This is a genomic window from Dongia sp. (assembly GCF_041918875.1).
Lineage (GTDB): Bacteria > Pseudomonadota > Alphaproteobacteria > Dongiales > Dongiaceae > Dongia.
In genome coordinates, this window is the sequence record NZ_JAYRUV010000005.1 from 55,584 (window position 1) to 110,466 (window position 54,883).

Genomic DNA, 54,883 nt, shown 5'->3' on the forward strand with positions numbered 1-54,883 from the left:
ACGAAATCCATCACCGGAGCGCCGTCGGCGGCGAACTCGTCCCAGTTCTTGGAACGCAACTGCTCGACCGGATGGTTCATCTTCTTGAGAAGGTCGATGGCGAAGGGATGGACCGCGCCCCTGGGCTGGCTGCCGGCGCTGAAAGCCCTGAACCGGCCCCTGCCTTCGCGGTTGAGGATGCTTTCGGCAAGGATGCTGCGGGCCGAATTGCCCGTGCACAGGAAAAGAACATTAAAGACGTGCTCGGTCATGAGATGTCCCCGGTTTCTGGATGGATCAGCCGCAGCAGGGCGACAGTGCCGCCTTCAGCAGCTTGTTGCAGGCCGCGGATCTGCCGTTGCAGCAATCCTTGACCAGGAATTCGAGCAAGCCCCTGATACCGCCCAGCTCGGCCGCGTAATAGATCGTCCGGCCGTCCCGCTCCGACCGCGTCAGGCCGGCGCGCGTCAGGATGGCAAGATGGGTGGACATGGTGCTGGCGGGCACGCCGAACGCGTCCGCCAGATCGCCGGCGGGAACCCCGCCCGGCAATTGCTGCATCAGGTGCCGGAACACGTCGAGCCGCGTCTCCTGCGCCAGGGCGGAAAGGGCCGCTATCGCCTGTGTTGTTTCCATGTTTCGATAATCACCGAAATATCAGGAGCCTGTCAAGGCGGGCTCCGTGAAACTTCCGTGACAGCCGGCATGCCGCCTTTTCTATTTCGATATTTATGGAAATAGAACTTGACGCAGCCGGCGGCCCCGGGCGATCCTGCTTTTCATGAAAGTCGAAACGGCAGCGCGGCAATTGGCGTCCCTCGGCAATCCGATCCGGCTCCAGCTCTACCGGGCGCTGGTGCGGGCGGGCGACGACGGACTTGCCTGCGGGCACCTGCAGGACAAGCTGGGCCTCGCTGCTTCGACCTTGTCGCATCACATCCGGCAGCTGATGTCGGCCGGGCTGATCTATCAGGAGCGCCAGGGGACCAGCTTGATGTGCCACGCCCACTATCCGGCCATGCGAGGGCTGGTCGGTTATCTGGCCGATGAATGCTGCCTCGATGCCGGATGCAGGCCCGCGAGCCTTGCCAAGGGCGGCCGGGCCGCCTGAACGGCTGCCGTTTTTTGCCGTTATATTTCGACTATCTTGGAAATAGAGGAATCGAAGATGGATGCTCCTGCAAACCTGCCAGTCGCCGTGATCGGCGCGGGTCCGATCGGTCTCGCGGCCGCGGCGCATCTCGCCGAACGCGGAATCAAGGTGAAGGTCTATGAAGCCGGCAAGAGTGTCGGCGCCAACATCCTCGATTGGGGTCATGTGCGCATCTTCACGACCTGGGAGCAGAGCGTGGACGCCGCCTCGCGCCGGCTGCTGGAACGCCATGGCTGGATGCTGCCGCGGCCCGCCGCACCGCCCACGGGTGCCGAGATCGTGCGGGATTATCTGCGGCCGCTGGCCGCCGTGCCGGAACTCGGCGGTATAATCGAAACGGATGCCACGGTCATCGCCATCTCCCGCGCCGGGCTCGACAAGGTCACCAGCAAGGCGCGCGCGAGCAAGCCGTTCGAACTGCGGATCGTTGGCGCCGACGGAAAGCAGCGCATCGATCTTGCCCGGGCGGTCATCGATGCGTCCGGCACCTGGCAGAACCCCAATCCGCTCGGCGCTTCTGGACTGAAGATTCCGGGCGAAGAAGAGGCCGCGAACCGCATCGCCTACGGCATGCCGGACGTGCTGGGCACAAGACGCGCCGATTATGCCGGCAAGCGCGTGGCCGTGGTGGGCGGCGGCTATTCGGCCATCAATGTGCTGCTCGACCTCATTCGCCTGGCGCGGGAAGCGCCCGGCACCCAGGCGATCTGGGTCGTGCGCGGCACCGACATGAACCGGATCTATGGCGGCGGGCCGGCCGACCAGCTGGAGGCGCGCGGCGCGCTCGGCACGCGCCTGCGGCAATCGGTCGAACAGGGCCGGATCCAGCTCGTCACCGGCTTCCGGGCGAATGCGCTGCGCCAGCAAGGCGACGGCCTGGAACTGGTCGGCGCCACCGAAGCCGGCGACGGGGTTCTGCCACCGGTCGAGCGCATCGTGGTTGCGACCGGGCAGCGGCCCGATCTCGACATGACGCGCGAACTGCGCCTCGAACTCGACCCCTGGCTGGAAAGCGTCAAGGCGCTGGGGCCGCTCATCGATCCCAATCTCCATTCCTGCGGCTCGGTGCCGCCCCATGGGCATAGGGAGACCGCGCATCCCGAGCCCGGTTTCTACACGATCGGCGTCAAGAGCTATGGCCGTGCGCCGACCTTCCTGCTGCTGACCGGCTACGAGCAGGCGCGCTCGGTCGCCGCGGCCCTGGCCGGCGATCTGGAGGCGGCCGATGATGTCCATCTCGTCCTGCCGGAAACCGGAATCTGTTCGACGGACGGTGCCGCGGATGCCGCCGGATGCTGCGGCGGGCCGGCACCGGCCGGGACCGGGGCTTGCTGCGTCACCGATGTTGTAGCCAAATCGGCCGGTAAATCCGGATGCGGTTGCGGTGAGGCTGCTTGAATAAAACCATTTCCGGCGCGGCGAGCGTTAAAACCTCGCCGCGCCTCGTCGTTCCAGTTCTCGGTGTGACCCAGATTCTCGCCTGGGGCTCGTCCTATTACCTGCCGGCGGTCCTCGCTCAGCCGATCGCCGCCGATACCGGCTGGTCCCTGCCCTGGATCGTTGGCGGCCTGTCGCTGGGCCTGCTCACCGCCGGATTGGCGGCACCCTTCATCGGCCGCAAGATCCGCCAGCATGGCGGGCGCCCGGTGCTGGCCGCCAGCGCGCTGCTGCTGGCGGGCGGCCTCCTCGGCCTGTCGCTGGCGCCCAATCTCGGCATCTTCCTGCTGGCCTGGCTCGCCATCGGTCTCGGCATGGGGGCGGGCCTCTACGATCCCGCCTTCTCGACCCTGGGGCACATTTATGGCCAGGGTGCCAGGCCGCTGATCGCCGGCCTGACGCTCTTTGGCGGCTTTGCCAGCACGGCCTGCTGGCCGCTTTCGGCCTTCCTGGCCGGCGAACTGGGCTGGCGCGGTGCCTGCCTCACCTATGCGCTCATTCATCTTGGCATCTCGCTGCCGCTCTATCTCTTCGCCCTGCCGCCCGGATCGGCGCGGCGCATCCTGGCGGCACCGCCTGCCCAAGATGCCGTGCCGGCGCCGGCACCGCCCAGGCCCCCGCGCGCGACCTTCATCCTGCTGGCCGCAAGCATCATGATCGGCGCCACCGTTTCGACGGTGATCTCGGTCCATCTTCTCGTCATCCTGCAGGCGCAGGGCCTCGCGCTGGCGGCCGCCGTGGCGCTGGGCGCGCTGGTGGGACCTTCCCAGGTGGGCGCCCGCTTCATCGAGATGCTGATCGGCAGGTATCATCACCCGATCTGGACCAAGCTCGCCTCGGTCTCCTGCGTGGCGATCGGGCTCGGTTTTCTCTGGGGCGGCCTGCCGGCGACATTTCTCGCGCTGATTTTCTACGGGGCCGGCATCGGTCTTGAATCGATTGCGCGCGCGACCTTGCCGCTGGTCCTGTTCGGCCCCGACGATTACGCGCCGATCATGGGCCAGCTCGCCCGGCCCAGCCTCATCGCCCAGGCCGCCGCGCCGTCGGTGGGCGCGCTGATGCTGGAACTTTGGGGCGCCCACACGGCGCTCGGCGTCGTGGCCGGCGTGGCGCTCTGCAATGTTCTTCTGGCCGTCAGCCTCTACCGGCGCACCATGCGCTGAGAACCCGCCGCTATCGCTGGCGGCGGCGGCTGAGCGAATCCGCCAGCAGGCAGAGGATTTCGAACATCAGGGTGGCGCCGACCAGGGCGGTATTGCCGCTGGGGTCGAAGGGCGGAGAAACTTCCACCACATCGCCGCCGATGAGGTCGAGGCCCTGCAGGCCGCGCAGCACCGTCTGCGCCTCCAGCGTGTTGTAACCGCCGATTTCCGGCGTGCCCGTGCCCGGCGTGAAGGCCGGGTCGATGCCATCGACATCGAAGCTGATATAGGTGGGGCCGTCGCCGACCACGCGGCGCGCCTCGGCGATGACCTTCTCGACGCCGATCCTGGCGAACTCCTCCATGTAGATCACGCGCATGCCGCTGCTTTCGGCAAAGGCCATGTCGTCGGCACTGTAGATCGAACCGCGGATGCCGATCTGCACGACGCGCTTGGGGTCGAGCAGTCCTTCCTCCACCGCGCGGCGGAAGGGCGTGCCGTGGGTATAGAGATTGTCGCCGAAATAGCGGTCGTTGGTGTCCGAATGGGCATCGAAATGGATCATGCCGACCGGGCGCTCGCGGGCGATGCCGCGGAAGATCGGCAGGGTGATGAGATGATCGCCGCCCGCCGACAGCGGCACGGCGCCCGCGGCATGGACCTTGGCGTAGAAACTCTCGATGCGCTGCAGGGCATCCATGAGGTCGATCGGGTTGACCGGCGCATCGCCGAGGTCAGCCACCCGCGCCAGCTCGTAAGGCGCGATGCGGCTGACATGATGCACCTTGCGCATGAAGCTCGACATGTTGCGGATTTCGCGCGGGCCGTGCCTGGCGCCGGCGCGGTTGGTCGTCCCGCCGTCCCAGGGCACACCGATGAGCGCGATATCGACCGCCGCCGGATCGGTCAGATGCGGCAGCCGCATGAAGGTGGGAATGGCGCCGAAGCGCGGCACGAGGACGGCATCGACGGGCTGGGGATTGCTGTTGGGGCGAGTCACGGCCTGGCTGTCTCCACATGATGGTCGGGGTGGAGCATACAGGCCGGCCGCCTTCCAAGTCACGCAGCCACGGCAGCCGAAACCTGGGTGGCAGCGCCGTCGGCGCGGGCGGCCTCCCCGTCAGGCGACCCGAGTCAGGCGATGCGGCAGGCTTCGGTGAAATCCAGGCGCGGATTGCGTGGATGCAGCGCCGTCCTGTCGCCATAGCCGATATTGCAGATGAAATTCGACCGCCAGCTCGTACCGGCAAAGAAGGTCGCGTCGACTTTCCTTTTGTCGAAACCCGACATCGGTCCGCAATCGAGCCCCAGCGACCGGCAGGCCAGGATGAAATAGGCGGCCTGCAGGGTGCTGTTGCGCAAAGCCGTCTCCTCGATCGCCGCGGGCTTGCCGGCGAACCAGGACCGCGCCGTGGGATCGTGGAACAGGCGCGGCATCAGTTCGTAGAATTCCATATCCATGGCGAAGATCGCCGTGACCGGTGCCGCCATGGTCTTGGCGCGGTTGCCTTCCGACAAGGCCGGCTCGAACTTCTTCTTCGCCTCCGCCCCGCGCACGAACAGGATGCGCAAGGGCTGGCAGTTGCCGCTGGTCGGTCCCATGCGCGCCAGCTCATAGGCTTGGGCCAGCAGCGTATCGGGCACGTCGCGATCCTGCCATTTCGAATGCGTCCGCGCGTTGCGGAAAACAAGGTCGAGGGCGGCATCGTCAAGCTGGCGTTGATCTGTCGTCATCGTCTGTCCGGTTCAGGCGTTCGGTGAAATGAAAAGGGGCGCCATTCCGGCGCCCCTGTCCCGATCGGGATGAAAGGTTTCAGACCGGACGGACTTCGAGCACTTCCGGCACGTAGTGGCGCAGCATGTTTTCGATGCCCATCTTCAAGGTCGCGGTCGAGCTGGGACAGCCCGAGCACGACCCCTGCATGTGCAGATAGACGACGCCATCCTCGAACGCGTGGAAGACGATGTCGCCACCATCCTGCGCCACGGCCGGGCGCACGCGGGTTTCCAGCAGTTCCTTGATCTGGATGACGATCTCGTCCTCTTCCTCGCCGCTTTCGGCCGGAACCGCCGCACCCTCGTCCAGCATGACCGGATGATTGGCGGTGAAATGCTCCATGATGATTCCGAGGAGGGCGGGCTTGAGCAGCGCCCAATCCTTTTCGTCGGCCTTGGTCACGGTGACGAAATCGCCGCCGAGGAATACGCGGCGAACGCCGTCGACATCGAACAGGCGCAAGGCCAGCGGCGATCGCTCGGCGCCTTCGGCGCGGGCGAAATCCGCCGTGCCCTCACCCATGACGGTGCGGCCGGGAAGAAATTTGAGGGTCGCCGGATTCGGCGTTTCTTCGGTCTGGATGAACATGGCGGAACTCCGCTAAAATGATGAAGAAGCGTCTCGATAGCCAAATTAGCGCGGGACGGCGCACCTTCAACCCTTATTTTGGCAATAGCTTTCATCCCTAGCGTCGATGGGGTTTAGCCGAAGAGGGGTGCCAAGGTATGATTCGGCAGGGTATCGTTGTCCTATCGAATCTTGGGGCCGGATCTTGGGAAAGGCCATGGAAAAGGCTTTATGGCCGGCTCCAGGCACCCCATATACCGCCCACGCAAACTCGAACAAGGCTTGGTAATGGCTACTTCGCCGCAGCCCCACCTTCCGGCCAATGACGACGACCTCAGCGACGGAATGCCGCGCGGCGACATGCAGGCGCGCGAGGCCAGCCCTGCGTCACGGGCAGAGGTGCTGGCGCGCCGCGACGGGCTGGAAGGCGGGCTGCATGCCGATCCCAGCATTGCCTCGCCGCAGATCGTGCCGCTCATGGCGCGGGCCATGGCAGGCGAGGCATGCCTGGGCTGTCCGGCGGTCGAGGCCGCCTTCCGCTGGCTGCTGGATGAGGGGCGCCTTATCGGCGACCTTGGCGAACTGGTGACGTCGCTGGCAACACAGCTCACTGAGAACGGCTTTCCGCTGCTGCGTTTCTTCGTCTCGGTGCGCACGCTGCATCCGCAGATCGCCGCCATCGGCTATGCCTGGAGTCGCGGCGACGAGGTGGCGCGGCGCGTGGCGCGCGACCATGCCGTGCTCTCCAGTCCCGAGTTCCTCTCATCGCCCCTGCGCCGGCTTTACCAGGGCGACGAGCCGGAGATCCGCCGCCACCTTACCGGACCGGAAGCGCGCTTCGATTTCCCGATCCTGGAGGACATGAAGAAGGCGGGCGCCACCGATTACGCCATCTTCGCCATCCGCCTGCCGGGTGGCGTGCGTTCCTCCGTTTCCATCACCACCGACACGCCGGGCGGCTTTCTCGAAACGCAGATGGAAGCCTTCCGCACGCTCATCCCGCTCCTCAGCCTCGTCATCGAGGCGCGCGAATGGGCCTATATCGCCCGTTCGCTCATGCATGTCTATCTGGGCCAGGGCGCCGGTCAGGCCGTGCTTTCCGGCCAGATCCAGCGCGGCGATGCACGCACCATCGCGGCCGCCATCTGGTATTGCGATCTTCGCAATTTCACGCAGATGTCGAACGAGCTGCCGCGCGACCTCGTCATCGCGACACTCAACGATTATTTCGACACGATCGCCAGGCCGGTCGTGGAACGCGGCGGCGAGATTCTGAAATTCATCGGCGATGCCATGCTGGCGATCTTCCCGATGCAGGACGATCTCGACCGCGACAACAAGATCTGCGTCGCCCTCGATGCCGCCATGGGCGCGCTCGACGGGTTGCGCGACCTCAACGAACTCAGGATGGCGACCGGCCAGCCGCCGCTTCATGTCGGCATCGGCCTGCATGCCGGTTCGGTCTCCTATGGCAATATCGGCGCCGTGCAGGGCGAGAATGCGCGGCTCGACTTCACCGTCATCGGCCCGGCGGTCAATCTGGCGACGCGGCTCGAAGGTCTCTGCCCGGTGCTTGACCAGCCGCTCCTTGCGTCGCGCCAGTTCGCCTCCGTCTGCGGCTCCCGCCTCAAATTCCTTGGCACCCATCCAGTGCGCGGCTTCGCTGAACCGCAGGACGTTTTTGGCTTGCCATAAAATTAACTCGAATATAGTTAATTCTTGAATTTTATTGGGCGCTGCTGCGACGCAGCATGTCGTCGGCTTTTGGATATAATATTTATCAATGCGTTAGGTGGATACATGCGAGAGTTATTAAGACAGCATGCAGGTATCATATTGCGTTGCAGTATTTGTCAGACTATATTCAGATCCAGGTTCTGGGAGGCTGCTGAATGAAAACCCAGTTCAAGGACCCGTCACATGCAGCTTCTGTCTACACTTGATCTCGCTTTCCGCCGCTGGCAGCGCTACGGCGAGGTGCGCCGCGAACTGGCGACCTATACCGAGCGTGAACTGGCCGATATGGGCCTCAGCCGCAGCGAAATCCCGCAGATCGCCCGCGAAGCCGCGGCACTCGTGCGCCCGGCGGATGCCGCCCCCGCACCAGCGCCGCGTTTCGCCAAGATCGCTCATACCTGAGGCACCGGCAGCGCATCGGCGGCCGGTTCCCGTCTAGCGGTCGAGCAGGCCGAGATGCATCTCGCCATATCGTAAGCCGGCAATGCTGCCCGGCGGCAACGCGCCGTCCAGGGCAGCAAGCTCGGCCGGGCTCAAGACGATTTCAGCCGCGGCGATATTTTCAAGCAGGTAGCTCTGCCGCTTGGTGCCGGGAATCGGCACGATGAAATCGCCCTTGGCAAGCAGCCAGGCCAGCGCCAACTGCCCGGGCTTGACGCCTTTCCCGGCGGCGATCTCCTGCACCAGTTTGGCGGCAGCCATGTTGGCATCGAAATTGGCGCCCTGGAAACGCGGATCGAGCCGGCGGTAATCGCCTTGCGGATAGCTTTCGGCAGGCTGTGCCATGCCGGTGAGGAAGCCGCGCCCCAACGGGCTGAAGGGGACGAGGCCGATACCGAGCTCTCGCAAGACCGGGATGATATCGGCCTCCAGATTGCGCTCCCACAGCGAATATTCGCTCTGCAGGGCCGAAACGGGGTGCACCTTATGCGCCCGGCGGATGGTCCTGGCGCCGGCTTCCGAAAGCCCGAAATAACGCACCTTCCCCGCCTGGACGAGGCCCGCCACGGTATCCGCCACATCCTCAATGGGGATCGCCTTGTCGACGCGGTGCTGATAGAGGAGGTCGATATGGTCGGTGCCAAGGCGCATGAGCGATGCATCGACCGCCTCGCGGATATGGCTGGGGCGGCTGTCGGTGCCGTTGATCTTGCCACTCTCGATGCGAAAGCCGAATTTGGTGGCGATGGTCACCTCGCAGCGCCGGCCCTTGAGTGCGCGGCCCAGCAGTTCCTCATTCGCATAGGGTCCATAGACCTCGGCCGTATCGAAGAACGTGCATCCTTCCGCAATGGCGCGGTGAATGACGGCAATCGATTCCCGCTCATCGGCCGGTCCATAGGATTGGCTCATCCCCATGCAACCGAGGCCCAGGCACGAGACTTCGAGACCTTGGCGACCTAGTTTGCGCTTGCTCAGCATGTGTGGAAACCTATTCGAGGCGTGTCAGTCGTAGGGATCATATTCTTTCTTTATCGCGTAAGCATGTGTCAGGCCATGCCACGCGTCGAAGGAAAGTTCGAGACGCCAGAGGGCGCCGTAGCTCGATCGAATACACTATCCGGTTTCCAGCATATCACCGCTCGCTGACGATTCCATCTGAAGAGCAGATGGGCCGCCCGTGACGGCAGCCAATTTCTTCAGGACGCCGGAAAGCGACTCGCCAAAGCGGATGCCGGCGGGAAGATGCGCGCGCGGCGCCTCGTTGGCCGATGCCTGCGCTAGCTCCACGACGGCCATTTCGAGCGCATATTCCACTTCGCCGGTCTCTGCTTTTGACGGCACGAACGATTCGATGGCCGCGCCGGCGGAATCTTTAAAATGCATGTTGCATCGACCATATTGTCGCGATGGCAGGCATCGATCTCGTCCTTCGACATGATGGAAAGCAAAGGTTTACCGATGGGGTGATCTCCAATGCGGAACGCATCTTGAGTGTCGTCAAAGATGCTGGCACAGGTTTCGGAATTCGCCGCCAAGGCCTGCGGCAGCGCAGAAAGGAGACAGAGCAGCACAACGACTGATCGACACGCCGTCCTCAAGATACCGCTGATTTGTTGCTTTGGCATTGCTTACTCCACTGGCAAATAGTAGAGCGGATCGATCGTCGTCCGCTGCGCCTTGGCAATTCCGGGATTACCGTAGCGCACCTCGAAGTGTAGATGCGTGTCGGCACGATCCATCTTAGGCTGCCCCGGCTCGGCCGGTTTGTCGATGTTGCCGGTCCTGCCGACCGATTCGATCTTCGGCCCGGTCTTGATTTCGGTGCCGTTGCGGCGAAGGCATGGTTGCATCGGGATCCTATCGACGCTTCACATCGGCCCCTCATAGCCCTTCAGCGCACCTTCGACAGAAATCAGAACGCCGTTTTGGTCGAATGCCAGCAAATAACCCCAGAGAGCTCCGCTGCTGCTGCGTATACAATCGTCTGTAAAAATCAGCAGATGATTTCCATTTTGGCGGAACATCCATTGCGGAAAATCCTCCGGAAGCGCGCGCAGCTTCTTTCCCACTTCGAAGATCGTATCTCCGAACGCAACGCCGGCGATGAGGTCGGCTCTTTTTTTATTTCCGACGGCGGAGTCCTCTGTGTATCCAACGACGTGGTTTTCAATGCCACCGCGGCCAAATTCGACGTTGTAAGCGCCCTTTATGTCGTCGAAGACGCATACGGGCGCTCCCTGGTTTTCGTCAATGCAGACAAGCAGGGCTTCTCTGGACATGAAGCTTAACATCGGCGTGCCAAGCGGGTATTGGCCAATGGCCAGTTTGTCGCCGACATCGTCGTAGATGCGACAATCATCGGCTGCCGTGGCTTGTGACGCCAACAAAATGCTGCCGAGAACGACCATAGTCAGGACGCTTGTCAGGACGCGATGCATTCTCTCACCTTTCTCTTCTGATCGTGATGGGACGATACCGATTCATGGATTCGGCAAGAAGTAGAAAGGATGAATTGTCGTCCGCTCTTTTGCAGAAACGCCGCTGCCGAAGACCCTTACCTCAAAATGAAGATGTGGATCGGCTTTATCGGGAACATTACCCGTTTTCCCTACCGCACCAATCTGTTCCCCGGCCTTAACCTCATCATTCTCCTGAAGCACAATTCCATTGTTTCCCTTCTCATCTTTGATCGCGTTCCCGCGTTCGTCTTGAGCAGGGCCCAAATGCGCATACTGGCTGTAGGTGCCGTCACTGTGCCGGATGATGACCTCATTACCGAAGCCGAAGTTGTTCTCATTCTTCGCCGCGCCCTCTGGCACGTTATTCACGACGCGCACAACGACGCCATCCTTGACCGCGCACGGGAGTTCCGACCGAGGCTGCGATGTCGATGCCGTTATGAATTGTGTGCTCACTGAAACGCGTGTCGCCATATCGGCCGTCACCTTGCCTATCTTTCTCTCGCCGCACATTCAGTCGATGCTCGCCCTCCACGGGCCAGAATTCAGCCGGTTTCAGGTTTTGGATCAGCGCTTCGGCTTCGGCCGCGCGCTTGCCATGCGCCTTCTTTTCGCCGGAATAGGTTGGCTCTGCGGTGCCGGATGGAAATTTAACCTGAGGTGCGGCGAGCTGTGGCGGACTTGTAGGTGACATCGTTCCCGCTTCGCTTTCCGTGCCGGTATCGGCCTGGGCGAGGAGAAGGTCGGGGTTTCGCGAGTAGTCTTCCTCCTTTTTCTCACCCCGCAGGACATCGGAAATGTCTAGGCGCATCTTCGGTGGAACTTCAGTTGGGGTTGTTTCACCCACCAGCCTCGCATTGGAATGGGCTGGCATTGTGGCAGGACTTCGACTGGCAGAGGATGAGCCGAGGAGATGGGCTACTGCTTCGACTGAGTCCGGCAGCACACGTTTGTCGCGATAGGCTGCCTCAATGTCATCGATCCGCTGTCCAGCGAATGCGCGCTGCCGGATGGCGCGGATGGCTGGGCGCTCGATCGTCTTGTCGCTGCCGAAGCGCATCTTGCCGTCTGGGCCGCGATAGGTTGGCGGCAGGCTGCCGCCAAGACCAGCGGCGACGACGCTCTCGGTCCGCGCGTCCATTTCTCGCCCCAAATGCCAGGTCTCCGGATCGATGCCCTGATTGTAGGCGGCGTGATGCCAGGCCGTTCTCGCTTCGGGCGACGTGAAGTCGAAGCGTCCATCCCGCCATGTGCCGAAGACCGCCGGCTGGTCGCCGTCCCGATCCGTGCCGAATGGCGCGCGCCGAGCCTTACTGAAGAGAGCCAAGTGTTTCCTCCTCGCCAAAAAGGGGTATGGAGAAAACATAACACAAGAAGCGTAAATTTATCAAGAACAAAGCGGGAATAAGTGTGCGGATTGTGCCACTTTTGAGTCCGGCAGATACCGCTCGGTAAAGAAAAACGCGCCGCTCGGATGAGGGCGCGTTGTTCTTATTCTCTTCGTCATTCGCCGTCATCGGCGGATGTCGGCATTCGCCGACGGTGGACCGTGACGCCTAAGTATCGGACCCGCGCTTTTACTTCGGCGCAATGGTCATGATCATCTGGCGGCCTTCGAGCTTGGGGTGGGATTCCACCTTGATCAGTTCGTCGAGCTCGGTGCGCACCTTGTCGAGCACTTTCATGCCCAGTTCCTGATGCATCATCTCGCGGCCACGGAAGCGCATGGTGACCTTCACCTTGTCGCCTTCCTCAAGGAAGCTTTTGATCGCGCGCATCTTCACGTCGTAATCATGCTCCTCGATGCCCGGGCGCATCTTGATCTCCTTGACCTCGATCACCTTCTGCTTCTTCTTGGCTTCGTTCTTGCGCTTCTGCGCTTCGTATTTGAACTTGCCGTAATCGAGAATCTTGCAGACCGGCGGAACCGCGGTGGGCGAGATTTCCACGAGATCGAGGCCGGCTTCGGCAGCCATGTTGAGCGCTTCGCGGGTCGATACGACGCCCAGCATCTCGCCATCTTCCTTGACGAGGCGCACTTCGCGCACGCTGATCTGGTGATTGACGCGGGGGCCCTTGTCCTGGGTGGGCGCGGCTTCTTGGGACGGGAACCTAGCTATGGTCTTCTCCTCTTAGTGGTTCGCCAGATTGCTGGCACAAAGCTGCCTCCTTAAAGGCAGCGCACCCGCCGATCGGGCCGATCGACGGGTGGTTTGGTCGCATTATGCCAAAGAAACCCTCATATGGGCAAGCCACCCATATTGCGGCGATTCTTCTCAGTCGCCGCGATCCAGCGGCGAGCGGGCCTCGGCGGCCAGGACCGCCACGGCCTCGTCGAGGGTGAAGGTCTTCTGTCCTTCCTCTCCCAGGCGGCGGATCGCCACGGTCCCGCCTTCCTCGTCGCGTTTGCCCACGGCGATGATGATCGGGGTCTTGGCGAGCGAATGTTCGCGGACCTTGTAATTGATCTTCTCGTTGCGGAAATCGGTTTCCACCGTGAGGCCAGCCTGTTGCAGCTTCCTGGCGACGCTTTTGGCATAGGGCTCGACATCGGAGACGATCGAACATACCACCGCTTGCGTCGGCGCCAGCCAGAGCGGGAATTTGCCGGCATGGTGCTCGATCAGGATGCCGACGAAACGCTCCAGCGAACCGAAAATCGCGCGATGCAGCATCACCGGCCGGTGCTTCTGCCCGTCTTCGCCGATATAGGAGGCGTCAAGGCGTTCGGGCAGCACGAAATCGCATTGCAGCGTCCCGCATTGCCAGTCGCGGCCGATCGTGTCGCGCAGCACGAATTCCAGCTTCGGCCCATAAAAGGCGCCTTCGCCGGGATTGAGCGTGAAGGTGAGGCCGGCGGCCGTGGTTGCGGTTTTGAGCGCTTCTTCCGCCTTGTCCCAGGTCGAATCGGCACCCGCCCGCTTTTCCGGCCGGTCGGAGAATTTGACCATCACCTCCTCGAAGCCGAAATCCTTGTAGACCGAGAGCAGGAAGTCGCAGAACGCCTTGGTCTCGTCGACGATCTGGTCCTCGGTGCAGAAGATATGCGCGTCGTCCTGGGTGAAGGCACGCACGCGCATGATGCCGTGCAGCGCGCCAGAGGGTTCGTTGCGGTGGCAGGCGCCGAATTCGGCGAGGCGGATGGGCAGGTCGCGATAGCTCTTGATGCCCTGGCGGAAGATCTGCACATGGCCCGGGCAGTTCATCGGTTTCAAAGCGAGCTGCTTTTCCGGATTCTCGTCATCGGGTATGACGAACATCGCCTCGCGGAACTTCTCCCAATGCCCCGACTTCTCCCAGAAGGTCCGGTCGAGGATCTGCGGCGTCTTCACTTCCTGATAGCCGTTGGTCTCCAGGCGCCGGCGGATATAGCTCTCAAGCTTCCTATAGAGGCGCCAGCCCTTCGGGTGCCAGAAGATGGCGCCCACGGCCTCTTCCTGCTGATGAAAGAGGTTCATCTCGCGGCCCAAACGGCGATGGTCGCGCTTTTCCGCTTCCTCGAGCTGCAGCAGATAGGCGGCGAGCTGCTTCTCGTCGGCCCAGCAGGTGCCGTAGACGCGCTGCAGCTGCGGATTGTTGGCGTCACCGCGCCAATAGGCGCCCGCGACCTTCATCAGCTTGAACGCCTTGCCGAGCTTGCCGGTCGAAGGGAGATGCGGCCCCACGCAAAGGTCCAGCCACTTCCCCTGCCGATAGATCGAGATATCCTCGTCGGCCGGAATCTCGCCGATCCATTCCGCCTTGAAGCGTTCGCCGATGGCCTTGAAATATTCAACCGCCTGGTCGCGCGTCCAGATTTCGCGCGTGATGGTCTCGTCGCGGTCGACGATCTCCTTCATCTTCTTCTCGATGGCGGCGAAATCCTCCGGCGTGAAGGGTTCGTTGCGGAAGAAGTCGTAATAGAAGCCGGTCTCGGTCGCGGGGCCGAAGGTGATCTGCGTCCCCGGATAAAGCTCCTGCACGGCTTCGGCCAGCACGTGGGCGCAGTCGTGGCGCAGCAGCTCCAGCGCATCGGCGGAAGTTCGGGTGACGATCTCGACCTTGGCATCGGCGGCAATGACAGTGGCAAGATCGCGGACCTTGCCGTCGAATTTGATAGCCAGAGCGGCCTTGGCCAGGCCCGGACCGATGGAGGCGGCCAGTTCCGCGCCGGTCACCGGACCGGGGAACTCGCGCTTTGCCCCATCCGGCAGCGTGATCGTCAGCATGATACCCTTGAAAGTCGTTGATTTGGCTGCATCCTGGCCAAAAAAGGCCCGGAACGGGCGGACTTTAGGGGGATTCCGGGGTGTGTCAAGAAGAGGCGGCGCCGGATTTACGGGATGGCTGCCGTGCCGAGCGTGAAGGCCAGTGCCGGCGCGGCCGCTGCCGGCTGATCGGCCTTGCGCAGCATCAGGGTGAAGCGGGCGCCGCCGCCCGGATTGTCGCTGATGCTCAAGGATCCGCCATGCGTCTCGGCCAGGCGCTGGGCGATGGCAAGGCCCAGCCCCGCGCCGCCGCTGTCGCCGGATCGGCCCTGGCTGTCGCGGGCCTTGCGCCTGGCTCCCTGCCAGAAGCGGCGGAACAGAATCTCGCGCTCCTCCGGCGGTACGCCGGGACCGTGATCGCTCACCGTGACACCGCCTTGGCCATCGACGCCGATCTCCACCTCGGTCCCCGGCGGCGTGAAGCGCAAGGCGTTCTCGACCAGATTGCGCAGGGCCTGGTGGATTGCGTCCCTGTTGCCGCGCACCAGCACCGGTCGTTCGGCGCCGCTGACGCCGACGCTGCGCTGGCGGCGCACGGCAAGCGGCGCGAAGAGCGCCGCCAGATCGATGGCGATGTCGGAGAGGTCCGCCGTCTCGGTGGCATCGATGGTGAGGGATTCCAATTGCGCCACCAGCAGCAGCTGGTTGACCAGCCGCGTCATGCGTTCGACATCGCTCTTCATCGCCTCCGCCCCCTGGTTGCGCGGCAGCGTGTCGAGATGGGCCGAGAGAATGGCGAGTGGCGTCCTCAGTTCATGCGCGGCGTCGGCCAGGAAATCGCGCTGCGCCTGGAAACCGTGATCCAGCCGGTCGAGCGCGCGGTTGATCGCCAGCACCGGCGATTGCAGTTCCGCCGGCAGTTCCTCGGTCGGCAGGCGCAGGCCCGTCTGCTGCGGGCCGATCCGTGCCGCCAGGCGCCGCAGCCGTTCCAGCGGGCGCAGGGCCGAGCGCAGCGACAAGGTCAGGGCCAGCACCAGCACGAGGAGCAGCGGCACCCCCACGGGCACGAATTCGCCCAGCCATTCATAGGCCAGGGCATAGAGGCCGGAATCGGTCGGCGTGTCGACTTCCGCCACTTCCAGGATCAGCGGCACGCCGTCCACGCGCAGCGCCACGGCGATGAGATAGATATTGTCCTCGCTCGGCTTGTCGATGCGCCAGGTCAGGTTATAGGTCCCCTCCGGCATGCCGATGACGCTCTTGGCCGCCGACATGTCGACAATGGCGGCCAGCGTATTCCGGTTGCCGCCGCGCAGGATCTCTATGCCGTCCGGCCGGCGCAGGACAAAGGCCATGTCCTTGGTGAGCGGCGTCTTGGCGACCTGCCATCCCTCCCTGCCCATGCGGTGGATATTGGGCGCGATGAGGTCGATATCGCCGAGCAGGCTGTCGGTCGGCAGTTCCGTATCGTCGGTGCGCGACAGCAGGAAGGTGGCGAGCCCGGTCAGCAGGAAGGCAAAGACGAACACGCCGAGCAGGCGCACGGTGAGCCGGGATTGCAGCGATGAACCGGTACGGGACATGGGAGGAGCCTAGCGCCCGGGCAGGTATCCGGTCCAGCCAGCCTTGTTCTAACCGGCCTGGTCCATCACCATATAGCCGACGCCGCGCACGGTATGCAGGTTGATGTCGGCGCCCAGCGATCCCAGCTTCTTGCGGAGGCGCGAGACCAGCACTTCGAGCGCGTTGGAACCGACCTCGTCGCTGAAACTGTAAAGTCCCTCCTCGATGGCGCCGCGGCTCACCACCTTGCCCGGGCGGCGCAGCAGGATCTCCATCAGCGCCAGTTCGCGCCGCGTCAGGGTCGCGGTACGGCCTTCGATCAGGAAGCTGGGCCCGGCCGTATCCAGGCAGATATTGCCCAAGGTCAGCTGCACGCCCAGGGCGGCGCCGGGGCGGCGCAGCAATGCCTTCACCCGGGCCACCAGCTCCTCCATCGCGAAGGGCTTGGCGAGGTAATCGTCGGCTCCCGCATTGAGGCCGCCGACCCGGTCCGAGAGCCCGTCGCGGGCGGTCAGGATCAGGACCGGCGTGCGGTCGCCCGCCGTCCTTCGTTCCTTGAGCAGCGTCAGCCCGTCGCCATCCGGCAGGCCCAGATCCAGGATCACCGCATCGAACCGGCTTGCGCCGAAGGCCGCCGCCGCTTCCGTGAAGGTGCCGGCGCGGTCCACGGCAAAACCGGCATCGCCAAGGCCCTTTTCCAGGAATTCGGACAGGCGGTCGTTATCTTCGATGAGCAGCAGGCGCATGGTTCGGCTTTCGGCAGGAATTGGCCTTCTGGCGGCCGCGCGAACCCTAATCTGGTGCGCTGACAGGAACCTGACAAGGCTGGCGGGGTGCCTGCGTCGGAAATTTTCGTGCCAGCGTCGGGACTTAGGTGCTATGCAGCAAGGATGATTGCGAAATTCGACCCGGATCTTCCCATTGCCCCGCTGCTGCCCCAGATCGGCGCCGTTCTCGATTCGGCGTCCAATCTGGTCCTGGAAGCCCCGCCTGGCGCCGGCAAGACCACCCAGGTTCCGCTGGCCCTGCTGGATGCGCCATGGCGCGGCGATGGCAAGATCGTCCTGCTGGAACCCAGGCGCCTGGCCGCGCGGGGTGCGGCCGCGCGCCTCGCGGCGCATCTGGGCGAGACGGTGGGCGAGACGGTGGGCTACCGCGTGCGTCTCGACCGCAGGATCGGGCCGAAGACCCGGATCGAATGCGTCACCACCGGCCTCTTCCTGCGCCAGCTGCAAAGCGATCCGGATCTTGGCGGGGTCGCGGCGCTGGTCTTCGACGAGTTCCACGAACGCAGCCTCGATGCCGACCTCGCCCTGGCCTTCGCTTTGGAGGCGCAGGCGAGCCTGCGCCCGGATCTCCGGCTCCTCGTCATGTCGGCGACACTCGACGGGGCTGCCATCGCGCGCCTCCTGCCGGGTGCAAGGCGGCTGACCAGCGAGGGCCGCGCCTTTCCGGTGGCAACGCATCACCTGGGCGACGACAGCAGCTGGATCGAGAAGCAGATGGCCGCTGCCATCCGCCGCGCGCTCAAGGTGGAAGGGGGCGATATCCTGGCCTTCCTTCCCGGCCTTGCCGAAATCCGCCGTACCGAGCGCGAACTGGGCGGCGTGGATGCGCTGGTACTGCCGCTTCACGGCGACCTGCCCTTGTCCGAACAGGACCGCGCCATCCAGCCGGACAAGGAAGGAAGGCGCAAGATCGTGCTCGCCACCGGCATCGCCGAAAGCTCGCTCACCATCGCCGGCATCCGCATCGTCATCGACAGCGGCCTGCGCCGCGTGGCGCGGTTCGATCCGGCCACGGCCATGACGCGGCTCGTCACTACGAAAGTGTCGCTGGCCAATGCCGACCAGCGCCGCGGCCGCGCCGGGCGCACGGGGCCTGGCACCTGCTATCGCCTGTGGAGCGTCAACAGCGAGCGGGCCCTGCCGCAGCAGCCGGCACCCGAAATCCTCGAGATCGACCTCGCCCCCCTGGCGCTGGAGCTTGCCGCCTGGGGCGTCGAAGATCCGGCGGCACTGGCGCTGCTCGATCCGCCGCCGGCCGCGGCGCTGGCACAGGCGCGCGAATTGCTGCGCGAGCTGGGCGCCCTCGATCCCGCGCGCCGCATCACGGCGCACGGCCGGGCGATGGCGGAACTGGGCTTGCATCCGCGTCTCTCCCACATGCTGCTGGTGGCCAAGGCGCGCAGCCTCGGTGCACTCGCCTGCGACATCGCCGCGATCTTGAGCGAGCGTGACCTCATCGCCGGAATCGGAGCCGGAACCGGACGCAGCGCCGATCTGGGCCAGCGCCTTGAAATGCTGCACGCCGGCGGCGGCGACCGGGTGGCACGCTCCCGCATCCAGCAGGCGGCCAAGGATTGGCGCCGCCAACTGGGCATCGGCTCGGACCGCGACGGCAGCCGCGCGCAGGCCGGCAGCATCGTCGCCCTCGCTTATCCCGACCGGCTGGCGCAGCAGCGCGGCGGTTCCGATAAATCGGGCATGGGCCAGTATCGTCTTGCCTCCGGCCGTGGCGCGGAACTCAATCGCGAGGATCCGCTTTCACGCGAACCTTTCCTCGCCGTGGCGACACTGGATGCCGGGCGGAAATCGGCCCGCATCTATCTTGCCGCCCCCATCGCCCTTGGCGAGATCGAGGCGGATTTTGCCGACCTTATCACCAATTCCGAAACCGTCGCCTGGAATGCGCGCGAAGAAATCGTCGAGGCCAAGCGCGAACGCCGCCTGCTCGCCCTGGTGCTGGAGGAAAAGCCGCTGCCGAAACCGGATGCGGAACGAGTGCGTGCGGCGATGCTGGAAGGAATCCGGCAGATGGGCCTCGGCGTCCTGCCCTGGAACGCCGCCACGAAGACGCTCCGCGCGCGCGTTGCATTCCTGCGCCGCGTGCTGGCCGATGGAAATTGGCCCGACTGGTCGGACGAGGCGCTGCTCGCCAGCCTTTCGGACTGGCTGGCACCCCATCTCGACAATGTCTCGCGCCGCGCGCATCTCGACCGCATCGATCTTCATGCCGCCCTGATGGACAGTCTCGACTGGCAACGGCGCCAGGCGCTGGACCAGATGGCGCCGACGCATCTCGACGTTCCCTCCGGCTCGCGTGTGCCGCTCGACTATGACAGCGGCGACCAGCCGGTCCTTGCCGTGCGGCTCCAGGAGATGTTCGGCGCCACGCAGACGCCGCGCATCGCCGGCGGCCGCGCCACCGTGCTCCTCCATCTCCTCTCGCCGGCGCGCCGCCCGGTCCAGGTGACGCAGGATCTCGCCAGCTTCTGGGCGGGCGCCTACAAGGCCGTGAAGGCCGATCTCAAAGGACAGTATCCCAAGCATTACTGGCCGGACGATCCGCTGGTGGCCGAACCGACGGCACGGGCGAAACCAAGGCCGCGATAGCCAACCGCCCCCACCCAACCCTCCCACCTTCAGGGTGGAGGGTTGGGTGGGGGGCGGCAGCGAAGACTCTCGCCAGTGCGCGCCTATTCCGCCCGCCAATAACGATACCGGTACAATTCGCGCTGCAACCCCATGCCGCGATAGAGCTTCAGTGCGATTTCGTTGTCGGCCGCGACCTGCAGGCAGGCGCCGGCGGCGCCGTGTTCGATGCCCCAGGCCAGCATCGCACCGACCAGACGGCCGGCAAACCCGCGGCCGCGCTGGTGCGGTGCGGTGATGAGGGATTCGACGCAGAGCAGACAATCGTGCAGGGCGGCATAGCCCATCGCCACCATTTCGCCGCTGATATTGAGGGCCATGAACGCAACCGGGATTTCCAGTGCGCCGACGATGGCACGGTAGGTCCGGCATTCTTGCTTCTTGAGATCCTTCATTTCCCACATGCGCGCAAGCCAAGCCTCATCCGGCCGTGCCAGAACCGTCACGTCCGGATCGCGCCGCATCGGCGTTGCTGGCAGATCGCAATAGAGGGTCAGCGTCTCGCCTTCCGCCCGGTAGCCGCGGTCGTGCAACGCGGTTTCCACTTCCGCCGGCAGCATCGACGGCACCCGCACGATGGTGGGCAGGCCGGCGCGTGGGTAGGCGGCCTCGGCCTCCATCAGCATCGGCGCGATGTCATGCGTCATGCGCAGCGGATTGGCCGAATTGCCGCGTCGGCTCAATCCGTCCGAAAAGCGGAACACCCAATCGCCATGGACCTTTTCGTTCAGCGACGGCCAGGCAAGATGGCAGACGCGCTCGACGCGCCAGCAAAATTCGTCGGCATCCACGTTCAATGGTCTCCCGTCTCGCCCGGCGGATTGCCGAAGGCGGGAAAATGCACCAGGTGCCGGACGCTGTGGAACTGCGTCAGCGCCCAGCGCACGGATGGAAAGGCAAGATCCTCCCACGGGATGTCCGCATAGTCGAAGAGGCCCACTTCCAGACTCTCAGGTCCCGCGCTGATGGCGGGATCGACCAGGTGCGCACGGTAGATCAGCTGGACCTGGGAGAGGCGCGGGATGGTATAGGCCGCCAGCAGCGATACGATCTCGATCCTGGCATTGGCCTCTTCCCAGGCTTCACGGGCGGCGCCGATCTCGGCGCTCTCATGCAGTTCCATGAAGCCCGCGGGCAGCGTCCAGAAGCCCCGGCGCGGATTGATGGCGCGCCGGCACAGCAGGATTCGCTCGCCTAAGGTCACCACCGCACCCACCACCACCTTGGGATTTTCGTAGGCGACGAAGCCGCAATCGGCACAGACCTGGCGCAGGCGGTTGTCGCCTTCCGGCACGCGATGTTCGAATTTGGGCTCTTTCGCGTCGGGCATGATCGCCTGCAATTTCACAGTCTGCAATTTCGCAGTCTGCAATTTCGTCATGGCTCGACTGTGGCGGAAGGCGGATGACGCCGCAAGCTTTCCTCGCTTATGTTGCGGCTTCATGCAGCCCGCTTCCCCCGACACGCAAGATGCGACCGATTGGAGCACCGATTTCGGCTCGCCCGAAAAGGCGCGCGCGGCCGGCATGCGCGCGGCCATCGGTGTACCCGCCCTGGTCCTGGGGGCAAGCTATGTGGGATTCGGCGCCTTCGTCCATCAATCCGGCCTTACCCTGATCCAGGGCCTCGCTTCGACCACCACGGGCTGGGCGTTGCCGGGCCAGATCGCCCTCATCGAGATTTTCGCCGTGGGCGGCTCGATCCTGGCCGCCGCCATCGCCGTGGGCCTCGCCAATGCGCGCCTGCTGCCCATGGTGGTGACCTTGCTGCCCATCCTGCGCCAGGGCGAGGGCGGGGCGAATCCGCGCCTCATTCATTATCTGAGCGCGCATTTCATCGCGCTGACCGGCTGGGCCGTCGCCATGCAGCGCGCACCCGATATGCCGCCCGGACAGCGCCTGCCTTTCTTCCTGGGCTTCACCACCGTCATCTGGTCGGCCACCGTCTCTGCGACAGCGCTCGGCTTCTTTCTGGTGGGCGTTCTTCCAGCGCCGGTGACGCTGGGCCTCGTCTTCCTCAACCCGCTCTACTTCATGCTGCTCTTCACCGCCGATCTGATGCGCAAGGAACGCGGCCTGGCCCTTATCCTGGGTGCCGCCCTGGGGCCGCTCTTTCACCTCGTCAGCCCCGATTGGGGGCTGCTCGCCACCGGGCTCATCGGCGGCAGCGTGGCTTTCGCCTTCATCCAGCGGTGGCGGCCATGAACCTGTCGGCCTGGTGGTTCATCCTCGTGGGCGCCCTCGTCACCTATGCCTGGCGCGCGGCCGGTGTCGCCCTTTCCGGAAGGATCGATCCCAATTCGGCGCTGATGCGCTGGACCGCCTGCGTTGCCTATGCGCTGCTGGCCGGCCTCATCGCGCGGCTCATCGTGGCGCCGCAAGGTTCGCTCGGCGAAACGGCGCTCTGGATGCGCCTGGGTGCGGCCGGTGTGGCATTGCTGGTCTATTTTCTACGCCGCCGCTCGATTCCACTGGGCGTCGCCGCCGGCGCCGCCTTCCTGATGGCGATGACGGCACTGTTCCAGGATCAGCCCGCCTTCTCCCCATCCCAATAGCCGCGCAAAGCCGCCATATCGAAGACGCAATCCTCGCTGCGCAAGGCGTTGACGGCCATCTTGTTCGATTGCGGGTAGACGCAGACATCATTGGGATCGCGCGCGCCGATCATCAGATAGCGGCACGGGCCGGTGCCGCTGTTCATGAAGGCATGGCCGACCTTCTGCCCGGCGGGAAAGCAGGCATAATCGCCGGGCTTCATGTCGAAGCTCTCATCGCCCAGGAACAGCCGCACCTCTCCTTCCAGGATCAGCGCATGCTCCTCCTCGACCATATGATAGTGCAAGGGCGCCAGACGCTGCCCGGGTGCCGGTGCCTCGATCAGCATGCCGACCCGGTAATTGGCGCCGACGGCGGCATGGGTCAGGTGCTTGGCGCTGCCGCCGAAGCGCGAATCGATATGCATATCGTCGAACGCGACATCATGCGCCGATATCGGCGGATATGGTTTCACCGCTGCCGCCGGTGCCGTGGCCGGCGCATGCGATGGCGGCGTCACGCCCGGCGGCAGGCCGGTATCTTCTCCGTCCCAATAGCCGCGCGACGCGCCAAGATCGAGAATCCGGTTCTGCCCCAGCGCACGCACCATCACCTTGTTGGAATCCGGATAGATGCAAACCTCGTTCGGATTGCGCTCGCCCACAACGACATAGCGGCAGGTGGCGCCGCTATCGTTGATCAGGCAATGCCCGGCCTTCTGCCCGGCGGGAAAGCAGACATAGGAGCCTTCCCGCATCGGATACCGGTCGTCGCCGATGCGCGCGCTGAGCGCTCCTTCCAGGATGAACACATGTTCCTCCTCGAAGATATGGTAGTGCGCCGGCGCGCTCTGCATGCCTGGCGCCAGTTCCTCGATCGCCACGCCGATGCGGTAATCCATGCCGAGCGCGGCGCGGGTCAGATGCCGATAGCGGCTGGCAAAGCGCGGAATGTCCGAAAATTCCTGCCAGGGGATGACGGCCGACGGTATCGGCCTTGGCATGGTGGGGTGTTGCTGCGACATGCGCCGCGCCTTCCATGAAGATCGGTTTTCAGCGCGATCTTGGACCACGAATATCCGGCCTTCAACAATGCCGTCGACACCGAAGCCCCGTTTCCGCCGCGGGGCAATCGCATATGGCCTTTTGTTACATGTGGCATTTTATAAGTCGTCATCCCCGGGCGAAGACCCGGGGATCCACTGTTGCAGCTGATGGAGTGGATGCCCCGTTTCCGCCGGATCGTTCAAGACCGTGGATGGATATCCCTGCTGAAATGGCGCGATGGAGAATCTAGCCAGCTTCATCGTCGCCGCCGTGGCGCTCACCGGCAGTCCCGGGCCGGCGACACTGGGCCTTGCCGCGGCGGGGGCCGCCTTCGGCCTGCGCCGGGCCTTTCTGCTGATGGTCGGCATCGTCATCGGCGTGATCGCGGTGATGGCGCTCACCGCCAGCGGCGTGGTGGGGCTGGTGCTCGCCCAGCCTCTCCTCGGCACGGCGGTCGCGATATTGGCGGCCCTCTATATGCTCTATCTCGCCTGGCGCATCGCCACGGCGCCGCCGCTCTCCAGCCAGGCGACGGGCGCTGCAACACCCGGACTCGGGCAAGGCGTGTTTCTCGGCCTCGGCAACCCCAAGGCATATGCCGCAATGGCGGCCCTCTTCTCCGGCTTTACGCTGCTGCCGGCAAGCCCCTGGGCCGATGCCGCGGCCAAGGGCGGCGTGGTGACGGCCATCGTCATCCTCGTCAATATCGCCTGGGTCGTGTTGGGGTCGAGCCTCACGCGCCATCTGCACACGCCGCGCCTCGCGCGCGCGATCAACATGCTCTTCGCCCTGGCGCTGGTGGTGTCGGTCGCCCTGACCCTGTTCCTTTAGCGTTTCAACGCCGTGACGCCGGGCAGTTCCTTGCCCTCGAGCCATTCCAGGAACGCACCGCCCGCGGTCGAGATATAGGAGAAATCGTCCTCCGCACCGGCATGGGCCAGGGCGGCCACCGTATCGCCCCCGCCCGCGACCGAGAGCAGCTTCCTCGCCTTCGACAAGGCGGCGGCATGCTTGGCGACGGCGACCGTGCCCTGGTCGAAAGGCTGCGTCTCGAAGGCACCCAGGGGTCCATTCCAGACCAGGGTCTTCGATGAATCGAGATAGCGGTTGATCGCGGCCACCGATTCCGGCCCGACATCCAGGATCATCCGGTCCGCCGGCACGGCCTTCACATCGACGATGCTGCTGGCGGCACCGGCTTTGAATTCGCCGGCCACCACCGCATCGACCGGCAGCACGATGGTGCAATTGGCGGTTTTGGCTTTTTCCAGGATCGCGCGCGCCGTATCGGCAAGGTCGCGCTCGGCCAGCGACTTGCCGACCTCGATCCCTTGCGCGAACAGGAAGGTGTTGGCCATGCCGCCGCCGATCACCAGCCGGTCGACCTTGGTCACCAGATTGCCGAGGAGATCGAGCTTGGTCGATACCTTGGCCCCGCCCACCAGCGCCGTCACCGGACGCTGCGGCTTTTCCAGCGCCGCGGAGAGATGATCCAGCTCCTCCTGCATCAGGCGTCCGGCCGCGGCCGGCAGCAGATGCGCCAATCCCTCCGTCGAGGCATGGGCCCGGTGCGCGCAGGAGAAGGCATCGTTCACGTAAATGTCGCCAAGCCTGGCGAGCGCCGCGGCGAACGCCCTGTCGTTGGTTTCCTCGGCATCGTGGAAGCGGAGATTTTCAAGGAGGGCGACATCGCCATCCCGCAAGGCCGCCACCACATCCTCGGCCGCCTTGCCGATGCAGTCGCCGGCAAAGGCAACCCGTCTGCCCAGAGCCCGCTCCAGGGGGCCCACCAGGGGCTTCAAGGAGAATTCCGGCGCCACCTTGCCCTTCGGGCGGCCGAAATGGGAGAGGATGACGACCCTGGCGCCCTTATCGGCCAGTTCCTTCAATGTCGCCGCCGACCGCTCGATGCGCGTTGCATCCGTCACCTTGCCGTCCTTCATCGGAACGTTGAGGTCGCAGCGCACGAGCACGCGCTTGCCGCTGAGGCTGAGGCTGAGGCTGAGGCTGAGGTCGTCGAGGGTGCGGAACTGAGGCATTGGTTAAGCTTCCCTATCGCTTTCTGGCATACCGGCTGGCGGTTGAGGTGCCATAGACCGGCCGCAATGGCAAGCCGGACGGATCTGGCTTAGGATTCAACCTCGTTCAACCCGAGTCGGACTGAAATGGACTATCTTTCGGCCCTCATCACCGGCGCTTCATCCGGCATCGGCGCCGCCTTCGCCAGGGCCCTGCCGCGCGCCACCGCGTTGCTGCTGCACGGGCGCGACCGCGACCGGCTGAATGCGCTGGCGCAGGAACTGGCCTTGAACGGCCGCCAGGTGCGCACCGTCGTCGCCGACCTCACCGATCCGGAAGGGCGCTATGCCGTCATCGGTGCCGCCGAAAATGCCGGCGTCGATCTCGTCATCAACAATGCCGGCATCGGGCAACTCGGCCGTGTCGTCGACAATTCGGAACTGCGCGAGATGGAGATGGTGCAGGTCAATATCGCCGCACCCGTGGAAATCACGCGCGGGCTCCTGCCCATGCTGCTGCGCCATGCGCATGAGAGCGGCCGGCGCGCCGGCATCGTCAATGTCGCGAGCACCGCGGCCTTCGCGCCGATGCCGCTCTTTGCCACCTATGCCGCCAGCAAGACCTTCCTGCTGAACTATACCGAGGCCCTGGCCGAGGAACTGGCGCAGGAGCCGATAGATGTCCTGGCCTTGTGCCCTGGCGCCACCGATACCCGCTTCTTCGAACGCGCCGGCGCCGGCAATCCGACCATGACGACGATGCACGGCGCCGAACGCGTGGCGCAGGAAGCCTTGCGCGCGCTGGGCCAGGAACGCGTCCATGTGGTTGGCCCCACCAACTACCTGGCCAGCATCGCCATGCGCCTGCTGCCCCGCCGCTTCGTCACCGCCGCCGCCGAGGCGACACTGCAGAAGTGGAAATAGCGGCCCGAACCCCCACCCCGACCCTCTCCCTTCAGGGGGAGGATTGGGTGGGGGTCGCTACCTCCGTCGTTTCAGCAGCACGTAGAGCGCGCCTTCGCCGCCATGTTCGGGGCGGGCTTGCGAGATCGCCAGCACCAGGCGGCGGAAGACCGGCTCGTTGAGCCAGCGCGGGACGTTGGCCTTGAGGATGCCCGATTTCGACTGGGTCATGCCCTTGCCGGTGATGACCAGCAGCTTGCGCTTCTCCTGCGCGAAGGCGCGCTGCAGGAAGCCGAGCAGCGCGTCATGCGCTTCCTCCTGCGTGCGGCCATGGAGGTCGATCTTGCCTTCGATGGGCAGCTGCCCGCGGCGGAACCGCTCGGCCTGGCGCTTGTCGATCCCCGGCATGGCGCCGGGGGCGGGATTGGGGGTGAGCGGCGGCTGGGCCGCGATCTTGGACGATGCCGGCTTCTGGACCGGCGGCGGCCCCTTCGGGGGCGATTTGGGGCGCTTGCCAGGCGGAGAAGGGGTGGGTGGAGAAAGGGCGGCGGGCGCTGCCACGGCCGCCGCGCCGCCCTTCATCGGACTTCTCTTCTTTCGCTTGGGCTTCAGCGGCGCGACCGTGCTGGCGACCGCCTGCCACAAAGCAAGCTCCGCTTCGGAGAGACGCCGCTTGCCCGCCACGTCGGCGCGTTTAGTTGACGGCGCCGGCAGCCTTCTGCGCCTCGGCCTGCTTCAGCATTTCCTCGCGGCGTTCGCGGTACATGGCGACGAAATCGACCGGGTTGATGAGCAGCGGCGGGAAGCCGCCGGCAGCGACCGCATTGGCGATGACCTGGCGGGCGAAGGGGAACAGCAGGCGCGGCGCCTCGATCATGACCAGCGGCAGCACATGCTCCTGCGGCACGCGGCCCAGGCGGAAGAGGCCGGCATATTCGCATTCGGTGAGATAGACGGAGCGCTCGCCGATCTTGGCATCCACCGCCATGAACAGGGTGACTTCGATATCGGGCGGGGTCAGCGGCTTCACGCGTACATCGACCCGGATCATGCCGGTGGGGGCTTCCTTGAGCGCCGAGGGGGTTTCCGCACCCAGCGGGTTCTCGAAGGAAAAGTCCTTCAGGAACTGATGCATAACGACCAAGGCCGGGCCCGCATCGGTGGCATCCTGGGCGCCGTTTCCGGCTTGGGCTGGGTTCTGGTCGGTCATCGCACGCTCCTTGATATCCTGTCTTTCGAAATGGTTGGCGTTCCGCTACCACCCTTTGGCGGGGGAGTGCAACCTGGAACAGCTCGGCTTGACCGGCCGGCGGGCGGCTGCGCAATCTGGTGCCGGGGACGCCAAACGAAGGAAATCGGCAGGATGACCCGCTATGCGATCATCGTCGGCGCCGGCAGTGGCTTGTCCGCTTCCCTGGCGCGTGCGGCCGCGGCCGACGGTTTCAAACTGGTCCTCGTCGCCCGCGACATCGCCAAGCTGGCGCCGCTGGTGGCCGAACTGGGCGCCCGCGCCATGGCCTGCGACGCGTCGGAGGCCGCCGCCGTGGAGCGCCTGTTCGCCGTGGCCGAGCGCGATTTCGGCGTGCCGGAACTCGTCATCTTCAATGCCGGCTACCGCGCCCGCGGCCTCATCGCCGAAATCGACCCGGCCGAGGCGGAGGCCGCCCTGCGCAACAATGCGCTGGCCGGATTCCTCGTCGGCCAGGGTGCCACGCGGGCAATGCTGCCGGCGGCCAAGGGCTCGATCTTCTTCACGGGTGCCACCGCCGGCATCAAGGGCTTCGCCGGTTCGGCCCCCTTCGCCATGGGCAAGTTCGCGCTCCGTGGCCTCGCGCAAAGCATGGCGCGCGAACTTGGCCCCAAGGGCATCCATGTCGCCCATTTCATCATCGATGGCGGCATCGCCGGCACGCGCGGCAGCCGTTCGGCCAATGACGACGATGTCCTGCTCTCGCCGCAAGCGATCGCCGAGACGTATCTCAACGTGCATAAGCAGCATCGCAGTGCCTGGACCCACGAAATCGACTTGCGGCCCTGGAACGAGGCTTTCTGATTTGGGAAGAATCCCCCTGCCCTGAAAGGGGGGCCGCCGATCTCGAACGTATTCCTGGCAAAGCCCGAGCGGACGAAGCCGTTGCGCGTCAAGAGACGTTGGGCCCGGGGCGGTGGGCCAGAGAGGCTTACTTTTGTCGGTCGTCGCCCAATGGCGCGAACCGCCGCTTTCCATCCTCGGTCAAGCCGTCGAACATCGCCTTCGGGCGCGCGAAGGGGCGGCCGTCCGCGGTGAGATAGATGGTGAGCTGCTCTTCCGTCTCGCTATGCGTGGCGTCGAAGAGTTTCTGATAGAGACCGCCTTTGTAATGGCGGTGCGTCGCACGGAAATCAGTCATGATGGCAGCGAATGTCCCCCAATCGACCGCCCCCCCTCGCGGGGAACGTCGTCACCACAAATCCTTGAAGTCCCAGGCGGCGGCGGCGACCACGGGGCCGAATTCGGCTTCGTTGGCGATGATGGCGCAGGCATCGGGCTTGCCGGCGATCTCTTCGCGGGTGAGGCTGATGACCCAGTCTTCCGGCGCGCCGTTCCACTGGCCCACCTTGCGCAGGGAGCGTACGACGTTGGTGGTGATCATATGCCTGCCACGATTCTCGCCGGCCTGGATATCGGTTGCCCCTTCATAGACATAGGTAACCAGCCACAAGCTGGCCGGGACGGACAGGGTGGCCTGGGGCAGTTGCAGATGGATGCCGCCCTGGGCGTCCTTGCCGAGGCTCAAGCTGTACATGGCGTGGCGGCGGTCGGCTTTCTTCAGCGCACCCTCGACCGCCTTGCGGTCCGAACCCACGACTTCGAGAGCGCCGGCGACAACCATCTGCGGCGTGTACATCATGGATTTGCCGCGCGCCGCCGCATAGGCGCGCTGACGGTCGGCAAAGGCGGGGTCGGCGAAGCGGTCCTTCCAGCCGATATAGTCCCAGTAATCGACATGGAAGGAGAGCGGCAGCAGATTGCGCCGCCTGGCAAGCTCGCGCAGATAGTCGTTGGCCGACGGACAGGATGAGCAGCCTTCCGACGTGAAGAGTTCCACGACGATAGGTGCCGGCGGCGTTTCCAGTGCAACCGGCGCCAATACCGGCACGCTGGGTTCGAGGGGCGGCGGCTGCGCTGGCGCGAGCACGCTGGGCGCATCCTCACCCGGCGCCGCCATGCCGCCAATACCGGGGGCGCCGGGGGCCGGGCCGCTCGGGCTGTTGAAAGGCTGCGCGAAATCGCTGCCGCTTTGCGCGGCGGCCAGGCCAGCGGGCAGGATGAGGGCAAGCGCCAGGAGCGCGGCAGGGAGGATGCGATTCAGCATGGTGCCGAATTTAAGGCCGGGCCGGCTGCCCCGCCACTCACTTTCCCGTGCCGCCGCCGGGCTTCAGAAATCGCTGACGCGGCCGTTCCGCTCCCAATCGCCATAGCGGGTCGGTTCCGGACCGGCCGGGCCGCCGAACTCGGCGGGTTTCAGGGCTCCGCCCGGTTTTTTCGCTTCCGCGCCATCGGCAGGCGCCTTTTCCGGTTGGGCCGGTTTTTCATCGTTTTTTGTCATGGGACAGGACGATAGGCCATGCCGGGGCGGCGTCAAGATCTTGATTCCCAGGCGCGGCATGACAATCTTGCCTCCAAGGCTGTTTGTCGGGCGAGATTGTTTATCGGGCGAGGTTATTTGCGATGGGTTACATGCGGACTGCTTTGCTCCTGGCCGCGATGACCGGCCTGTTCCTGGCGGTCGGTTATGTGATCGGCGGCCAGACGGGTGTCATCTTCGCCTTCGGCGTGGCGCTGGCGATGAACCTGTTCGCCTATTGGAATGCCGACAAGATCGTGCTGCGCATGTACCGCGCCCGGCCCGCCGACGGGCATCCGCTGGAAGGGATCGTGGCCGGGCTCGCCGCCCGCGCGGGCCTTCCCAGCCCGAAGGTCTATATCATCGACAATGACCAGCCCAATGCGTTTGCGACGGGCCGCAATCCGGAAAACGCGGCGGTGGCCGCCACAACGGGCCTGCTGCGCATGCTGGGCCGCGACGAGATCGCCGGCGTCATGGCGCATGAACTGGCCCATGTGAAGAACCGCGATTCGCTCACCATGACCATCACGGCGGTGCTGGCTGGCGCCATCGGCATGCTGGCCAATTCGCTGATGTTCATGGGCCTCATGGGCGGGCGCGACGATCGCAACAACCCGTTGGGTGCCATCGGCAGTCTGGTGGTCATGCTGCTGGCGCCGCTCGCCGCCATGCTGGTGCAGATGGCCATTTCGCGCGGCCGCGAATACGAGGCCGACCGCGTCGGCGCCGAAATCTGCGGCCAGCCCCGCGCCCTGGCCAGCGCCCTCAACAAGATCAGCCAGGGCGCCGAGGCGATCGACAACGACATGGCGGAGGCCAATCCGGCGACCGCCCATCTCTTCATCGTCAATCCGCTGCATGGCCGCGCCGGCGACAGCCTGTTTTCGACCCACCCGCATGTCGCCAACCGCATCGAGCGGCTGCTGGCGATGGAAAGCGGCGGCGCGACACCCGTCACCGCCACCACCGCGTCCCCGCGCGCGCCCACGCGCCGGTCGTCGATCCCGGCCGTCGACCGCCGGCGCGGGCCTTGGGGCTGACCTCCGCCCGGCTTACCGCGACATCGCCGTTCGGCGGCCTAACGCCCGGAAAGGTGCCTCCTTGGCGCGGAGTTCCCGCTTTCTTCCAGGCATCCTCGTTTCCGGCGCCGCATTGGCCGTTCGTGAAGCTTCTGTTATGGTGCCTCATATGCACACACCATGCACACACCTGGCCGGCCAATGAAGCCCCGATCGATAAAGCCTGGCGGCGCCTCGGTCTTTCTGGCCGGGCGCGCGGTGCGCCTGTTCAAGCGCGGCGACCGGCCGACCCGCTTCTGGCAGGCGGCGTTCCGCCGCCCGGGCCGGGCGCGCCCGCTGGTCAAAAGCACCGGCCAGGCCACGCTCGAAGCCGCCAGGAGCTGGGCTCTTTCCTATCTCGCCGCCCTCAACCCGCCTGTGCCGGAAAAGCCGGCGGCCCAGCGCGACAATCTGCTGGGCGCCTATCCGTTCCCCAAGATCCGCCAGGAAAAGCGGCATGTGGAGCGCGAACTGGCGCTGCGGGTTCTTGCCGCCTACCGGGCCGATCCGCTCCTGTCGCAGCGGCGCCTGGCGCTGGCGCTCGACGTGTCGCTGGCCGTGGTCAACGCCTATACCGCGCGCGCTGAAAAGACCGGGTGGCTGGCCAAGCTGGATCGGCCCGAAGGGCGCGGCAGCGGCTATCGCTATGTGCTGACCACCGCGGGCCGGGCGCAGTTGGGCGCGCTGCAAGGCGCGTACCTTGCCGAGCAGATGCGCCTTTACCGGCATCTGCGGCAGAGTTTTGCGGCCTATCTCACACAATATGAGGGTGCCGGAATCGTCCTTTTCGGGGCCGGGGAGATGGCCGAAATCGCCCGCTCGGTACTGGCCGACCATGGTATTGCCCCGCTCGCCCAGATCGAGGGCGACGATGTCGAGCCGCTCACCCGCCATGCCGTGAAGCGCCACCGGCGCCATGCGGTCCTGTGGCTGGCCGTGCCCGGCGACACCGAAGCCTATCGCGATATCGCGGCGCGGCATCTTCCCGGCATGAAGGTCCTCGCTCCGGCTTTGATTTGACGGGGTGCGGAATCAGGCGGCCGTTTGAATTAAAAACATTGAGATGGGCCGCGAACGCCCCGTAACGTCGTTACCGTCACTTTCAAGAACGAGGGGGCCTGGGACATGTCGATGGATCTCAAGACGATGCAATCGCTGGTGACGCGCGGCCGCATGGGCCGGCGCGACTTCATGCAAATGGCGCTGGCGGCCGGCGTCGCCGTGGGCGCGGCCGAGACGCTGTTTGCCAAGGCGGCGCGCGCCGAACCGAAGAAGGGCGGCAAGTTCCGCGCCGGCATCGGCCATGGCCAGACTTCGGACAGCCTCGATCCCGCGACCTGGGCCAATGCCTTTTCGGCCGATGTCGGCTTCGTCATCGGCTCGTGCCTCACCGGCATCGACCAGAAGAACAATGCGGTCCCCGACCTTGCCGAAAGCTTCGAGGCCGCCGACGGCGCCAAGACCTGGGTCTACAAGCTCAGGAAAGGCATCGAATTCCACAACGGCAAGAGCCTCAAGGCCGCCGACGTGGTGGCGACCTATAACTATCACCGGGGTGAGAATTCGAAATCGGCGGCGAAATCGGTGCTGGAGGACATCACCGACATCAAGGCCGATGGCGACGGCACGGTCATCTTCACGCTGAAATCCGGGAGCGCCGATTTCCCCTACATCACCACCGATTACCACCTGCCGATCTTCCCGGCCACGGGCGAGGGCGAGATCGATTGGAAGGCGGGCATCGGCACCGGCCCGTTCGTGATGGAAAATTACCAGCCCGGCGTGAAGTTCACCGCCAAGCGCAACCCGAATTTCCACAAGGACGGGCCCTATTTCGACGAGATCGAGATGCTGGCCATCGTCGATGTGGCGGCAAGGCAGAATGCGCTGCTCACCGGCGATATCGATTACATGGACCGGTGCGACCTGAAGACGCTCAACCTGCTGGAGCGCAATCCGGGCGTGATGGTCACCGACGTCACAGGCTTTTCGCATTACGTGGCGCCGATGGATGTGCGCGCCAAGCCCTTCGACAATGTCGATGTGCGCCTGGCCTTGAAATGGGCGATCGACCGCGAGGAGATCGTGAAGAAGGTGCTGCTGGGCCATGGGCGGCCAGGCAACGACGATCCGCTGGCGCCGTCGATCAAATACGCGACCCAGCCGGAGCCCGCTTTCGCCTACGATCCGGAGAAGGCGAAGTTCCATCTGAAGAAGGCGGGGCTTTCATCCTTGAAGGTCGATCTTTCGGCGGCCGACGCCGCCTTTGCCGGCGCCGTCGACGCCGCGGTGCTGATGAAGGAATCCGCCGCCAAGGCCGGCATCGACATCAACGTCATCAAGGAAGCCAATGACGGCTATTGGGACGCGGTGTGGATGAAGAAGCCCTGGTGCTTCTCCTATTGGAGCGGCAGGCCGACCGCCGATTGGATGTTCACCACGGCCTACGCGGCGGAGGCGGCCTGGAACGACACCTTCTGGAAGAACGACCGCTTCAACGAATTGCTGCTGAAGGCCCGCGCCGAAACCGACGAACCCTCGCGCGCCGCCATGTATGCCGAGATGCAGCAGATCCTGCACGACGATGGCGGCATCGTCGTGCTGATGTTCAACAATTTCACCTCAGCCCACACCAACAAAGTCGCCCATGGCGATCTCAACACCAATTACGACCATGACGGCGGATACATCTTCGAACGCTGGTGGTTTGCTTAAGGATCACTCAGGATGCCGAAGAAAACCCTCGCCCCTCGCGGGAGAGGGTGGCGAGCGCATGCGAGCGGGTGAGGGGGTCCATCAACGAGTCCGTTCTCACCACCCCCTCACCCTGGCCCTCTCCCGCGAGGGGAGAGGGAATGCGACTCTCATGCAGCACCGCGCTTGCAAGACGTCCCACCACATCTCCCCGCCACAGCCATCGCGCGCAAGGGCTCTTGCCAAAATGGGCCGAGCCGGTTATGTTCTTCTCCTCATCACCACTTGCCGGGAGGCACGCATGCGTTACGCGCTCGCATTTACATCCCCCGGCCTGATGCCGTCGCGACTCGAACGTTAGGTCGCATCGACGGCGTACAGGCCAAGTAACGGCCTGTACTCAGCCCATCTCTCTCCATTTGCGTTTCATATAGCCGGAACGAGTCCGTTTCGGGGCCTGGCATCGGGACTGTCGCCGCCTGCGGCGCCGTCTCTCGCTTTCGCCTCCCCGTTATTTTCCTTCCGGAACAGATCAGAGGCGGTGAATCGGCAGATTCACCGACAATGCCATGACCGATATAGCCCAGGTGCCGACGCCAAACGTCGGCGCGGGAACGAAGAAACCCAATAAGCGCAGTGCTTTCTCCGCGGTCTTCGCCTTTGCCTTCACCTATTGGCGGCGGCAGGTGCCCCTCGTGCTGGCGACCGGCGGCACCATCATGATCGCCACCTTGATGGATATCTGCATCCCGCTTTTCGCCGGCCATCTCATCGACGCGGTGAGCCAGCCGCGGAGCGAGAACACCCTGCGCGAGGCGGCGGTGGCGCTTGGCAGCATCATGTGCCTGGGGTTTGTCGCGGTGACGTTCCGCTTCCTCGCTTTCGCCGGCATCGTACAGCTGACCTTGCGCAACATGCAGCGCCTGCTGCAGGAAAGCTTCTGGCGCGTGCAGCGCTTCGCCACCGATTGGCATGCCAACACGTTCGGCGGGTCGACCGTGCGCAAGGTGACGCGCGGCATGTGGGCGCTCGACCAGCTCAACGATACCGTGCTGCTGGCTTTGTTCCCGGCCATGATCGTGCTGCTGGGGTCGAGCCTGCTGCTGGCCTGGCACTGGCCGATGATGGGCGTCATCGTGCTGGTGGGCGTCGTCTTCTATATCGCCGTCGCCGCAACCTTGTCGGTGAAGTTCGTGGGGCCGGCCGCCTCGCTCTCCAACCAGTGGGACACGCGGGTGGGTGGTGCCTTGGCCGATGCCATTACCTGCAACGCGGTGGTCAAGAGCTTCGGCGCCGAGGCGCGCGAGGATGCGCTGCTGGCGCGCGTCGTCGCCAAATGGAAGAAGCGCACCGCGCGCACCTGGATGCGCGGCACGATGAACGGCACGCTGCAATCGCTGATGCTGCTGGCCTTGCGTGCCGCCATCATCGGCATGGCGATCTATCTGTGGTGGAACGGCCAGGCGACACCGGGCGAGGTCACCTATGTGCTCACCGCCTATCTGGTGATCCATGGCTATCTCTACGATATCGGCTCCTATATCCGCGACCTGCAGCGTAGCGTGAACGATATGGAGGAGCTGGTGGCGATTCACGCAACACCCTTCGGCGTGAAGGACGGCTATTGGGCAAGGCCCATCGCGATCACGCGCGGCGAGATCGCGTTCGACCGCGTCACCTTCCATTACGGCGGGCACCAGAATCCGCTCTACAAGGATTTCTCGCTCACCATCCGTGCCGGCGAGAAGGTGGGTCTGGTGGGCCTTTCGGGATCGGGCAAGACGACCTTCGTCAAGCTCATCCAGCGGCTTTACGATATCCAGGCCGGGGAGATTCGCATCGACGGGCAGAATGTGGCGACCGCCCAGCAGGCGAGTCTCAGGTCGCAGATCGCGTTGGTGCAGCAGGAGCCGATCCTGTTTCACCGGTCCCTCGCCGAGAACATCGCCTATGCGCGGCCGGGGGCCACGTTGGCCGAGATCGAACAGGCGGCACGCCTTGCCAACGCGCATGATTTCATCGCGCGCCTGCCCAAGGGTTATCAGACCCTGGTCGGCGAGCGCGGGGTGAAGCTCTCCGGCGGCGAGCGCCAGCGCGTGGCCCTGGCGCGCGCGTTCCTCGCCGATGCGCCGATCTTGATCCTCGACGAAGCCACGTCGAGCCTCGATTCGGAATCGGAGCATTTGATTCAGGAGGCCACCGAACGCCTGATCGAAGGCCGCACCGCCATCGTCATCGCCCACCGCCTCTCGACCGTGCGGGCGCTGGAACGCATCATCATCTTCGACCAGGGCCGCGTGGTCGAGGAAGGCAGCCACGCATTGCTCATCGGCCAGGAAGACGGCATCTACCGTCGCCTCTTCGACCGCCAGGTGCTGGGGCTGATCGATGAGGATGAAGCGGCGTGAAGACCTGACCCGGTCGGACCACCCCCTCACCCCGACCCTCTCCCGCGAGGGGAGAGGGTAAGAGGTTCCATTGGCAGCGGTCATTATGACTGAAAGTTATTGCACCTTGCACACCTGGCCCCTCTCCCCTCGCGGGAGAGGGGTTGGGGTGAGGGGGGTGCAATTGAAGAATATCCGACCGCGAGATTTTAAGACCATGCTGACCTTCCTCCTCACCCGCACCCCCGCTATGATGCGCGAAAGTGCTGTGGGAGAGATTGCGATGAACAAGCCGCTGAAGACCGAGAGTCAGCATCCGCGCGGCACCGAGCCGACGGAGCCCTTGCTGCCGCGCGCGAGTTGGCCGCAGGTCTATCGCGACAGCATCGTCTGGGACGCGCATGCCTGTTTGCCGCTGCTGCCCAATTACGATTGCCGGGCGCTCGAGCGGCACCGGGCGGCGGGGGCCACCTTCGTCTCGGTCAATGTCGGCATGGATTTCAATCCCCTGGGCCAGTGCGTCCGCGTCATCGCCGGTTTTCGCGATTGGATCGGGAAGCATTCTGACCATTATATCCTTGCCGAGACCCTGGCCGATGTGACGCGCGCCAAGCGCGAGGGGAAGCTCGCCGTGGCGTTCGACCTCGAAGGCTCGGCGATGATCGAGGACGATCTCGCCATGATCGGCCTCTACCGCGATCTCGGCGTGCGGCAGATGCACCTTGCCTATAACCGCGACAACAACATCGCCGGCGGCTGCTTCGGCAAGAACATGGGGCTATCCGATCTCGGCCGCGCGGTGGTCAGGGAATGCAACCGCGTCGGCATCCTCATGGATTGCTCGCACTCAAGCCGCGCGACCAGCCTCGACGTGATGGAAGTTTCCACGAAGCCCGTCGTCTTCTCCCACAGCAACGCCAAGGCGCTCTGCGACCATCCGCGCAATATCGACGACACCCAGATCGCGGCCGCGGCCAGGACCGGCGGCCTCGTCTGCATCACCGGCATCGGCCCGTTCCTGGGTGCCGATATCGAGACCGACACCCTCATCCGCCATATCGATTACATGGTGGAAAAGATCGGCACCCAGCATGTCGGCATCGGCATCGACTATTCCTTCGACCAGGATCATAGCGATCTCCCCGCAGGCGAAGACCCGGCTTTGTGGTGGCCCAAGGTGCAAGGCGTCGAGTTCAACTTCTCAACGGTGAGGTTCGTCTCGCCGGAACGCCTGCCGGATATCGCGGCGGGGCTGCTGCGGCACGGCTACAAGGATGCAGATGTCGCCGCCATCATGGGCGGGAACTTCATGCGCGTGGCGGGGGCGTGTTGGAGGTAGGGCTAGTCCGTATAGGACACAAAGACTGGTTTCTGAAAAATTGACCCGAACGAATGCGGTACTATTTTCTTAGCAAATTCGAACTGCTTGTCATCATCAAAGAGCACTATAAACGGCCCACTTGGCCGACGAGAATTTAAAACGATCTCCCCGATTGTCTTGCTCCAGAGAGCCGGGTTTGCTTCAGCAGACTGATAGCTGTGCAAACCGAGCTTTCCAAATAGATCCACATATTCTGCATTATGTGAGGAGAATATCTTTAGCGCATGCTGCCGATTGCCGGCAAGCAAGTCCATTCTAGGCGTTACTCTAACGTCGATAATCCAATTGGGGCGGGTAGAATTTAGGACGTCAACGAAGCGCCCAAAATTCAGTCGGCGTACGTCAAGCAACAGAACTGAAAAAGCATCATGATAGGGTAGGGCAAGTTGACCCTGTGCGCTCTTACTCTCCGCGCTGTGGGCAAGCAAACTCACTTCGTGGTCAGCTTCAGTATTAGAGCTTACCAGCTTTAAGTGAGATACGATTCTTTCGCCAATCATTCTGCCTACTGCTGGGCCTTCATAAGCGTGGTCTCCATTTGAGGGTAGCTTACTCGCAGCGGCTCATTTGCGCCATTCCCTTCTGGCGGACCAAATTCCGCCAGAAGACCACCATTGAAATTATCCTTCAACTCTCGGTCCTTATAGAAGGCTCGCCGATAAAGTCGAGGGGCAACACCTGTGAAGGGGCGGAAAAGGACTTGTCCAGGTTCATCTTTTCCTTTTCTCTTCAATGCGCTCGGCGATGCCCATTTGTCCTTTGAGGTGGTGATCGCGTCGCCATGCAACGGTATCGCCTTGCTTTTGAGATACGGCTCGATGAACTGCACTTCGTCGACACCGGCTGCAACAATGTGTCTAGCGCAGTTATGGCAAGGAAAGGTCGTTACGAAGAGCCTGCAGGCCATTGGTGACTTCCCTTGTCGCGCGGCGGACAGTAACGCGTCCATCTCCGCATGAACGGACCGGCTAAACTCAATTAACTGTCCAATGCGGCTTTTGCGTACGCGTTTTATGAGATCATTATCTAACTTAATCGACTTCAATTCAGCGATAGAACTAAATAGTTCTTTAATTATTTCATTCTGCTCTCGATTATTTCGACAATATCCTCCGTGCACATAACACCGATGATCATGATCTGGCGTCGGGTCCGCTTCCGAGCCAGAAAGGAACACGCCTCCATACACACCACCGCCAGCCCGAGGAACTTCATTGGTCCCTGTTGCCACCACATTACCTTGCTCGTCAACAATAGCCGCACCGACCTGGCGAGAAAGGCACGCGCTCCGCATGCGAGCGCCATAAGCGTGATTCATCGCTGTTTCATTGGCTCGCGGACGCACTATTTTAGAATGCGCAAGCAAGTCGACCAAGCGGCCCAGTTCTTCTGGCACTGTCCACTCGGGGTTTGATTTTTCAACTTTGCCCGCACCATGAATAAGTCTGTCGGCTGTGTTATCAACAAAGAAGTCGGCCAAGTGGAATGTATCCGCTACCTGCTGACCATACTTGTGCTCGGCCTTCTCATCGCGATCCATAAATTCTTCGATTTGATCCTGACCTGCGTCTTTATATTTCTGAGTAAGACGATCCTTTCTCAGCTCCTCTTCGCAGACAACCGCTATAAGGCAGAACGCTTCGGCATAAACGCGACGCAACAGCATCGCTTCTGCAGGATTCCTCAGTGAATCGATTATGTAGGCGCGCTTTTTCCCGTCGGGCTCAACCACAGTATCTATTTCAAGTTTTTCACCTTTTTGTCGAGCGCGCTCGTTCCTAATGCTCTCCACAAATTTGACGGCAATTGCGGAGCTATCTTGCTTGCGCATCTCGTCACCAGCATTTTGGAGCAATACTACTTCCTCCATCTTCTTGCCGGCCGTGACTTGAAACCCTGTCGCCTTAGCCCACTCGACAATGATGTCTCTTGCCTTAATGAGGACTGTTTCATAACCTTTCTGCCTAAGAAGTTGCTCAAGCGCAGTGGCTATGGTCGACGTTCCCGATCCCACGGGCCCTACGACACCAAAGACCAGTTCGTTTGATACGAACTCACCTACAATGGATTGCGCGCTGTTACTCTTACCCGCAGGAGCAATCTTGAGGATATTTGCCGTCTTTTCAGACATGGGCACAGTCCAGTTATACGGTTTCTAGCGTGTAAAGAGTATATCCGTCATTTGCATCCGAATCTACACCTTCGACGATTTTATCGTCCGGCGATCTCCAGGACTTCTTATGCCTCCCATCCGCATCAAAGACTCCCGCATCCTTTCCGACGATTACTATCTGCTGAAGAAGACGACCTTCGAGATCCAGCGGCGGGATGGGTCTTGGGTGACGATGTCACGGGAGACTTATGATCGGGGGAATGGGGCGTGCATTTTGCTTTATGACCCCACCGCCAAGACCGTGCTGCTGACGCGGCAGTTTCGTTTCCCCGCCTATGTGAACGGGCACCCTGAGCCGTTGATCGAGGTTTGCGCGGGGCTGTTGGATGAGGCTGACCCTGTGACCGCCATCGTCAAGGAGGCGGCGGAGGAGTGTGGGGTGGTGGTGACGAAGCCTGCCCGCGTGTTCGAGTGCTTCATGAGTCCGGGGTCGGTCACAGAGAAGCTGACCTTCTTCGTCGCGGAATATTCGCCCCAGTCGCGCATCGGGGCCGGCGGGGGATTGGCGCATGAGGGCGAGGATATCGAGGTCGTCGAGATGAGCTTGGCCGAGGCATTGGCCATGGTGGCGGACGGGCGCATCTGCGACGCCAAGACGGTGATGCTGCTGCAATATGCGGCGCTCAATGGACTGATGGGGTAGAGGCACGTCGCTTCAAACACCCCTCACCCCATCCCCTCTTCCCATTTCATGGGGCGAGGGGCCAGAGGCGGGCTCGTTCGGAACTCCCTCGCCCCGCTTGCGAGGAGAGGGTCGGGGTGAGGGGCGCCTTGTTCTTTCCGTCATCCCCGGGCCCTGTCGGCGCATGCCGACATGCTTCAACGAAGACCCGGGGATCAGGTTTGACTGGGCTCTGTCTTTCAGTTGCTGGCTGATGCCCGGGTCAAGCCCGGGCATGACGGAATAATAGATAGCGGGGAAGCATTCCTTGCCCTCCCTTAAGCCCGCAAGCCCCGCATCAATTGCGCCACGTGGCGGCGGAGGGTCGCCTTGGCTTCGGCGTCGAGGATGCCGCTCGTGGCACTCCCTTCGCCCGCGCGGAGGCCCGCGAGCCAGCGCAAGAAGTACCAGAGGTTGAGGGCGCCCAGCATTTCGGCGGCGGCGTCGCGGTCGGCTGATTTGTCGATCTTGCCTTGGGCGGCCAAGACCGCGAGGAGTTTGCGGAACTGGTCGACGCGCATCAGCTCGTCCGAGACGAAGGCCGAGGAAAGGCTCGATTGGTCGGTGAACGACGCGCCGAAGAGGGACGACCAGACGGCGCGGTCGAGATAGCCGATCTCGGTTTCGAAATCGGTTTCCATCATGCGGCAGATGGCATCGACCGGGTCGGCGGGCGGGTTGGCGATGACCTCGTTCGTTGCCGCATGCACCAGGTCGCGGTCGGCCTGGTAGATGGCAAGGCCGATCTCGGCCTTCGATTTGAAATAGTTATAGACCGTGCCGACCGAGAGTTCGGCGGCCTGGGCGATGTCTTCCATCGAGGCGGCGTTGAACCCCTGGGCCTGGAACAATCGCGCCGCAGCCATCATAATCGATTGTTTTCGCTTCTCTTTTTGTCTTTCGCGCAAGCCGATCTCGGCCATCCTCAGTTTCCTTGATTGACTGTAATTTTGAAATGACTATAATATTTTTCTGACTTCAATAATAGCGCATTCCACGCGCCATCGGGAGAAGCATCATGGGTAGCGGCCATCTCGCCATCGCCAGCCTCGACCAGGTCGATCCAAAGGATATCTGGCAGAAGGACAAGGACCATTTCGTCCATCCCTGGACCCATTTCGACAGCTTCAGACGAGACGGCTCGCTGGTGATGGGCCGGGCCGAGGGCGCCTACGTCTATGACCTTTCGGGCAAGCGCTATCTCGACGGCATCGGCGGGTTGTGGTGTGTCAATATCGGCTATGGGCGGCGCGAGATCGTCGATGCGATCGCCGCACAGGCCGCGCGCATGGCCTTCTTCAATCCGTTCGTCGACACCACCAACGTGCCGGCGGCGGAACTCGCGGCCAAGCTCGCGAGCCTGGCACCGGGCGATCTCAACAAGGTCTTCTTCACCTGCGGCGGGTCGACCGCCAACGACACGGCCGTGCGCATCGCGCATTATTATCACGCCAAGCGCGGGCATAAGTCGAAGAAGCACATCATCAGCCGCATCGACGCCTATCATGGCTCGACCTACCTCACCGGCTCGATCACCGGGCGGCCGGGCGACCGCTCGCCTTATCTCCATTTCATCGAGGAGTGGATTCATCACGTCTCCTCGCCGAACTACTACCGGGCGCATGAAGTGCTGCCGAACGGTGTCGGCAAGGATATTACCGAGCAACAGTTCTGCGACTATCTCATCGCCGAGCTCGAAGCCAAGATCATGGAAGTCGGCCCCGACAATATCGCCGCCTTCTTCGCCGAACCGGTGATGGGCGCCGGCGGTGTCATCGTGCCGCCCAATGGCTATCACAAGCGCTCGCTGGAGCTCTGCCGCCGCCACGACATTCTCTATATTTCCGACGAGGTGGTGACGGCGTTCGGGCGGCTGGGGCATTTCTTTGCCTCCGAAGCCGTGTTCGACATCGTGCCCGACATGATCGTGACGGCGAAGGGTCTCACCTCCGGCTATCAACCGCTGGGTGCGGTCATCTTCTCCGATCGCGTTTACGATTCGATGTCGGCGGCCGACCCCGATGGCTGGTTCACCAACGGCTATACCTATTCCGGCCATCCGGTCGCCTGTGCCGCGGCGCTCGCCAACATCGCGCTGATGGAGCGCGAGGATCTGAATGGCCATGTGCGGGAGATGGGGCCGTATCTGGGCGAACGGCTGCGCAGCCTGCTCGACCTCCCCATCGTCGGCGAGGTGCGCGGGCGCCAGTTCATGATGTGCGTCGAGAATGTAATGGACAAGGAGACGCGCGCGCATTTCCCGGATGAGGTCAATATCGGCAAGCGCATCTCCGATCATTGCGAGCGCCTAGGACTCATCGTGCGGCCGCTGGGCGCCCTCAACGTCATCTCGCCACCGCTGACACTCAGCAAGGAAGAGGTCGACGAACTGGTCAGCCTGCTGCGCCAGGGCATCGAAGCGACGCTCGCGGATCTGAAGGCCGAGGGGCATTACAAGGGCTGATCAACTAACTCGGTCCGCCCCGGCGCCCACTTTCCCTCTCCCCTCGCGGGAGAGGGTTTTCATCGCGATGAGATAGATCTGGCGCTCACTCAGTGCCTGAAATGCCGCATGCCAGTCAGCACCATGGCAAGGCCTGCTTCGTCGGCGGCCTTCACGATGTCGGCATCGCGCATCGAGCCGCCGGGCTGGATGACCGCCGTGGCGCCGGCCGAGGCCGCCGCCAGCAATCCGTCGGCGAAGGGGAAGAAGGCGTCGGACGCCACCACCGAACCCTTGGCGAAGCTTGTCGCGGCACCGGCGGCCTTGGCAGCTTCATCCGCTTTCCAGGCGGCGATGCGGCTGGAATCGACGCGACTCATCTGCCCGGCACCGATGCCGACCGTGGCGCCGGCCTTGGCATAGACGATGGCGTTCGACTTCACATGCTTGGCGACCCGGAAGGCGAAGAGCAGGTCGGCTATCTCCTGGAGGCTGGGCGCGCGCTTGGTGACGATCTTCAGATCCTTTTCCGTCACATGGCCGAAATCGCGGTCCTGCACGAGGAGACCGCCCGCCAGCGACTTGACGACAGCGCCGCGCGCGGTCGGGTCCGGCAGGCTGCCGGTTTCAAGCACGCGCACATTGGGCTTCCCCGCCAGCACCGCCTTGGCCGCGTCGGAAATCTTCGGCGCGATCACCACTTCGGCGAAAAGCTTCACGATCTCGACAGCCGTCGCCGCGTCGAGCGCGCGGTTAAGCGCGATGATGCCGCCGAAGGCCGAAACCGGATCGCAGGCCAGCGCCCGCGCATAGGCTTCCGCCATGTTGTTTTCGTCATCGACGCTGGCGACGCCGCAGGGGTTGGCGTGCTTGATGATGGCGATGGCGGGCCGGTCGAATTCCGCCACCAGCTCGAAGGCGGCGTCGGTGTCGTTGAGGTTGTTGTAGGAAAGCTCCTTGCCCTGCAGCTGCAGGGCGGTGGCGACACCGGGACGCGCGGGGCCGCTGCGATAGAAAGCCGCCTGCTGGTGCGGGTTCTCGCCATAGCGCAGCATCTGCACGCGGCTGCCGGAGAAGCTGATGCTCTCAGGCAGCGGATCGGCCGCCTGCGCACTCATCCACATGGCGATGGCGCTATCGTAGGCGGCCGTGTGGGCGTAGGTCTTCCTTGCCAGCGCGCGGCGGAAGACCAGCGACGTGCCGCCCCCCTGCTCGTCCATCTCGGCCATCAGCTTTGCGTAATCGGCGGGGTCGGTGACGACGCTGACGAAATCATGGTTCTTGGCGGCACCCCTGAGCATGGCGGGTCCGCCGATATCGATATTCTCGATGCAATCCTCCCACGACCCGCCCGCCGCCACCGTCCTGGCGAAGGGATAGAGATTGACCACGAGCAGGTCGATATCCGGAATGTCGTGCTTCACCTGGGCCGCCACATGTTCGGCCGAATCGCGCCGCGCCAGCAGGCCGCCATGTATCCTGGGGTGCAGGGTCTTCACCCGCCCGTCCATGATTTCCGGGAAGCCGGTATGGGCCGCCACTTCCCTGACCGCGATGCCGGCACTGGCGAGGGCCTTGGCCGAGCCGCCGGTGGAGAGGATTTCGACGCCCTTCCCGGCCAGGAACCGGCCCAATTCCTCAAGTCCCGTCTTGTCGGAGACGGAGATCAGGGCACGGCGGATGGGGCGGCTGGTATGGGGCATGAGCTGGGTTCCGGCTGGCTTTGCGAATGGGGCAGGGCTTAAAGCCCGATATCGCCACAGGCAAGCTCTTTATCCCCTCCCAACCTTCAGGGGGCGATCGTATTTTCCCATTTTCGTCATGCCCGGACTTGATCCGGACATCTGTCTGCAGGCGACGCGCCTCACCCAGTCGCACCTGATCCTCGGGCCAAGCCCGAGGATGACGATTTATGGCGTTTGCCCTGCCTGAAGGTAGGAGGGATTCGAGGGAACACCTATTTCTTCCCGCCTTCGCGCTGCAGGAGCCAGCGGATCTGGGTCTGGTCGCTGTCGATCGTGCCGATGACGACGATCTGCTGCGAACGGCGCACCTGGCCGCCGAGGCCGATATGGACGCTTTCGGCCAGAGCGAGGTCGGCGCCATCGACGCGGAGGCGCCAGCCGGAGCCCTTGGGCATCTTGATGAAGGCCGCCTGGCCGTTCTGAGTCACATTGACCGAGACCTGCGGGTGGAGGTGGAAGCGGAGCGCATAGCTATTGCCGCCGGGACCCACCAGATGTTCCTCGCCCATGAAATCGTGACCGTCGGCGGAGAGATAGAGCTTGCGGCGATGCACCAGGCCGAAGCCTTCCTCGTACCCGTCATGGGAGGTATCGAGCCAGATCTGCCCGTCCGTCTCCTCGCGCCGGCAGGTTACAATCTCCGGCCGCAAGGCCAGACCGCCATGCGGCAGCAGCATGGCCGAATTGGTGTTATCGACGACAAGGGTCGAATGCGCGGCGGTCGTGCGCTGGACCTGGCCCCATTCCTTGCTCCAAGGATGCGCGCCGCAATTGACGATCATGCGTTCGTCATCGAAGGAAAGCTCGAAGGAGAGCGTGCCGGCATGGGCGTGGGCGTCGAGCCCGTGGCGCGGCGGTGCCCCGCAATCCATGATGACGACCGTCTTGCCGCGATCGAGGCGCTGGAAGCCGGTCAAGGGCAGCTGGTTGAGCGGGCGCAATTTGTCCCCGGCGCGCTCGAACACCTGCAGGACATGGATGGGTTCCAGCTCCGGCGTGTCGTTGAAGCCCGCCAGGACCGCATCTCCATGGCTCAGCATGAGGAGGACCGAGCCCAGATTGTTGATGGCGATGGAAAGACCGTCGGGCAGCTTCATCCCGGCCGAAATATGCACGTCCCTGAGGTCGATGAGATGCTGCAGCAATTCCAGCATCAATTGCGGCGAGCGTTCTACATGGCCGCCATCGGCCAGGATCTGTGCCGCCAGGGTGGGACCGAGCAGCGCCTGTCCCTTGGCCAGCCATTTTTCGCCCCTGGGCAGGATGAGCCCGGCCAGCATCAGGCTGATGATGGCCTTTACCAGCGCCGCGCCCGCCAAGCCGTCGGGCAGTGCGCGGGCGAGATGTTCGGCCTGGCGCGAGAGCGAGAGCAGCAATTGCGAACGGAAGAGCGCGTCGCTGTTGACCTCGAGATAGGTGTGGTTGAGGAGGATGTTGCGCAGGCGCGCGGCCAGGATATCGGCGCGCCAGGCGAACTCGCCGTAACGCTCGTTCTCCTCCATCCAGCGCGTGGTGAGCTGCTTGGCAAGCGCCCGGGCCGACGGGCCGCCCACGGAGCGAAGATCGTTGAGCCAGGCGAAGGAATTGACGATTTCGCGCCAGCCATCGCTCATGCCGATCGGATTGCCGAGCGGCTTTGGCCCCCGCACCACTTCGCCGGCGAAGCGGAACTCGTCGCCGAGCAGCAGCAGGCCCGCCTGCGGATCGCCCGGCCAGGGTTCCGGCGAGGGAACCTGCAGCTCGCCCGCCGAACGCTTGCCGAGCGTCAGGTGATAGAGGCCGCTCCCGTAGACCGGCTGCATCAGCCGGCGCTTGCAACGTTGCCAGATGAGGCTGCCGGGCAGCGAAAAGAAGGTCTGCAGGCGCGGGGCAACGAGTTTCGGGCGCTGGTTGCCGCGGCGCTGACCGCCTTTTTTCACATCGCTGTTGCTGCCCTCGGCCATTGCGGCGCCGGGCCCGGTCTTAAGCGCGCAGGCCGGCAATATTGCCGGCGTAGGATTCGGGACCGCCCCTGAAGGTCGCCGTTCCGGCCACCAGCACATCGGCGCCGGCCGCCACGACTTGTTTCGCCGTCTCGATGTTGATGCCGCCATCGACTTCGAGGTCGATGATTCGGCCGCCCTGCGCGGCACTTACCTTGTCGATGCGGCGGCGAATCTCGGCGATCTTTTCCAGGGCCGAGGGGATGAACGCCTGGCCACCGAAACCCGGATTGACGCTCATCACCAGGACGAGGTCCAGATCGGGCAGCAAGTAATCGAGTACGTCGATCGATGTCGCCGGATTAAGCGAAATTCCCGCTTTCTTGCCCAGGCTCCTGATGAGCTGGACGGTGCGATGGGGATGGGGCCCTGCTTCCGGGTGGAACGTGATGATATCGGCCCCCGCGGCGGCGAATTCGGTGACGAAGGGGTCGACGGGGGCGATCATCAGATGCACGTCGAAAGGAATGGCGGCATGGGGCTTCAGCGCCTTCATGACGGCCGGTCCGATGGTGATATTGGGCACGAAATGCCCGTCCATGACATCGACATGGACATAATCGGCCCCGGCGGCCGCGATGGCGGCGACTTCGGCGCCCAATTTGGCGAAATCGGCCGACAGGATGGAGGGTGCTATCTTGGTTTTCTGCTGCATGGCAGCCTAACTAGCATCCGCCCCGAGTTGCAATCAAGGATGGGGCAAAACGAACCCCCCTCTCCCCCGAAGGAGACGAGGGAGGTGTTTCGCCACCCCCATGCATGCCACCCCCGCATTCCTGGCCCTTTGCCCGGGAGCCGGCTTCCCTATATTGCTGAACGCAACAGTTCTGCCCCGAGGAAGCCCAGCGCCGATGGCCGCCACCCATTCCCACGCCCGCCAGCCACAGGCGGGTGGTGATACCAACCAGCATACCCAGATGCAGGCACTGCGGGCCCTGCTGCCCCATTTGTGGCCCAAGGGGCAGTGGGACCTCCGCGGCCGGGTCATCCTGTCGGTGCTGTGCCTGATCATCGCCAAGGTGGCCAATGTCTACGTGCCGATCCTGTTCAAGCGCATGGTCGACGCGCTGGGACCGCAATTGGGGACGGCGGGCGCCACCGCCACCAGCCTGGTCGGTATTTCGCTCGGCCTGCTCATCGCCTATGGCACGGCCCGCATCGTCAGTCAGGCTTTCGCCGAATTCCGCGACGGCATCTTCGCCAAGGTGGCGCAGCGCTCGATCCGCGCCGTGGCCCTCGACACCTTCCGTCATCTTCATTCGCTGTCGCTGAAATTTCATCTGGAGCGACAGACCGGCGGCCTCAACCGCGCGATCGAACGCGGCGCCAAGGGCATCGAGTTCCTGCTGTTCTTCGTCCTGTTCAATGTCATCCCGACCTTGATCGAGATCGGCATGGTCTGCGTCATCCTGTGGTCGCTTTACGACTGGATCTATGCCGCCGTCACCTTCGGCACCATCGCCATCTACATCTGGTACACGCTCAAAATCACGGAATGGCGCATCAAGTACCGCCGCGACATGAACGAAAGCGATCAGATCGCCAACACCAAGGCCGTCGACAGCCTGCTCAACTACGAAACGGTCAAATATTTCGGCAATGAGGAGCATGAGGCGCGGCGCTATGACGTGGCGCTGCAGGCCTATGAAAAGGCGGCGATCAAGAGCCGCACCTCGCTCGCGACACTCAATGTCGGGCAGGCCGCCATCATCGCCATCGGCCTTGTCCTCATGATGGGCCTTGCCGCGCGCGGCACGGCCACGGGGCACCTGACGGTGGGCGATTTCGTCCTGGTCAACGCCTATCTCATCCAGCTCTATCTGCCGCTGAATTTCCTCGGCACGGTCTATCGCGAGATCCGCCAGTCGCTCATCGACATGGAAGCGATGTTCGCGCTGCTGAGGGTCGATATCGAAATCGCCGACAGGCCGGGCGCCAAGCCGCTTTCCATCACGGCGGGCGAGATTCGCTTCGACAATGTCGAATTCGGCTACGATTCCAGGCGGCCGATTCTCAAAGGGGTGAGCTTCACGGTCCCGGCCGGGCACAAGCTCGCCATCGTCGGACCGTCGGGTGCCGGCAAATCGACGCTGTCGCGCCTGCTGTTCCGCTTCTATGACGTGAATGCGGGCCGCATCCTCATCGACGGGCAGGATATACGCGAGGTGACGCAGCAGAGTTTGCGCGCCGCCATCGGCATCGTGCCGCAGGACACCGTCCTCTTCAACGACACGGTCGCCTACAATATCGCCTATGGCAAACCGGGTTCGTCGCAACAGCAGATCGAGCAGGCGGCGGACCTTGCCCATATTCACGATTTCGTCGTGAAACTGCCGGACGGATATCGGACGATGGTCGGCGAGCGCGGGCTCAAGCTTTCGGGCGGCGAGAAGCAGCGCGTGGCGATTGCCCGCACGATCCTCAAGGACCCGCCGATCCTGCTCTTCGACGAGGCGACGTCGGCCCTGGATTCCCATACCGAACGCGAAATCCAGGACAATCTCGCCGAAGTGGCGCGCGACCATACCACGCTGGTCATCGCGCATCGCCTGTCCACCGTCATCGATGCCGACGAGATCATCGTGCTGGACGACGGCCGCATCGTCGAACGCGGCCGTCACGACGCATTGCTCGTCCAGGATGGCCAATATGCGGCCATGTGGCGCCGCCAGCAGGAAGCGGCAAGACGCGAATTGCTGGGCGAAAGTGCGGGCAGTAAAGTGCCGGCATGAGTTCTGCTAGCGATTCGACCGTCGCCACCCATTGCGCCAGGATCGTTGCCGGCGATCGCCGGGCGCTGGCGCGCGCCATCACGCTGATCGAATCGACCAGGGCCGATCACCGCCGCACGGCCGAGGCGCTGATCGAGACCTTGCTGCCCAAGAGCGGCAAGTCCTTGCGCATCGGCATTTCCGGCCCGCCGGGTGTCGGCAAATCGACCTTCATCGAAGCCTTCGGCCAATATGCGATCGAACAGGGGAAGCGCCTCGCCGTGCTCGCGGTCGATCCCTCCTCGCGCCTTTCCGGCGGGTCGATTCTGGGCGACAAGACGCGCATGGAGGCCCTTTCGCGGGCGGAAGCGGCCTTCATCCGTCCCTCCCCCGCCGGCCTTACTTTGGGCGGCGTCGCCAGGCGCACGCGCGAAGCGCTGCTGGTCTGCGAGGCGGCGGGGTTCGACCTCATCCTGGTCGAGACGGTGGGTGTCGGCCAGTCGGAGACGGCGGTCGCCGAAATGGTCGATCTCTTTCTGCTGCTGCTGCTGCCGGGCGGCGGAGACGATCTCCAGGGGATCAAGCGCGGCATCATGGAACTGGCCGACCTCATCGTCGTCAACAAGGCCGATGGCGATTTCAAGGCGGCGGCCGAGCGCAGCGCCGCCGATGTCGCCAATGCGCTGGGCCTGATGCAGCCCAGGCATCCCGGCTGGCGGCCCGAGGTGCTGCGCTGCTCCGCCCTCAGGAACCAGGGCATCGACGCGATCTGGGCCCGCAGCCAAGCCTTCGCGGCTTCGCTCAAGAAATCCGGCACCTTCGACGCCCAGCGCCGCGACCAGGCCAAGGCCTGGCTGTGGCACGAACTTTCCGACAGCCTCCTTGAGGCGCTGAAGGCCGACCCGCATGTGGCGGCCAAGCTCGGGACCCTCGAATCCAAGGTCGGCGCCGGCAAGATGGCGCCGGGCACCGCCGCCCGGGAGTTGCTGGCTGGATTCCTGCGCAACTAACGGTTTTTATTGAGCAATATGATCTAATTCCCGGCGGAATGATTTGAATTCGGCAATTTTTCCCTGTAATCCGCCGATTTTCCCACGAAATTAACTATTCATATACTAGCCGATCTCTACATTCCAAAACTTGTCATACAAATGTGCGGCATCCCGGCAGATCGTTTATGACGCCGGCGCCGCTATGATACGGCTTTAAGAATTTGGGGATTGGGTGACGAAATGGGGAAGTCGTTCGGAATTGCCGCCAAACTGGCGCTGGCCATCGCGCTCTTCACGCTGCCGGTCGGGTTCACGATCAAAGAACTTTACGAATCCCAGCAGGTCGCGATCGATTTCGGCAACAAGGAAGAACAGGGCAATCTTTACTTGCGTGAGTTGCGCAAGGCCCATGGCGCGCTGCGCGATGGCGAAGATTCCGGAAAGATTGCCGGCACGATCACCGAGGCCGAAGCAGGCTTCGGGGCCGACATGGTCACGGCCGAGCATGTCGAGGCTGTGACTGCGGCGCTCAAAAGCGGCGACCGCGACGCCAGCGCTGCCGCCATCCGCGCGCTCATCGTGCAGGTCGGCGACAAATCGAACCTGATCCTCGATCCCGATCTCGATTCCTATTACGTGATGGATCTGGTGCTGCTCAAGGTGCCGGACCTGCTGGATCGCGTCACCCAAGTGGCTGGCTACACACGCAGCCATCAAACGCCGGCCGAGGGCAGCTACACGATCAACGACGTGGCTGAGTTGCTGAAATTGGATGGCGGGTTCCAGACGGTGGTCGAAGCGGCCGCCGGATCGCTGGGCTCCGCCTATAACGGCAGCAAGGTGAATCTTTACGGCCTGGAAGGCATTCTCCCCGACCGCCTCGGCAAGACCTATGACGCAATGACAGCGGCCCTGACCGCCTTCGCCGCCACCTATATGAACAGCGAGCTGGCCGGCGGCAAAGAGAAGCTGGATGTCGCCGCCGTCACCGCTGCCGAAAAGAACGCCCGCGAGGCGATCCTTGCCTTTGGCGATGCCAATGACGCCGTCTTGGCCGAATTGCTGGATGCACGCGTCGGCAGCTTCGTCACCAATCGCATCGTCACTTTCGCCATTACCGCGCTGCTGTTCGCACTCGCCATTTTCGGCACCGTCTGGTTCATCCGCCGCAATGTGACGCGGCCCGTGGTGGAGCTGGCCGGCATCATGGACAGACTGGCCGAGGACCGCACCGATATCGACGTGCCGCTGGTTGCGCGCGGCGACGAGCTTGGCCGCATGGCGCGCGCGGTCGAAACCTTCCGCGTCGGCATCGGCAAGCGCCTGGAACTGGAAGGCGCCGCCCGGGCCGAAGCGGCGCGGCGCGAGGCGCAGATCCGCGAGATTCAGACCCTGTGCAGCGATTTCGACCGGACCTTCGTCTCGACGGTGGGCTCGATGATGGGAATCGCCGGCGATCTGCGCCAGGAATCGCAGGTGATGCGGGAAGCCGCGCAGACTTCGGGCGCGCAGTCCGAGGAAGTGTCGCGCCTGGCCGCCACCGCCGCCGGCAATGCGCAATCCATTGCCGGGGCGATCACGGAAATGTCGGCCTCGATTTCCGAGATCGGGCGCCAGGCGGAAACCGCCACCGTCACCGCCGAGACGGCCGTGGCGCGCGCGTCCGAGATCGGGCGCATCGTCAACGGGCTGACCGAGGTGGCGGGCCGGGTTGCCGGCGTGCTGGGCCTCATCCGCGATATCGCCGGCAAGACCAACCTCCTTGCCTTGAATGCCACGATCGAAGCGGCGCGCGCCGGCGATGCCGGCAAGGGCTTTGCCGTGGTGGCGACCGAGGTGAAGAGCCTTGCCAACCAGACGACCGACGCCACCGCCGAGATCGAGGCGCAGATCGCCGGCGTCCAGCAGACCGCGCAGGAAGCGGCGGCCGCCATTTCCGAGATCACCGACGTCATCCACGGCATGAACGAATCGACCGGCGCCATCTTCGCCGCCGTCACCCAGCAATCGGCGGCGACGCAGGAGATCGTGCGCAACGTCACCGAAGCCAGCGCCAAGACCCAGGAAGTGGCCAGCGTCATTTCCGAGGTGAAGGCCGCCGCCGATACGACGGGCGAGCGTTCCAGCCATGTGCTGGAAGTGGCGGGCTCGGTCAACGGCCAGGCCGGAACCCTGAAATCGGTGGTCGAGCAGTTCCTGGGCCAGCTCATCTCCACCGCCGGCCGCGATCCCGCCCAGCGTTCGGCCTAGGAACCGGCCGCGATCGCCATTTTCAGCCAGCGGCGCAGATTGGCGAGCGGCGCACGGCGCCCGAGCGGTTCGCGCCAGTGCAGGCGGTATTCGCCGAGCGAGACCGGCGGCAGGTCGAACGGCTGCAGCAGGCGTCCCGCCGCCAGCAGATCAGAAACGAAGCGCCGCTCGACCAGGGCTACTCCAGCGCCGGCCATGGCGGCTTGAATGGCGGCATCGTCGATGTCGAAGCGCGGGCCGCGCGACAGCGGTTTCCGGCCCAATTCCCGGTGAAGTCCCTGGAGGCCGGCAAAGCGCTGCCAGTCCCAGGCGTCCGGCGTGCCAAGGACGAGCGGCAGCCGCGCCAACTCCCCGACCGGCAGCGGCACCTTGCGCCGCCCCAGCAATGACGGCGCGCAGACCAGGATCGAGCTGTCGGCGAAAAGACGTTCGCTATGGCATCCGTCCTCCCGGGTCTCGCCCGTCCCCGCTTCGTCGCCACGGTGGAAGAGGATGGCAAGGTCGGCCTCCTCCCGGCTGATGGCCGTGCTGACGATGGCAAGGTCGAAGGCCGCCCTGGGCAAGGCCGCGCGGAGGTCCGCGTAGCGCGGCAACAGCCAGCGCAGATAGAAGGAGGCGGAGACATGGAAGCGGAGGCGGCGCCCGTCCTCTTCCACCATCGCCCGCGCCAGGAGCCCGAATGCGCGCGCCGCCGTGGCGGCCAGGCGCCGGCCGGCTTCGGTCAGTTCGACGCCGTGCGCCAGGCGTTCGAACAGCGCCGCCCCCATCGCCGCCTCCAGAATCCGCACCTGGCGGCTGACCGCGCCGGGGCTGACGCCGAGTTCGGCCGCGGCCGGGGCAAAGCCGCCCCGGCGCACGGCGGCATCGAAGGCGCGCAAGGCATTGAGCGGCGGCAGCGCGCGGGATGGCGGCGCCTCAGGCTCAGTTTTCCTGAGCCTTGCCGATTTTTTTGGCGGTTGCGGATGGTTCGTTCTTTTTGGCATGACGGCATGATGCTGAGCCAAGGAGGAAACGGTCAATCGTGAACTCGACCACCCATGCACCCGGATTTGCCATCCATCCCGCCCTTGGCAGCCTGATGGCGGTCGCCGCCGTGACCGCCGGCGTCGGCATGGATGTGCTGGCCAAGGTCGCCGCCTTCGATGCCAGCCCCGCCCAGGTGACGCTGCTGCGCTGGATCTACGGACTGGCGACGCTCATCCCCGTCCTTGCCATCATGCGGGTGCGGCCCGGCCCGGTCTGGCGCCCGATCCACCTGGCCCGCGCCGCGCTCAACCTCGTCGCCAGCTTTTCACTCTATTACGCCCTGGCGCATCTGCCGCTGTCGCTGGTGGTGGCGATCTTCTTCCTGGAGCCGCTGGTGGCGCTGACGCTGGCGGCCTTGTTCCTGGGCGAAAGGGTCAGCCGGGTCTGCCTTGCCGGCATCGGCATAGCCGCCCTGGGCATCCTTGCCATGACCCTGTTCGACGGGACGGGTCTTTCGGATTGGCGCCTGGACCCGGCGCTGCTGGTGGCATTTCTGGGGGCCCTTGCCTGGGGCACGATGCTGGTGATGACCCGCTCCGTCGGCCGCCAGGAGCCGGTCCTGGCGCTGATGTTCTGGCTCTCCGTCCTCACCTCGCTCGGCATGGCGCCGATGGCCCTGCTCGACTGGCGGCCGCTCGGAGCCGAGGCGCATCTCCATATGTTCGGCGTGGCGCTGCTGGGGACGCTCTATGGCGTTCTCGGCATCACGGTGCTGCGCCTGGCGCCCGTCCGGGTCAAGGCCGCCAGTTCCTTCCTCAGCCTGCCGCTGGCCTTCCTGGCCGGTTTTCTGTTCTTCGGCGAAATTCCCAATGCCGAAGTCGTGCTGGGTGGTTTACTGGTGGTTCTGGGCGTCTATCTGGCCCTGCGCCGGCCTCGACCGGAACGGGTTCCGGCGCCGGAATCGCCTTGACGCCAAGGGCTTGGCCACGTAAAAACCGCCCCGAGCTGGCCGGACCCTGTTGTCTCCGGCCCCTTTCTTTTGGTTAAGTGTTTGACTTAGAAGGATTACCGCCATGTCCCGGCGTTGCGATATCACTGGCAAGGGTGTGCAGACCGGCCACAATGTGAGCCATGCCAACAACAAGACCAAGCGCCGTTTCCTGCCCAACCTGCAGGAAACCAAGCTGCTTTCGGACACGTTGGGCACCCAGGTCCGCGTCAAGCTCACCACCCATGCCCTGCGCTCGATCGAGCATAATGGCGGCCTCGACGCTTTCCTTGCCAAGACGGCCGACAAGAACCTGCCGGCGGAAGCCAAGCGCCTGAAGCGCCGCATCGAGAAGGCCGCCGCCAAGGCCGCCGCCTGAAGTTTCTCGTCCTAGCGACGATGCGCAAAGGCCCGCATGCAGATGCGGGCCTTTTTTTATCCCCGCAAAGATGAGGGGCCCA

55 protein-coding genes (1 of these 55 running past the window's edge) are annotated in these 54,883 nt (G+C 64.0%); 24 read left to right on the plus strand and 31 right to left on the minus strand.

Going from position 1 to position 54,883, the window contains the following annotated elements; genetic code table 11:
- Together ACE3TY_RS06890 and ACE3TY_RS06895 are read right to left on the minus strand one after the other, a co-directional pair.
- Positions 1 to 251, minus strand: the 5' portion of a protein-coding gene (locus ACE3TY_RS06890) for an arsenate reductase ArsC (RefSeq protein WP_374652143.1). The gene continues 259 nt to the left of window position 1, outside the view; only the first 251 of its 510 coding nucleotides appear in the window; it begins with the start codon at positions 249 to 251; its stop codon lies beyond the left edge, outside the window.
- A 25-nt stretch (positions 252 to 276) separates the two neighbouring features.
- Positions 277 to 615 (minus strand): ArsR/SmtB family transcription factor, encoded by a 339-nt coding sequence (locus tag ACE3TY_RS06895; protein WP_374652145.1) that lies wholly within the window; start codon positions 613 to 615, stop codon positions 277 to 279.
- 145 nt (positions 616 to 760) lie between these two features.
- Between ACE3TY_RS06895 and ACE3TY_RS06900 the strand changes: the two genes are divergently transcribed.
- From ACE3TY_RS06900 to ACE3TY_RS06910, 3 genes are read left to right on the plus strand one after another with little or no spacing between them, the layout of a single operon-like run.
- A complete protein-coding gene (locus ACE3TY_RS06900; protein WP_374652146.1) occupies positions 761 to 1,090 on the plus strand; it encodes an ArsR/SmtB family transcription factor in 330 nt (109 codons plus the stop codon).
- 57 nt (positions 1,091 to 1,147) lie between these two features.
- The gene (locus ACE3TY_RS06905) at positions 1,148 to 2,530 is read left to right on the plus strand and encodes an FAD-dependent oxidoreductase (RefSeq protein ID WP_374652148.1); all 1,383 of its coding nucleotides are present in this window, start codon (positions 1,148 to 1,150) and stop codon (positions 2,528 to 2,530) included.
- On the plus strand, positions 2,527 to 3,732 hold the full coding sequence (locus ACE3TY_RS06910) for an MFS transporter (protein ID WP_374652149.1): 1,206 nt from the start codon (positions 2,527 to 2,529) through the stop codon (positions 3,730 to 3,732). Before ACE3TY_RS06905 ends, ACE3TY_RS06910 begins: the two co-directional genes overlap by 4 nt.
- Positions 3,733 to 3,742: 10 nt before the next feature.
- Here the strand turns inward: ACE3TY_RS06910 and speB are convergent, their stop codons facing one another.
- The 3 genes from speB to ACE3TY_RS06925 all read right to left on the minus strand — a co-directional run bounded on the left by speB (position 3,743) and on the right by ACE3TY_RS06925 (position 6,076).
- Positions 3,743 to 4,711 (minus strand): agmatinase, encoded by a 969-nt coding sequence (gene speB / locus ACE3TY_RS06915; protein ID WP_374652150.1) that lies wholly within the window; start codon positions 4,709 to 4,711, stop codon positions 3,743 to 3,745.
- Positions 4,712 to 4,845: 134 nt separating this feature from the next.
- On the minus strand, positions 4,846 to 5,445 hold the full coding sequence (locus ACE3TY_RS06920; RefSeq protein ID WP_374652152.1) for a malonic semialdehyde reductase: 600 nt from the start codon (positions 5,443 to 5,445) through the stop codon (positions 4,846 to 4,848).
- Between the two features lie 79 nt (positions 5,446 to 5,524).
- The gene (locus tag ACE3TY_RS06925; RefSeq protein ID WP_374652154.1) at positions 5,525 to 6,076 is read right to left on the minus strand and encodes a NifU family protein; all 552 of its coding nucleotides are present in this window, start codon (positions 6,074 to 6,076) and stop codon (positions 5,525 to 5,527) included.
- A gap of 267 nt (positions 6,077 to 6,343) precedes the next feature.
- On the opposite strand from ACE3TY_RS06925, the gene ACE3TY_RS06930 reads away from it, so the two are divergent.
- Together ACE3TY_RS06930 and ACE3TY_RS06935 are read left to right on the plus strand one after the other, a co-directional pair.
- On the plus strand, positions 6,344 to 7,750 hold the full coding sequence (locus tag ACE3TY_RS06930) for an adenylate/guanylate cyclase domain-containing protein (RefSeq protein WP_374652155.1): 1,407 nt from the start codon (positions 6,344 to 6,346) through the stop codon (positions 7,748 to 7,750).
- 225 nt (positions 7,751 to 7,975) lie between these two features.
- A complete protein-coding gene (locus tag ACE3TY_RS06935) occupies positions 7,976 to 8,194 on the plus strand; it encodes a DUF1127 domain-containing protein (RefSeq protein ID WP_374652157.1) in 219 nt (72 codons plus the stop codon).
- Between the two features lie 33 nt (positions 8,195 to 8,227).
- Here the strand turns inward: ACE3TY_RS06935 and ACE3TY_RS06940 are convergent, their stop codons facing one another.
- Both ACE3TY_RS06940 and ACE3TY_RS06945 read right to left on the minus strand, forming a co-directional pair.
- Positions 8,228 to 9,214 (minus strand): aldo/keto reductase, encoded by a 987-nt coding sequence (locus ACE3TY_RS06940; protein ID WP_374652159.1) that lies wholly within the window; start codon positions 9,212 to 9,214, stop codon positions 8,228 to 8,230.
- 135 nt (positions 9,215 to 9,349) lie between these two features.
- Positions 9,350 to 9,619, minus strand: coding sequence for a hypothetical protein (locus tag ACE3TY_RS06945; RefSeq protein WP_374652161.1), 270 nt, complete (start codon positions 9,617 to 9,619; stop codon positions 9,350 to 9,352).
- Positions 9,620 to 9,642: 23 nt separating this feature from the next.
- On the opposite strand from ACE3TY_RS06945, the gene ACE3TY_RS06950 reads away from it, so the two are divergent.
- A complete protein-coding gene (locus tag ACE3TY_RS06950; RefSeq protein ID WP_374652162.1) occupies positions 9,643 to 9,816 on the plus strand; it encodes a hypothetical protein in 174 nt (57 codons plus the stop codon).
- Positions 9,817 to 9,864: 48 nt separating this feature from the next.
- On the opposite strand, the gene ACE3TY_RS06955 is transcribed toward ACE3TY_RS06950, so the two are convergent.
- The 8 genes from ACE3TY_RS06955 to ACE3TY_RS06990 all read right to left on the minus strand — a co-directional run bounded on the left by ACE3TY_RS06955 (position 9,865) and on the right by ACE3TY_RS06990 (position 17,191).
- On the minus strand, positions 9,865 to 10,086 hold the full coding sequence (locus tag ACE3TY_RS06955) for a hypothetical protein (protein ID WP_374652164.1): 222 nt from the start codon (positions 10,084 to 10,086) through the stop codon (positions 9,865 to 9,867).
- An 18-nt stretch (positions 10,087 to 10,104) separates the two neighbouring features.
- The gene (locus tag ACE3TY_RS06960; RefSeq protein WP_374652166.1) at positions 10,105 to 10,674 is read right to left on the minus strand and encodes a hypothetical protein; all 570 of its coding nucleotides are present in this window, start codon (positions 10,672 to 10,674) and stop codon (positions 10,105 to 10,107) included.
- 42 nt (positions 10,675 to 10,716) lie between these two features.
- Entirely contained in the window at positions 10,717 to 11,073 is a 357-nt protein-coding gene (locus ACE3TY_RS06965; protein WP_374652167.1) for a M23 family metallopeptidase, read from the minus strand.
- The gene (locus ACE3TY_RS06970) at positions 11,057 to 12,022 is read right to left on the minus strand and encodes a hypothetical protein (RefSeq protein WP_374652169.1); all 966 of its coding nucleotides are present in this window, start codon (positions 12,020 to 12,022) and stop codon (positions 11,057 to 11,059) included. The genes ACE3TY_RS06965 and ACE3TY_RS06970 overlap by 17 nt, the downstream gene beginning before the upstream one ends.
- Before the next feature lie 250 nt (positions 12,023 to 12,272).
- Entirely contained in the window at positions 12,273 to 12,815 is a 543-nt protein-coding gene (gene infC, locus ACE3TY_RS06975) for a translation initiation factor IF-3 (RefSeq protein WP_374652461.1), read from the minus strand.
- 156 nt (positions 12,816 to 12,971) lie between these two features.
- Entirely contained in the window at positions 12,972 to 14,903 is a 1,932-nt protein-coding gene (gene thrS, locus ACE3TY_RS06980; protein ID WP_374652171.1) for a threonine--tRNA ligase, read from the minus strand.
- A 107-nt stretch (positions 14,904 to 15,010) separates the two neighbouring features.
- The gene (locus ACE3TY_RS06985) at positions 15,011 to 16,465 is read right to left on the minus strand and encodes a sensor histidine kinase (protein WP_374652173.1); all 1,455 of its coding nucleotides are present in this window, start codon (positions 16,463 to 16,465) and stop codon (positions 15,011 to 15,013) included.
- A 48-nt stretch (positions 16,466 to 16,513) separates the two neighbouring features.
- Entirely contained in the window at positions 16,514 to 17,191 is a 678-nt protein-coding gene (locus ACE3TY_RS06990; RefSeq protein WP_374652175.1) for a response regulator, read from the minus strand.
- Between the two features lie 144 nt (positions 17,192 to 17,335).
- Here ACE3TY_RS06990 and hrpB point away from each other — a divergent pair, with 144 nt between their 5' ends.
- Positions 17,336 to 19,840: an ATP-dependent helicase HrpB gene (gene hrpB, locus ACE3TY_RS06995; protein WP_374652177.1), complete on the plus strand. Its 2,505-nt coding sequence runs from the start codon at positions 17,336 to 17,338 to the stop codon at positions 19,838 to 19,840.
- An 83-nt stretch (positions 19,841 to 19,923) separates the two neighbouring features.
- Here the strand turns inward: hrpB and ACE3TY_RS07000 are convergent, their stop codons facing one another.
- Positions 19,924 to 20,670: a GNAT family N-acetyltransferase gene (locus ACE3TY_RS07000; RefSeq protein ID WP_374652179.1), complete on the minus strand. Its 747-nt coding sequence runs from the start codon at positions 20,668 to 20,670 to the stop codon at positions 19,924 to 19,926.
- 2 nt (positions 20,671 to 20,672) lie between these two features.
- Complete coding sequence (locus ACE3TY_RS07005; protein ID WP_374652181.1) at positions 20,673 to 21,209, minus strand: NUDIX domain-containing protein; 537 nt, start codon at positions 21,207 to 21,209, stop codon at positions 20,673 to 20,675.
- 112 nt (positions 21,210 to 21,321) lie between these two features.
- Between ACE3TY_RS07005 and ACE3TY_RS07010 the strand changes: the two genes are divergently transcribed.
- Both ACE3TY_RS07010 and ACE3TY_RS07015 read left to right on the plus strand, forming a co-directional pair.
- Positions 21,322 to 22,083: an AzlC family ABC transporter permease gene (locus tag ACE3TY_RS07010; protein WP_374652183.1), complete on the plus strand. Its 762-nt coding sequence runs from the start codon at positions 21,322 to 21,324 to the stop codon at positions 22,081 to 22,083.
- On the plus strand, positions 22,080 to 22,433 hold the full coding sequence (locus tag ACE3TY_RS07015; RefSeq protein WP_374652185.1) for an AzlD domain-containing protein: 354 nt from the start codon (positions 22,080 to 22,082) through the stop codon (positions 22,431 to 22,433). The genes ACE3TY_RS07010 and ACE3TY_RS07015 overlap by 4 nt, the downstream gene beginning before the upstream one ends.
- Here ACE3TY_RS07015 and ACE3TY_RS07020 read toward each other — a convergent pair.
- A complete protein-coding gene (locus ACE3TY_RS07020) occupies positions 22,406 to 23,437 on the minus strand; it encodes a cupin domain-containing protein (RefSeq protein ID WP_374652187.1) in 1,032 nt (343 codons plus the stop codon). The genes ACE3TY_RS07015 and ACE3TY_RS07020 overlap by 28 nt on opposite strands.
- Positions 23,438 to 23,696: 259 nt before the next feature.
- On the opposite strand from ACE3TY_RS07020, the gene ACE3TY_RS07025 reads away from it, so the two are divergent.
- Positions 23,697 to 24,290 carry a LysE family translocator gene (locus ACE3TY_RS07025; RefSeq protein ID WP_374652189.1) on the plus strand — a complete coding sequence of 198 codons (594 nt, stop codon included), beginning with the start codon at positions 23,697 to 23,699 and terminating at the stop codon, positions 24,288 to 24,290.
- On the opposite strand, the gene pgk is transcribed toward ACE3TY_RS07025, so the two are convergent.
- The gene (gene pgk / locus ACE3TY_RS07030; protein ID WP_374652191.1) at positions 24,287 to 25,498 is read right to left on the minus strand and encodes a phosphoglycerate kinase; all 1,212 of its coding nucleotides are present in this window, start codon (positions 25,496 to 25,498) and stop codon (positions 24,287 to 24,289) included. The genes ACE3TY_RS07025 and pgk overlap by 4 nt on opposite strands.
- A 126-nt stretch (positions 25,499 to 25,624) precedes the next feature.
- Between pgk and ACE3TY_RS07035 the strand changes: the two genes are divergently transcribed.
- Positions 25,625 to 26,401 (plus strand): SDR family NAD(P)-dependent oxidoreductase, encoded by a 777-nt coding sequence (locus tag ACE3TY_RS07035; protein WP_374652193.1) that lies wholly within the window; start codon positions 25,625 to 25,627, stop codon positions 26,399 to 26,401.
- 57 nt (positions 26,402 to 26,458) lie between these two features.
- Here ACE3TY_RS07035 and ACE3TY_RS07040 read toward each other — a convergent pair whose 3' ends face one another.
- Together ACE3TY_RS07040 and secB are read right to left on the minus strand one after the other, a co-directional pair.
- Positions 26,459 to 27,064: a Smr/MutS family protein gene (locus ACE3TY_RS07040; RefSeq protein WP_374652195.1), complete on the minus strand. Its 606-nt coding sequence runs from the start codon at positions 27,062 to 27,064 to the stop codon at positions 26,459 to 26,461.
- A 10-nt stretch (positions 27,065 to 27,074) separates the two neighbouring features.
- Positions 27,075 to 27,590 carry a protein-export chaperone SecB gene (gene secB / locus ACE3TY_RS07045; protein ID WP_374652197.1) on the minus strand — a complete coding sequence of 172 codons (516 nt, stop codon included), beginning with the start codon at positions 27,588 to 27,590 and terminating at the stop codon, positions 27,075 to 27,077.
- Between the two features lie 153 nt (positions 27,591 to 27,743).
- Here secB and ACE3TY_RS07050 point away from each other — a divergent pair, with 153 nt between their 5' ends.
- Complete coding sequence (locus ACE3TY_RS07050) at positions 27,744 to 28,433, plus strand: SDR family NAD(P)-dependent oxidoreductase (protein ID WP_374652199.1); 690 nt, start codon at positions 27,744 to 27,746, stop codon at positions 28,431 to 28,433.
- Between the two features lie 127 nt (positions 28,434 to 28,560).
- Here ACE3TY_RS07050 and ACE3TY_RS07055 read toward each other — a convergent pair whose 3' ends face one another.
- The 3 genes from ACE3TY_RS07055 to ACE3TY_RS07065 all read right to left on the minus strand — a co-directional run bounded on the left by ACE3TY_RS07055 (position 28,561) and on the right by ACE3TY_RS07065 (position 29,970).
- Positions 28,561 to 28,770 (minus strand): DUF1653 domain-containing protein, encoded by a 210-nt coding sequence (locus ACE3TY_RS07055; RefSeq protein ID WP_374652201.1) that lies wholly within the window; start codon positions 28,768 to 28,770, stop codon positions 28,561 to 28,563.
- A gap of 51 nt (positions 28,771 to 28,821) precedes the next feature.
- A complete protein-coding gene (locus ACE3TY_RS07060; RefSeq protein ID WP_374652203.1) occupies positions 28,822 to 29,736 on the minus strand; it encodes a DUF1223 domain-containing protein in 915 nt (304 codons plus the stop codon).
- Positions 29,737 to 29,799: 63 nt separating this feature from the next.
- Positions 29,800 to 29,970 (minus strand): DUF1674 domain-containing protein, encoded by a 171-nt coding sequence (locus ACE3TY_RS07065; protein ID WP_374652205.1) that lies wholly within the window; start codon positions 29,968 to 29,970, stop codon positions 29,800 to 29,802.
- A 122-nt stretch (positions 29,971 to 30,092) separates the two neighbouring features.
- Between ACE3TY_RS07065 and htpX the strand changes: the two genes are divergently transcribed.
- The 5 genes from htpX (at position 30,093) to ACE3TY_RS07090 (ending at position 37,469) form a co-directional block, all read left to right on the plus strand.
- A complete protein-coding gene (gene htpX / locus ACE3TY_RS07070; protein WP_374652206.1) occupies positions 30,093 to 31,031 on the plus strand; it encodes a zinc metalloprotease HtpX in 939 nt (312 codons plus the stop codon).
- 180 nt (positions 31,032 to 31,211) lie between these two features.
- On the plus strand, positions 31,212 to 32,069 hold the full coding sequence (locus ACE3TY_RS07075; protein WP_374652208.1) for a winged helix-turn-helix transcriptional regulator: 858 nt from the start codon (positions 31,212 to 31,214) through the stop codon (positions 32,067 to 32,069).
- Between the two features lie 105 nt (positions 32,070 to 32,174).
- Positions 32,175 to 33,764 carry an ABC transporter substrate-binding protein gene (locus tag ACE3TY_RS07080; RefSeq protein WP_374652210.1) on the plus strand — a complete coding sequence of 530 codons (1,590 nt, stop codon included), beginning with the start codon at positions 32,175 to 32,177 and terminating at the stop codon, positions 33,762 to 33,764.
- 548 nt (positions 33,765 to 34,312) lie between these two features.
- Positions 34,313 to 36,151 (plus strand): ABC transporter ATP-binding protein, encoded by a 1,839-nt coding sequence (locus tag ACE3TY_RS07085; RefSeq protein ID WP_374652212.1) that lies wholly within the window; start codon positions 34,313 to 34,315, stop codon positions 36,149 to 36,151.
- 262 nt (positions 36,152 to 36,413) lie between these two features.
- On the plus strand, positions 36,414 to 37,469 hold the full coding sequence (locus tag ACE3TY_RS07090; RefSeq protein WP_374652214.1) for a dipeptidase: 1,056 nt from the start codon (positions 36,414 to 36,416) through the stop codon (positions 37,467 to 37,469).
- Positions 37,470 to 37,471: 2 nt separating this feature from the next.
- Here the strand turns inward: ACE3TY_RS07090 and ACE3TY_RS07095 are convergent, their stop codons facing one another.
- Together ACE3TY_RS07095 and ACE3TY_RS07100 are read right to left on the minus strand one after the other, a co-directional pair.
- Positions 37,472 to 38,011: a hypothetical protein gene (locus ACE3TY_RS07095; RefSeq protein ID WP_374652216.1), complete on the minus strand. Its 540-nt coding sequence runs from the start codon at positions 38,009 to 38,011 to the stop codon at positions 37,472 to 37,474.
- Positions 38,012 to 38,016: 5 nt separating this feature from the next.
- Positions 38,017 to 39,642: an anti-phage dCTP deaminase gene (locus tag ACE3TY_RS07100; RefSeq protein WP_374652217.1), complete on the minus strand. Its 1,626-nt coding sequence runs from the start codon at positions 39,640 to 39,642 to the stop codon at positions 38,017 to 38,019.
- Between the two features lie 109 nt (positions 39,643 to 39,751).
- Here ACE3TY_RS07100 and ACE3TY_RS07105 point away from each other — a divergent pair, with 109 nt between their 5' ends.
- The gene (locus ACE3TY_RS07105; RefSeq protein ID WP_374652219.1) at positions 39,752 to 40,327 is read left to right on the plus strand and encodes an NUDIX domain-containing protein; all 576 of its coding nucleotides are present in this window, start codon (positions 39,752 to 39,754) and stop codon (positions 40,325 to 40,327) included.
- Between the two features lie 296 nt (positions 40,328 to 40,623).
- Here the strand turns inward: ACE3TY_RS07105 and ACE3TY_RS07110 are convergent, their stop codons facing one another.
- A complete protein-coding gene (locus ACE3TY_RS07110) occupies positions 40,624 to 41,268 on the minus strand; it encodes a TetR/AcrR family transcriptional regulator (protein ID WP_374652221.1) in 645 nt (214 codons plus the stop codon).
- A 95-nt stretch (positions 41,269 to 41,363) separates the two neighbouring features.
- On the opposite strand from ACE3TY_RS07110, the gene ACE3TY_RS07115 reads away from it, so the two are divergent.
- Positions 41,364 to 42,809 (plus strand): aminotransferase, encoded by a 1,446-nt coding sequence (locus ACE3TY_RS07115; protein WP_374652222.1) that lies wholly within the window; start codon positions 41,364 to 41,366, stop codon positions 42,807 to 42,809.
- Positions 42,810 to 42,898: 89 nt separating this feature from the next.
- Here the strand turns inward: ACE3TY_RS07115 and purH are convergent, their stop codons facing one another.
- The 3 genes from purH to rpe all read right to left on the minus strand — a co-directional run bounded on the left by purH (position 42,899) and on the right by rpe (position 47,170).
- On the minus strand, positions 42,899 to 44,491 hold the full coding sequence (gene purH / locus ACE3TY_RS07120) for a bifunctional phosphoribosylaminoimidazolecarboxamide formyltransferase/IMP cyclohydrolase (protein WP_374652224.1): 1,593 nt from the start codon (positions 44,489 to 44,491) through the stop codon (positions 42,899 to 42,901).
- Positions 44,492 to 44,745: 254 nt separating this feature from the next.
- The gene (locus tag ACE3TY_RS07125) at positions 44,746 to 46,476 is read right to left on the minus strand and encodes a heparinase II/III family protein (protein WP_374652226.1); all 1,731 of its coding nucleotides are present in this window, start codon (positions 46,474 to 46,476) and stop codon (positions 44,746 to 44,748) included.
- A 19-nt stretch (positions 46,477 to 46,495) separates the two neighbouring features.
- Entirely contained in the window at positions 46,496 to 47,170 is a 675-nt protein-coding gene (gene rpe / locus ACE3TY_RS07130; protein WP_374652228.1) for a ribulose-phosphate 3-epimerase, read from the minus strand.
- 196 nt (positions 47,171 to 47,366) lie between these two features.
- On the opposite strand from rpe, the gene ACE3TY_RS07135 reads away from it, so the two are divergent.
- The 3 genes from ACE3TY_RS07135 (at position 47,367) to ACE3TY_RS07145 (ending at position 52,468) form a co-directional block, all read left to right on the plus strand.
- On the plus strand, positions 47,367 to 49,247 hold the full coding sequence (locus tag ACE3TY_RS07135) for an ABC transporter ATP-binding protein/permease (protein WP_374652230.1): 1,881 nt from the start codon (positions 47,367 to 47,369) through the stop codon (positions 49,245 to 49,247).
- A complete protein-coding gene (meaB, locus tag ACE3TY_RS07140; protein WP_374652232.1) occupies positions 49,244 to 50,236 on the plus strand; it encodes a methylmalonyl Co-A mutase-associated GTPase MeaB in 993 nt (330 codons plus the stop codon). Before ACE3TY_RS07135 ends, meaB begins: the two co-directional genes overlap by 4 nt.
- A gap of 222 nt (positions 50,237 to 50,458) precedes the next feature.
- A complete protein-coding gene (locus tag ACE3TY_RS07145; RefSeq protein ID WP_374652234.1) occupies positions 50,459 to 52,468 on the plus strand; it encodes a methyl-accepting chemotaxis protein in 2,010 nt (669 codons plus the stop codon).
- Here the strand turns inward: ACE3TY_RS07145 and ACE3TY_RS07150 are convergent.
- Positions 52,465 to 53,451 (minus strand): LysR substrate-binding domain-containing protein, encoded by a 987-nt coding sequence (locus tag ACE3TY_RS07150; RefSeq protein ID WP_374652236.1) that lies wholly within the window; start codon positions 53,449 to 53,451, stop codon positions 52,465 to 52,467. The two genes, ACE3TY_RS07145 and ACE3TY_RS07150, sit on opposite strands and share 4 nt — an antisense overlap.
- A gap of 38 nt (positions 53,452 to 53,489) precedes the next feature.
- On the opposite strand from ACE3TY_RS07150, the gene ACE3TY_RS07155 reads away from it, so the two are divergent.
- On the plus strand, positions 53,490 to 54,404 hold the full coding sequence (locus tag ACE3TY_RS07155) for a DMT family transporter (protein ID WP_374652238.1): 915 nt from the start codon (positions 53,490 to 53,492) through the stop codon (positions 54,402 to 54,404).
- Positions 54,405 to 54,507: 103 nt separating this feature from the next.
- Positions 54,508 to 54,801: a 50S ribosomal protein L28 gene (rpmB, locus tag ACE3TY_RS07160; protein ID WP_374652240.1), complete on the plus strand. Its 294-nt coding sequence runs from the start codon at positions 54,508 to 54,510 to the stop codon at positions 54,799 to 54,801.
- Positions 54,802 to 54,883: the final 82 nt, after the last annotated feature.

Bases quoted from the DNA above. Each gene is read 5' to 3' on its own strand.
- ACE3TY_RS06895 (WP_374652145.1), bottom strand. From the start codon at position 615: ATGGAAACAACACAGGCGATAGCGGCCCTTTCCGCCCTGGCGCAGGAG.
- ACE3TY_RS06900 (WP_374652146.1), top strand. From the start codon at position 761: ATGAAAGTCGAAACGGCAGCGCGGCAATTGGCGTCCCTCGGCAATCCG.
- ACE3TY_RS06905 (WP_374652148.1), top strand. From the start codon at position 1,148: ATGGATGCTCCTGCAAACCTGCCAGTCGCCGTGATCGGCGCGGGTCCG.
- ACE3TY_RS06920 (WP_374652152.1), bottom strand. From the start codon at position 5,445: ATGACGACAGATCAACGCCAGCTTGACGATGCCGCCCTCGACCTTGTT.
- ACE3TY_RS06925 (WP_374652154.1), bottom strand. From the start codon at position 6,076: ATGTTCATCCAGACCGAAGAAACGCCGAATCCGGCGACCCTCAAATTT.
- ACE3TY_RS06930 (WP_374652155.1), top strand. From the start codon at position 6,344: ATGGCTACTTCGCCGCAGCCCCACCTTCCGGCCAATGACGACGACCTC.
- ACE3TY_RS06935 (WP_374652157.1), top strand. From the start codon at position 7,976: ATGCAGCTTCTGTCTACACTTGATCTCGCTTTCCGCCGCTGGCAGCGC.
- ACE3TY_RS06940 (WP_374652159.1), bottom strand. From the start codon at position 9,214: ATGCTGAGCAAGCGCAAACTAGGTCGCCAAGGTCTCGAAGTCTCGTGC.
- ACE3TY_RS06945 (WP_374652161.1), bottom strand. From the start codon at position 9,619: ATGCATTTTAAAGATTCCGCCGGCGCGGCCATCGAATCGTTCGTGCCG.
- ACE3TY_RS06950 (WP_374652162.1), top strand. From the start codon at position 9,643: ATGGCAGGCATCGATCTCGTCCTTCGACATGATGGAAAGCAAAGGTTT.
- ACE3TY_RS06955 (WP_374652164.1), bottom strand. From the start codon at position 10,086: ATGCAACCATGCCTTCGCCGCAACGGCACCGAAATCAAGACCGGGCCG.
- ACE3TY_RS06960 (WP_374652166.1), bottom strand. From the start codon at position 10,674: ATGCATCGCGTCCTGACAAGCGTCCTGACTATGGTCGTTCTCGGCAGC.
- thrS (WP_374652171.1), bottom strand. From the start codon at position 14,903: ATGCTGACGATCACGCTGCCGGATGGGGCAAAGCGCGAGTTCCCCGGT.
- ACE3TY_RS06985 (WP_374652173.1), bottom strand. From the start codon at position 16,465: ATGTCCCGTACCGGTTCATCGCTGCAATCCCGGCTCACCGTGCGCCTG.
- ACE3TY_RS06990 (WP_374652175.1), bottom strand. From the start codon at position 17,191: ATGCGCCTGCTGCTCATCGAAGATAACGACCGCCTGTCCGAATTCCTG.
- hrpB (WP_374652177.1), top strand. From the start codon at position 17,336: ATGATTGCGAAATTCGACCCGGATCTTCCCATTGCCCCGCTGCTGCCC.
- ACE3TY_RS07005 (WP_374652181.1), bottom strand. From the start codon at position 21,209: ATGCCCGACGCGAAAGAGCCCAAATTCGAACATCGCGTGCCGGAAGGC.
- ACE3TY_RS07010 (WP_374652183.1), top strand. From the start codon at position 21,322: ATGCAGCCCGCTTCCCCCGACACGCAAGATGCGACCGATTGGAGCACC.
- ACE3TY_RS07015 (WP_374652185.1), top strand. From the start codon at position 22,080: ATGAACCTGTCGGCCTGGTGGTTCATCCTCGTGGGCGCCCTCGTCACC.
- ACE3TY_RS07020 (WP_374652187.1), bottom strand. From the start codon at position 23,437: ATGTCGCAGCAACACCCCACCATGCCAAGGCCGATACCGTCGGCCGTC.
- ACE3TY_RS07025 (WP_374652189.1), top strand. From the start codon at position 23,697: ATGGAGAATCTAGCCAGCTTCATCGTCGCCGCCGTGGCGCTCACCGGC.
- pgk (WP_374652191.1), bottom strand. From the start codon at position 25,498: ATGCCTCAGTTCCGCACCCTCGACGACCTCAGCCTCAGCCTCAGCCTC.
- ACE3TY_RS07035 (WP_374652193.1), top strand. From the start codon at position 25,625: ATGGACTATCTTTCGGCCCTCATCACCGGCGCTTCATCCGGCATCGGC.
- secB (WP_374652197.1), bottom strand. From the start codon at position 27,590: ATGACCGACCAGAACCCAGCCCAAGCCGGAAACGGCGCCCAGGATGCC.
- ACE3TY_RS07050 (WP_374652199.1), top strand. From the start codon at position 27,744: ATGACCCGCTATGCGATCATCGTCGGCGCCGGCAGTGGCTTGTCCGCT.
- ACE3TY_RS07055 (WP_374652201.1), bottom strand. From the start codon at position 28,770: ATGACTGATTTCCGTGCGACGCACCGCCATTACAAAGGCGGTCTCTAT.
- ACE3TY_RS07060 (WP_374652203.1), bottom strand. From the start codon at position 29,736: ATGCTGAATCGCATCCTCCCTGCCGCGCTCCTGGCGCTTGCCCTCATC.
- ACE3TY_RS07065 (WP_374652205.1), bottom strand. From the start codon at position 29,970: ATGACAAAAAACGATGAAAAACCGGCCCAACCGGAAAAGGCGCCTGCC.
- htpX (WP_374652206.1), top strand. From the start codon at position 30,093: ATGGGTTACATGCGGACTGCTTTGCTCCTGGCCGCGATGACCGGCCTG.
- ACE3TY_RS07075 (WP_374652208.1), top strand. From the start codon at position 31,212: ATGAAGCCCCGATCGATAAAGCCTGGCGGCGCCTCGGTCTTTCTGGCC.
- ACE3TY_RS07080 (WP_374652210.1), top strand. From the start codon at position 32,175: ATGTCGATGGATCTCAAGACGATGCAATCGCTGGTGACGCGCGGCCGC.
- ACE3TY_RS07085 (WP_374652212.1), top strand. From the start codon at position 34,313: ATGACCGATATAGCCCAGGTGCCGACGCCAAACGTCGGCGCGGGAACG.
- ACE3TY_RS07090 (WP_374652214.1), top strand. From the start codon at position 36,414: ATGAACAAGCCGCTGAAGACCGAGAGTCAGCATCCGCGCGGCACCGAG.
- ACE3TY_RS07095 (WP_374652216.1), bottom strand. From the start codon at position 38,011: ATGATTGGCGAAAGAATCGTATCTCACTTAAAGCTGGTAAGCTCTAAT.
- ACE3TY_RS07100 (WP_374652217.1), bottom strand. From the start codon at position 39,642: ATGTCTGAAAAGACGGCAAATATCCTCAAGATTGCTCCTGCGGGTAAG.
- ACE3TY_RS07105 (WP_374652219.1), top strand. From the start codon at position 39,752: ATGCCTCCCATCCGCATCAAAGACTCCCGCATCCTTTCCGACGATTAC.
- ACE3TY_RS07110 (WP_374652221.1), bottom strand. From the start codon at position 41,268: ATGGCCGAGATCGGCTTGCGCGAAAGACAAAAAGAGAAGCGAAAACAA.
- ACE3TY_RS07115 (WP_374652222.1), top strand. From the start codon at position 41,364: ATGGGTAGCGGCCATCTCGCCATCGCCAGCCTCGACCAGGTCGATCCA.
- purH (WP_374652224.1), bottom strand. From the start codon at position 44,491: ATGCCCCATACCAGCCGCCCCATCCGCCGTGCCCTGATCTCCGTCTCC.
- ACE3TY_RS07125 (WP_374652226.1), bottom strand. From the start codon at position 46,476: ATGGCCGAGGGCAGCAACAGCGATGTGAAAAAAGGCGGTCAGCGCCGC.
- rpe (WP_374652228.1), bottom strand. From the start codon at position 47,170: ATGCAGCAGAAAACCAAGATAGCACCCTCCATCCTGTCGGCCGATTTC.
- ACE3TY_RS07135 (WP_374652230.1), top strand. From the start codon at position 47,367: ATGGCCGCCACCCATTCCCACGCCCGCCAGCCACAGGCGGGTGGTGAT.
- meaB (WP_374652232.1), top strand. From the start codon at position 49,244: ATGAGTTCTGCTAGCGATTCGACCGTCGCCACCCATTGCGCCAGGATC.
- ACE3TY_RS07145 (WP_374652234.1), top strand. From the start codon at position 50,459: ATGGGGAAGTCGTTCGGAATTGCCGCCAAACTGGCGCTGGCCATCGCG.
- ACE3TY_RS07150 (WP_374652236.1), bottom strand. From the start codon at position 53,451: ATGCCAAAAAGAACGAACCATCCGCAACCGCCAAAAAAATCGGCAAGG.
- rpmB (WP_374652240.1), top strand. From the start codon at position 54,508: ATGTCCCGGCGTTGCGATATCACTGGCAAGGGTGTGCAGACCGGCCAC.